The organism is Streptomyces sp. NPDC021012 (assembly GCF_044333355.1).
Classification (GTDB): domain Bacteria; phylum Actinomycetota; class Actinomycetes; order Streptomycetales; family Streptomycetaceae; genus Streptomyces.
Window position 1 is genome coordinate 1 of record NZ_JBIRQU010000026.1, and the last position, 57,671, is coordinate 57,671.

Annotated in this window: 46 protein-coding genes, 1 pseudogene and 1 riboswitch (1 of these 48 running past the window's edge); of the genes and pseudogenes, 19 read left to right on the forward strand and 28 right to left on the reverse strand. The window is 70.2% G+C overall.

Annotated elements, in window-relative coordinates:
* The 3 genes from ACH4TP_RS39545 to ACH4TP_RS39555 form a co-directional block, all read right to left on the reverse strand.
* A partial coding sequence (locus ACH4TP_RS39545; RefSeq protein ID WP_398440635.1) for a transposase occupies nucleotides 1-478 on the reverse strand: 478 nt, incomplete at its 3' end.
* 138 nt (nucleotides 479-616) lie between these two features.
* A complete protein-coding gene (locus ACH4TP_RS39550; RefSeq protein WP_398440636.1) occupies nucleotides 617-2,134 on the reverse strand; it encodes a hypothetical protein in 1,518 nt (505 codons plus the stop codon).
* A 132-nt stretch (nucleotides 2,135-2,266) separates the two neighbouring features.
* Nucleotides 2,267-2,800, reverse strand: a complete 534-nt coding sequence (locus ACH4TP_RS39555) for a hypothetical protein (protein WP_398440637.1) — start codon at nucleotides 2,798-2,800, stop codon at nucleotides 2,267-2,269.
* 583 nt (nucleotides 2,801-3,383) lie between these two features.
* On the opposite strand from ACH4TP_RS39555, the gene ACH4TP_RS39560 reads away from it, so the two are divergent.
* The 8 genes from ACH4TP_RS39560 to ACH4TP_RS39595 all read left to right on the forward strand — a co-directional run bounded on the left by ACH4TP_RS39560 (nucleotide 3,384) and on the right by ACH4TP_RS39595 (nucleotide 15,157).
* A complete protein-coding gene (locus ACH4TP_RS39560) occupies nucleotides 3,384-3,911 on the forward strand; it encodes a hypothetical protein (RefSeq protein ID WP_398440638.1) in 528 nt (175 codons plus the stop codon).
* A 68-nt stretch (nucleotides 3,912-3,979) separates the two neighbouring features.
* Nucleotides 3,980-4,459, forward strand: coding sequence for a DUF2690 domain-containing protein (locus ACH4TP_RS39565; protein ID WP_398440639.1), 480 nt, complete (start codon nucleotides 3,980-3,982; stop codon nucleotides 4,457-4,459).
* An 8-nt stretch (nucleotides 4,460-4,467) separates the two neighbouring features.
* Nucleotides 4,468-7,542 carry a hypothetical protein gene (locus ACH4TP_RS39570; RefSeq protein WP_398440640.1) on the forward strand — a complete coding sequence of 1,025 codons (3,075 nt, stop codon included), beginning with the start codon at nucleotides 4,468-4,470 and terminating at the stop codon, nucleotides 7,540-7,542.
* Nucleotides 7,543-7,736: 194 nt separating this feature from the next.
* Entirely contained in the window at nucleotides 7,737-8,306 is a 570-nt protein-coding gene (locus ACH4TP_RS39575) for a hypothetical protein (RefSeq protein WP_398440641.1), read from the forward strand.
* 566 nt (nucleotides 8,307-8,872) lie between these two features.
* Nucleotides 8,873-12,664, forward strand: a complete 3,792-nt coding sequence (locus tag ACH4TP_RS39580; protein ID WP_398440642.1) for an SGNH/GDSL hydrolase family protein — start codon at nucleotides 8,873-8,875, stop codon at nucleotides 12,662-12,664.
* A 2-nt stretch (nucleotides 12,665-12,666) separates the two neighbouring features.
* Nucleotides 12,667-13,440 (forward strand): hypothetical protein, encoded by a 774-nt coding sequence (locus ACH4TP_RS39585; protein ID WP_398440643.1) that lies wholly within the window; start codon nucleotides 12,667-12,669, stop codon nucleotides 13,438-13,440.
* Between the two features lie 392 nt (nucleotides 13,441-13,832).
* Nucleotides 13,833-14,198, forward strand: a complete 366-nt coding sequence (locus ACH4TP_RS39590; protein ID WP_398191772.1) for a hypothetical protein — start codon at nucleotides 13,833-13,835, stop codon at nucleotides 14,196-14,198.
* Between the two features lie 53 nt (nucleotides 14,199-14,251).
* The gene (locus tag ACH4TP_RS39595) at nucleotides 14,252-15,157 is read left to right on the forward strand and encodes a hypothetical protein (protein WP_398440644.1); all 906 of its coding nucleotides are present in this window, start codon (nucleotides 14,252-14,254) and stop codon (nucleotides 15,155-15,157) included.
* A 982-nt stretch (nucleotides 15,158-16,139) separates the two neighbouring features.
* Here the strand turns inward: ACH4TP_RS39595 and ACH4TP_RS39600 are convergent.
* Nucleotides 16,140-16,519, reverse strand: a pseudogene (locus ACH4TP_RS39600) (IS5/IS1182 family transposase); the annotation flags it as partial.
* 251 nt (nucleotides 16,520-16,770) lie between these two features.
* On the opposite strand from ACH4TP_RS39600, the gene ACH4TP_RS39605 reads away from it, so the two are divergent.
* Both ACH4TP_RS39605 and ACH4TP_RS39610 read left to right on the forward strand, forming a co-directional pair.
* The gene (locus ACH4TP_RS39605) at nucleotides 16,771-19,971 is read left to right on the forward strand and encodes a tetratricopeptide repeat protein (RefSeq protein ID WP_398440645.1); all 3,201 of its coding nucleotides are present in this window, start codon (nucleotides 16,771-16,773) and stop codon (nucleotides 19,969-19,971) included.
* Between the two features lie 234 nt (nucleotides 19,972-20,205).
* Nucleotides 20,206-20,622, forward strand: a complete 417-nt coding sequence (locus tag ACH4TP_RS39610; protein ID WP_398440646.1) for a hypothetical protein — start codon at nucleotides 20,206-20,208, stop codon at nucleotides 20,620-20,622.
* A 252-nt stretch (nucleotides 20,623-20,874) separates the two neighbouring features.
* Here the strand turns inward: ACH4TP_RS39610 and ACH4TP_RS39615 are convergent, their stop codons facing one another.
* Nucleotides 20,875-22,278 (reverse strand): peptidase C39 family protein, encoded by a 1,404-nt coding sequence (locus ACH4TP_RS39615; RefSeq protein WP_398440647.1) that lies wholly within the window; start codon nucleotides 22,276-22,278, stop codon nucleotides 20,875-20,877.
* Between the two features lie 226 nt (nucleotides 22,279-22,504).
* Here ACH4TP_RS39615 and ACH4TP_RS39620 point away from each other — a divergent pair, with 226 nt between their 5' ends.
* Together ACH4TP_RS39620 and ACH4TP_RS39625 are read left to right on the forward strand one after the other, a co-directional pair.
* Nucleotides 22,505-23,134 carry a uridine kinase gene (locus ACH4TP_RS39620; protein WP_398440648.1) on the forward strand — a complete coding sequence of 210 codons (630 nt, stop codon included), beginning with the start codon at nucleotides 22,505-22,507 and terminating at the stop codon, nucleotides 23,132-23,134.
* Between the two features lie 331 nt (nucleotides 23,135-23,465).
* On the forward strand, nucleotides 23,466-25,385 hold the full coding sequence (locus ACH4TP_RS39625; protein ID WP_389237848.1) for an AAA family ATPase: 1,920 nt from the start codon (nucleotides 23,466-23,468) through the stop codon (nucleotides 25,383-25,385).
* Between the two features lie 13 nt (nucleotides 25,386-25,398).
* Here ACH4TP_RS39625 and ACH4TP_RS39630 read toward each other — a convergent pair whose 3' ends face one another.
* From ACH4TP_RS39630 to ribD, 10 genes are all read right to left on the reverse strand, one after another.
* A complete protein-coding gene (locus ACH4TP_RS39630) occupies nucleotides 25,399-26,442 on the reverse strand; it encodes a hemolysin family protein (RefSeq protein ID WP_398191801.1) in 1,044 nt (347 codons plus the stop codon).
* Nucleotides 26,439-27,860 (reverse strand): hemolysin family protein, encoded by a 1,422-nt coding sequence (locus ACH4TP_RS39635; protein ID WP_398440649.1) that lies wholly within the window; start codon nucleotides 27,858-27,860, stop codon nucleotides 26,439-26,441. Before ACH4TP_RS39635 ends, ACH4TP_RS39630 begins: the two co-directional genes overlap by 4 nt.
* A gap of 241 nt (nucleotides 27,861-28,101) precedes the next feature.
* Nucleotides 28,102-28,554, reverse strand: a complete 453-nt coding sequence (locus tag ACH4TP_RS39640; RefSeq protein ID WP_389237788.1) for a PH domain-containing protein — start codon at nucleotides 28,552-28,554, stop codon at nucleotides 28,102-28,104.
* 45 nt (nucleotides 28,555-28,599) lie between these two features.
* Nucleotides 28,600-29,448 carry an ATP phosphoribosyltransferase gene (gene hisG, locus ACH4TP_RS39645; protein ID WP_398191808.1) on the reverse strand — a complete coding sequence of 283 codons (849 nt, stop codon included), beginning with the start codon at nucleotides 29,446-29,448 and terminating at the stop codon, nucleotides 28,600-28,602.
* A gap of 51 nt (nucleotides 29,449-29,499) precedes the next feature.
* Complete coding sequence (locus tag ACH4TP_RS39650) at nucleotides 29,500-29,772, reverse strand: phosphoribosyl-ATP diphosphatase (RefSeq protein ID WP_030691288.1); 273 nt, start codon at nucleotides 29,770-29,772, stop codon at nucleotides 29,500-29,502.
* Nucleotides 29,773-29,807: 35 nt separating this feature from the next.
* Complete coding sequence (gene ribH / locus ACH4TP_RS39655) at nucleotides 29,808-30,293, reverse strand: 6,7-dimethyl-8-ribityllumazine synthase (protein ID WP_024760819.1); 486 nt, start codon at nucleotides 30,291-30,293, stop codon at nucleotides 29,808-29,810.
* Between the two features lie 55 nt (nucleotides 30,294-30,348).
* Complete coding sequence (locus ACH4TP_RS39660) at nucleotides 30,349-31,626, reverse strand: bifunctional 3,4-dihydroxy-2-butanone-4-phosphate synthase/GTP cyclohydrolase II (protein ID WP_389237792.1); 1,278 nt, start codon at nucleotides 31,624-31,626, stop codon at nucleotides 30,349-30,351.
* Nucleotides 31,623-32,258, reverse strand: a complete 636-nt coding sequence (locus tag ACH4TP_RS39665) for a nicotinamide riboside transporter PnuC (protein WP_389237794.1) — start codon at nucleotides 32,256-32,258, stop codon at nucleotides 31,623-31,625. Before ACH4TP_RS39665 ends, ACH4TP_RS39660 begins: the two co-directional genes overlap by 4 nt.
* Complete coding sequence (locus ACH4TP_RS39670) at nucleotides 32,255-32,863, reverse strand: riboflavin synthase (RefSeq protein ID WP_389237796.1); 609 nt, start codon at nucleotides 32,861-32,863, stop codon at nucleotides 32,255-32,257. The genes ACH4TP_RS39665 and ACH4TP_RS39670 overlap by 4 nt, the downstream gene beginning before the upstream one ends.
* Nucleotides 32,864-32,865: 2 nt before the next feature.
* On the reverse strand, nucleotides 32,866-33,951 hold the full coding sequence (gene ribD / locus ACH4TP_RS39675; protein ID WP_389237798.1) for a bifunctional diaminohydroxyphosphoribosylaminopyrimidine deaminase/5-amino-6-(5-phosphoribosylamino)uracil reductase RibD: 1,086 nt from the start codon (nucleotides 33,949-33,951) through the stop codon (nucleotides 32,866-32,868).
* A gap of 176 nt (nucleotides 33,952-34,127) precedes the next feature.
* A riboswitch (FMN riboswitch) is annotated at nucleotides 34,128-34,258 on the reverse strand.
* A 244-nt stretch (nucleotides 34,259-34,502) separates the two neighbouring features.
* Between ribD and ACH4TP_RS39680 the strand changes: the two genes are divergently transcribed.
* Nucleotides 34,503-36,872 carry a chitinase C-terminal domain-containing protein gene (locus ACH4TP_RS39680; RefSeq protein WP_398440650.1) on the forward strand — a complete coding sequence of 790 codons (2,370 nt, stop codon included), beginning with the start codon at nucleotides 34,503-34,505 and terminating at the stop codon, nucleotides 36,870-36,872.
* Nucleotides 36,873-37,098: 226 nt separating this feature from the next.
* Here ACH4TP_RS39680 and ACH4TP_RS39685 read toward each other — a convergent pair whose 3' ends face one another.
* Nucleotides 37,099-38,223, reverse strand: coding sequence for an ROK family transcriptional regulator (locus ACH4TP_RS39685; RefSeq protein WP_389237802.1), 1,125 nt, complete (start codon nucleotides 38,221-38,223; stop codon nucleotides 37,099-37,101).
* 118 nt (nucleotides 38,224-38,341) lie between these two features.
* Here ACH4TP_RS39685 and ACH4TP_RS39690 point away from each other — a divergent pair, with 118 nt between their 5' ends.
* The 3 genes from ACH4TP_RS39690 to ACH4TP_RS39700 all read left to right on the forward strand — a co-directional run bounded on the left by ACH4TP_RS39690 (nucleotide 38,342) and on the right by ACH4TP_RS39700 (nucleotide 41,834).
* On the forward strand, nucleotides 38,342-39,556 hold the full coding sequence (locus tag ACH4TP_RS39690) for an MFS transporter (RefSeq protein WP_389237804.1): 1,215 nt from the start codon (nucleotides 38,342-38,344) through the stop codon (nucleotides 39,554-39,556).
* 102 nt (nucleotides 39,557-39,658) lie between these two features.
* The gene (locus ACH4TP_RS39695; RefSeq protein ID WP_398440651.1) at nucleotides 39,659-41,053 is read left to right on the forward strand and encodes a uracil-xanthine permease family protein; all 1,395 of its coding nucleotides are present in this window, start codon (nucleotides 39,659-39,661) and stop codon (nucleotides 41,051-41,053) included.
* Nucleotides 41,054-41,126: 73 nt separating this feature from the next.
* Complete coding sequence (locus tag ACH4TP_RS39700; RefSeq protein WP_398191824.1) at nucleotides 41,127-41,834, forward strand: DUF5995 family protein; 708 nt, start codon at nucleotides 41,127-41,129, stop codon at nucleotides 41,832-41,834.
* Between the two features lie 4 nt (nucleotides 41,835-41,838).
* Here ACH4TP_RS39700 and ACH4TP_RS39705 read toward each other — a convergent pair whose 3' ends face one another.
* On the reverse strand, nucleotides 41,839-43,536 hold the full coding sequence (locus tag ACH4TP_RS39705) for a flavin monoamine oxidase family protein (RefSeq protein ID WP_389237810.1): 1,698 nt from the start codon (nucleotides 43,534-43,536) through the stop codon (nucleotides 41,839-41,841).
* A gap of 58 nt (nucleotides 43,537-43,594) precedes the next feature.
* Nucleotides 43,595-44,401, reverse strand: coding sequence for a carbon-nitrogen hydrolase family protein (locus tag ACH4TP_RS39710; protein ID WP_389237812.1), 807 nt, complete (start codon nucleotides 44,399-44,401; stop codon nucleotides 43,595-43,597).
* A 274-nt stretch (nucleotides 44,402-44,675) separates the two neighbouring features.
* Here ACH4TP_RS39710 and ACH4TP_RS39715 point away from each other — a divergent pair, with 274 nt between their 5' ends.
* Nucleotides 44,676-45,230, forward strand: a complete 555-nt coding sequence (locus ACH4TP_RS39715; RefSeq protein ID WP_389237814.1) for a Repetin — start codon at nucleotides 44,676-44,678, stop codon at nucleotides 45,228-45,230.
* A gap of 76 nt (nucleotides 45,231-45,306) precedes the next feature.
* Here the strand turns inward: ACH4TP_RS39715 and ACH4TP_RS39720 are convergent, their stop codons facing one another.
* Both ACH4TP_RS39720 and ACH4TP_RS39725 read right to left on the reverse strand, forming a co-directional pair.
* Nucleotides 45,307-45,762, reverse strand: coding sequence for an Lrp/AsnC family transcriptional regulator (locus tag ACH4TP_RS39720; RefSeq protein WP_015032260.1), 456 nt, complete (start codon nucleotides 45,760-45,762; stop codon nucleotides 45,307-45,309).
* Nucleotides 45,763-45,772: 10 nt separating this feature from the next.
* Nucleotides 45,773-47,260 (reverse strand): amino acid permease, encoded by a 1,488-nt coding sequence (locus ACH4TP_RS39725; protein ID WP_398440652.1) that lies wholly within the window; start codon nucleotides 47,258-47,260, stop codon nucleotides 45,773-45,775.
* Between the two features lie 356 nt (nucleotides 47,261-47,616).
* On the opposite strand from ACH4TP_RS39725, the gene ACH4TP_RS39730 reads away from it, so the two are divergent.
* On the forward strand, nucleotides 47,617-48,609 hold the full coding sequence (locus tag ACH4TP_RS39730; RefSeq protein ID WP_398440653.1) for a GDSL-type esterase/lipase family protein: 993 nt from the start codon (nucleotides 47,617-47,619) through the stop codon (nucleotides 48,607-48,609).
* A gap of 88 nt (nucleotides 48,610-48,697) precedes the next feature.
* On the opposite strand, the gene ACH4TP_RS39735 is transcribed toward ACH4TP_RS39730, so the two are convergent.
* The 7 genes from ACH4TP_RS39735 to fmt all read right to left on the reverse strand — a co-directional run bounded on the left by ACH4TP_RS39735 (nucleotide 48,698) and on the right by fmt (nucleotide 55,498).
* A complete protein-coding gene (locus ACH4TP_RS39735; protein ID WP_398440654.1) occupies nucleotides 48,698-50,140 on the reverse strand; it encodes a GuaB1 family IMP dehydrogenase-related protein in 1,443 nt (480 codons plus the stop codon).
* Nucleotides 50,141-50,245: 105 nt separating this feature from the next.
* Nucleotides 50,246-50,578: a barstar family protein gene (locus ACH4TP_RS39740; protein ID WP_398191839.1), complete on the reverse strand. Its 333-nt coding sequence runs from the start codon at nucleotides 50,576-50,578 to the stop codon at nucleotides 50,246-50,248.
* Nucleotides 50,568-50,999: a ribonuclease domain-containing protein gene (locus tag ACH4TP_RS39745; protein WP_398191842.1), complete on the reverse strand. Its 432-nt coding sequence runs from the start codon at nucleotides 50,997-50,999 to the stop codon at nucleotides 50,568-50,570. Before ACH4TP_RS39745 ends, ACH4TP_RS39740 begins: the two co-directional genes overlap by 11 nt.
* A gap of 54 nt (nucleotides 51,000-51,053) precedes the next feature.
* Entirely contained in the window at nucleotides 51,054-52,103 is a 1,050-nt protein-coding gene (locus tag ACH4TP_RS39750; RefSeq protein ID WP_389237850.1) for a sugar-binding transcriptional regulator, read from the reverse strand.
* A 134-nt stretch (nucleotides 52,104-52,237) separates the two neighbouring features.
* Nucleotides 52,238-52,921 carry a ribulose-phosphate 3-epimerase gene (gene rpe, locus ACH4TP_RS39755; RefSeq protein WP_389237826.1) on the reverse strand — a complete coding sequence of 228 codons (684 nt, stop codon included), beginning with the start codon at nucleotides 52,919-52,921 and terminating at the stop codon, nucleotides 52,238-52,240.
* A 150-nt stretch (nucleotides 52,922-53,071) separates the two neighbouring features.
* A complete protein-coding gene (locus ACH4TP_RS39760) occupies nucleotides 53,072-54,493 on the reverse strand; it encodes an RsmB/NOP family class I SAM-dependent RNA methyltransferase (protein WP_398440655.1) in 1,422 nt (473 codons plus the stop codon).
* A gap of 72 nt (nucleotides 54,494-54,565) precedes the next feature.
* On the reverse strand, nucleotides 54,566-55,498 hold the full coding sequence (gene fmt, locus ACH4TP_RS39765; RefSeq protein WP_398191848.1) for a methionyl-tRNA formyltransferase: 933 nt from the start codon (nucleotides 55,496-55,498) through the stop codon (nucleotides 54,566-54,568).
* A gap of 227 nt (nucleotides 55,499-55,725) precedes the next feature.
* On the opposite strand from fmt, the gene ACH4TP_RS39770 reads away from it, so the two are divergent.
* On the forward strand, nucleotides 55,726-56,244 hold the full coding sequence (locus tag ACH4TP_RS39770; RefSeq protein ID WP_389237832.1) for a hypothetical protein: 519 nt from the start codon (nucleotides 55,726-55,728) through the stop codon (nucleotides 56,242-56,244).
* Nucleotides 56,245-56,298: 54 nt separating this feature from the next.
* Here the strand turns inward: ACH4TP_RS39770 and ACH4TP_RS39775 are convergent, their stop codons facing one another.
* On the reverse strand, nucleotides 56,299-57,671 hold the 3' portion of the coding sequence (locus ACH4TP_RS39775; RefSeq protein WP_398440656.1) for a primosomal protein N'. It continues 757 nt past the right edge of the window; 1,373 of the gene's 2,130 nt are visible here — the last part of the coding sequence; the start codon falls outside the window, past its right edge; the stop codon is at nucleotides 56,299-56,301.

A 57,671-nucleotide genomic window follows, 5' to 3' on the forward strand; every position in this document is an offset into this window, starting at 1 on the left:
GCAATGCGTCCAGGGGCGCGGTCCAGGAACTGCGGCCCGTCTCCAGCGCGCAGATCACCGAGTAGGGCCAGCCGGGAACGGGAATGTGCTGGTCCTTGCCCCGTCCGTAGGTGTGGCACAGGATCCGCTGCGGTGAGGTGTGGGCACTGGGCCGCAGCCAGCAGGTGATGTCGGCGGCCAGGACCAGCCGGCTGTCCGCCGCCCGCGGCAGCGACACCGTCGCCAGGGCCCGCCGCAGCCGGGCCACATCGACCCGGCCCGCGGCCAGAGCGTCGTAGAGCCCACCGTGCCCGCGGCGGTGTTCGCCCACCAGCGACAGTTCCACCAGCGACCGGACTGGACCATCGGCGCACAACACCGCGTCCGCGAGCTCGAACAGAGCGTCCGCACGCCTGGTCAGACAGGAGTAGAACTCACCCCGGAAGCGTGACAGTTCCGCAAACGGATCCTGCCGGACGACGTGATGCAGCAGACTCATCCCACGGCCTTCGTGCTGAGCTTGTGTGTTCCTTGGTCGGATCACATGCTCAGCCGAAGGCCACCTGCGCATAAGGCAGTTACCAGTCCGAGTGATCAAGTACGAGGCCCCGTTCGGACCCCAAGGTTAAAGATCAAGTTAGGCAGGCATGCCCATGTTCTTCCAGTTCGCAGGCCGGGATACGGACTTGTTCAGTGTCCCGGCGACCGCCTGGTCCGCGGCCCACTCCACCTGACGGGGGGGGGTCGGCTGGAAGGCTTGCTTACGTATGTCGTTACGCGGCACGGCACACGTCCGCTCCGCCTCGACCGGATCCGTGGGCGATCCCCCGAGTACCGAGGACGCCGCTGTCTCCGATAGTGCCGTGGTCTTCAGCGCCTTCGGCGCCGCCCTGCCACCGGACAGTGCGGGGGACATCGCGATCCCCGCAGACCGTACCTTCGCGCTTCCCAGGGGCTTGCCACCCGGAAGTGCCTCGAGGACCTCGGTCTTCCCGGTGCCCATCAAACGCAACTCGGTCCGGACCCGGCGGGATTCGCCCTCCTCGGGGGCGAGAAGAGGAGACCCCTGCTCCGCCACCCAGGCGGTTCCCACAGCTGCTTCGCCGCGGGTGGAGATGCGGTCGTCCTTCGCCAGGTCGCCCCGATTTCTGACGCTTCCCGGCAACGGCCCCAGCGACTTGGCCTTACCGGTGACGTACACGGTGCCATCGGCAGAGGACGCCAGATCCCATTTCATCAGGCCACCGCGCACCAGCGTCGCCGGCGTGGCACCGCCGCTTCTGATCTGCCGGGCAGTCACCCGGCGTGCCTGGCTGTCGCCTTCGTCCGACTTCTTCGATACCGAACCGGGAACCCGCTCGATGAACGTGACTCCCCCGTCCTTGTCGGCCTGGAGCTGGAAGGGAACGCCATGCGTACGTGCAATCGTCTTCCGCTTTCCGTCCTTGCCGACCCGAACCAGTCGCCCGCCCTCGGCAGCGACGATGCCCTCCGCGGTCGGTACGGCGGAGGTCACCTGTCCGTCGAGCAGCAGGGGCTTTCCGGCCTTGCCCGCGGCCATGTCGACAGAGATGAGACGGCTGCCGCTCTGCTTGTCACCGTCGTGGGACAGCTGGGTGAAGACCGCGTTCTCGCCCTCACCGCAACCGGGTGAGAAGTACGCCAGCGATGCCTGGTGGGGAAGCTTCGTGACCCGCCCCGTCTCCAGGTTCACCACAGCGGTGAACGCACCTCGCGCCATCAGCTCGGGCTTGTTGGTGAAGGTCCGAGGCGCGTAAGCCACCGCGGCGCGTTTGCCCGACTCAGTGACGCACGCGTTCCCGATCCAGCTGTCGGCGTCGAAACCTGGTTCGGAAAGAGTGGCCGCGGTTCTCCACTCGTAGCCCTTGGCCGCGTCCGCCACCAGGATGTGGAACCCTTCCGCATCAACGGACGTGGTCCACGCGACATCCTTGGAAGCGGTGTACCCGCTTCCCTGTACCGACGCGCGGCGCCGTTCCGGAATCGCGCCCGCAGGCCCATCCCCATCCATCGCCGCCGGCGTCGTCGTCGACTCGGCCGACCATCCCTGCACCGCGTCGTCAGGCCTCCCCGGATCTCCGGCCATGGCCTGCGCGGGAAGGGCCGTCATCAGCGCTACCGCTGTGGAGACCACCACGAGTAAGCGTGCCCGCAGTCGTCTCACCGGGCGCCGCCAAGTGTGCTACTCGTTCTGCTTCCGCATCTACCTAAGCTGCCTGTCATCGGCTGTCCTCTCGTGCCCTCGGGCCGGCGGGAAGTGCGTGGTCTACTGGTAGATGTCGACGACCAGGCGGTTCGGCTGGGTCAGCTGGAAGATCTGATAGCTCGTCGACGGCCCCAGCGTGATACCGAACTCGACGCGCTTGTCGAATCGGTTGTCGAACGCCTGCAGGAGCTGGATGCCCTTGAGAGCAGGAAGGTTGAAGCTCTGCAGGGTCGGGCTCGCGAAGGTCAGGTTCCCCGCATCGTCATAGACGTCGGTGTCCTCCATCGTGATGAAGAGGTACGAGGTACCGCGGACCTCCAAGAACTCCGTCTTGCCACTCCACGGGGTGTACGCCCCCGTTGTGTTCGTCGACGTTGTGACCTGAGTGCTCGATGTCAGGTCGAACACGAGCCGGTCGTATCCGGTGTGAGTTGCAGCGCGGGTTCCCAGGACGCAGGTGTGGGAACACGTGGCGGTCACGCTCGCGGTCCGGGTTTCGGCCGCCGACGCCGTGGGCGACACCAGGAGCGAGAGAAGCGCCACAGCCGCCAGCGGAGTGAAGATACGCACCAGGGCACGTCGTGTGAGACGCATAGCGTCAGGTCCTCCTTCATGTGCGCGATTGATTCGGGTCGCCCAACTCAAGAGGTGTCACCCCGCCTCTGCATAGCTAATTTCGTCACATTGGCCAAAACGTAGAAGTTGAGCGGCTCGAATAGTTGACACGTGCTCGCTTGACACTCCTCCTCACTTCACCCATATCGCCCCTCACGGCTTCTAAGTAGGTGCGTGAATTTTCGGACACTCTCTCCCTGTACTGAAGATCGAAAGGGAGTGGCGAGGCCTCGAACCTCACACTAGATCCGCACGGGGAAGCAGGTAATTCCAGGTAGGACGCGGCATCCTCGCGCTGGACGGGCATCGGTTCACTTCCGGCCGTTTCCGAGTCGACTCTCGGCCCACCCCCTCCGCCGCACCTAAAGTGGCGCTCGCCGGCGGATGGCCGGATTTCCCTCTCGCCATTCATTGCACGCGCGCGGTGACTCAAAGAACCCCTCCGATGGCTGAATTCTGTCGGGGCCGCGCTGATACCTGATGCACTAAGCGAAAAGACCTAGGCGGGATGTCAGGTACCTGCCCTACGCTGCGGCTCTTCCGATCTGAAGAAGGAGCCACCATGCGTACTGCAAGACGCGTGCTCGGGCGGTTCGTCGCCCCGGCCGCCACGGTTCTCCTCACGACGCTGGCTGCCGCGCCCACGGCCTCGGCCACGCCGGCGGCGACGGCCGAGGTCTGTGAGGACATCTGCGTCGACGGCGTACGTGCCGCCGCCCACACCGGCTACGACCGCGTGGTCTTCGACCTGGGTGCGGGGCCGCTGCCCATTGTCGAGGCCCGTCAGTCCACGAGCCCCGGGTACGACACCCCGGGTGGTGAGCCGAGGACCCTGACCACCACCGGCTCTTCCTACCTCTTCCTCAGCCTCAAGGGCGCCGGCCCCGGGGACTTCACCGCGACGAACCCGAGCCTGGAGGCGTTCAACCTGCCGACAGTCAAGGCGGCCCAGTACATCTACTCGACCGGCAACATCCTCGGGTTCACCGCCGCGATGGACTTCGGGATCACCCTCGACGGTCCCGTCTCGCGCTACAACGTCTTCACGCTCACGCAGCCGAACCGCGTGGTCGTGGACATCTACCGGTAGTACACCCACTCATCTCGCTCAAGGAGAATGTCGTGCGCGCAAGAAGTTGGGGACGGGTAGGAGTCGCGGTGGCGCTCCTATATCTGTCCCAGATGCTGGCGACGCCGCCGGCATCGGCCGCCGAGACGGCCGGCTGCTTCCGGTCCACCTGTACAGGCAAGAACCCGGTCACCATGGGATGCGACGCCGATGCCCAGGTCCTCGAACAGATCAACCAAGGCAACGATATCGAGCTGAAGCTGGTCTTCTCGCCCGCCTGCGGGGCCACCTGGACAAAGGTGAGCGTCAACCCTCTCTACAAGTACCCGGTGTGGGCGGCGCTCTGGCAGATGCCGACACTGGGCGGTTTCGAGTCACCCCGCCCCACCCCCAGCATCACCTCGACCAACGCAAGCGATGTCTCGCCCATGGGCGACTGGAAGAACACCAGCAAGGCCTGCTGGAACGGTCTGAAGGATGCCTGGGATCCGGAGCCCCTGCTCTACGAAGAGGGTGGCCGCGTAGTCGTCACTCCGCTTGTCAACGGCGACTGCACGGAGTGGATATGAGAGGGACCATGCTGAAGCACTTACGGACGCCACGGCAGCGGCTCACCGCGCAGGTGGCTGCGACCGCCGTGCTGGCGTCCTCGCTGGCCCTGATCCCGTTCGTGTCCCCGACTGCTCCTGCCGAGGCGGCCGACGTCACCACGAACGTCCTCTTCGGCACGCCGGAGACCGCCCTCGGTAAGGACTACGAGAGCTCCACCGACGTGATCGTCAACGGTACCGGCGACTCGGACGGCTTCCACATCGTGACCGCCTCGGAGCGGGAGGGCTACGCCTTCCGCGAGGTGGCCTCGCTGCGGCGCAAGGACATCGACGCGGGCCCGTGGACGGGTTATGTGTGCACCACCGGCTCCGGCCGGTACGCAGCCGCCGTGTACATGCCGTCCATGTGGGTGAACAAGCCGGGAGCCGCCTATCGCGGCGCCTTCGCCGCCGTCGTGCGGCTGAGCGACGGCAAGGTCACCGAGGTCGCCCGGGGCGTGCAACTCGCCTACTACTCGCCGGGCTGCGGTGAGGACGACCGGGTGCTGTTCTCCACCAGCTCGGCCACGGACACCGACGCCGGGGACACCACCGTCATCGAGGCGGACGCGGCGGCGGGCAAGGCCATCGGCGTCAGGAAGTTCCCCGGGCAGCTCACCCACGCCCTGCCCACCCCGCGCGGTGACTACGGCGTCCTCAACGGCGACCTCGTGAAGCTGACCGGCCATGGGAAGTCGGCACGGGCGCAGAAGCAGACCGCGCTGCCCGGCCCGGTCTTCGCGCTGACGTCGTCCGCCGACGGAGCCCTCGACCTCGGTGTCGTGCAGGGTCGCAAGAGTGTCATCAATCGCTGGCACGGTGGGAAGCTCACCGCGCTCGGCTCGGGTGAGATCGGGAAGCTCAAGCTGTTCCCGCGGAAGGGTGGTTCCCTCGCGGTCGGCGATGTGGCTGGCGTCGACACCTCGCGTGCGCCCGGCCTCAAGACCCAGCCCTTCAACGGTCCTCCCGCGGGCGTGTCGCGCGAAGGCCATCTGATCACCACGTCGCTCGTTTCGGACGAGCTGAAGGGAGTCATGGCGCCCGAGGGCACTCCGGAGGCGAAGGCCACCGCCGACGGCCGGGCCGCAGGCCTGATCCGTATCCAGGCGACGGCCGTCCGCACGGGCGCCAAGGCCTCGGTCGCCTTCGACACCGACACCGCGCGGGTGAAGACTGGCGGCGCGGCGTCGCCCGCCCTGGATCCGGCTGCCTTCACTGTCTCCGGCACTCCCACCCCGCGCGCGCAGGCGCTCGCAGCTGATACGGAGCCGAGGGACGACGTCGAGCCCTACAACTGCGATGAGGGCGTCAAGGAGTCGATCTGCCTCTCCAGAGAGGGTGCCGAAGTCTTCGTCGTTGACGGTCAGGTGAAGGGCTACGAGATCCCGTGCCTGGTCAAGCGGAATGACCCGAAGCGGCAGGCGCTCCAGCCGAGCGCCAATCAGGTGGAGTGGGCGGTCGACCAGGCCGTGCATGGGTACCTGACGACGCAGCGTCCGGCGAACTGGCATGACACCGGCCTGCCCGCGTACAGCCCGCAAGGCCTCTTTCCCAAGCCGGTCCTGACAGGCGGCGGCGACATCCCGGCGCAGGTGGTCCTCGGTATCCTCGCCCAGGAGTCCAACTTCAAGCAGGCGTCCTGGCACTCGGTGAACGGTGCGGCGGGCAACGTCCTCCAGGCGGACTGGTTCGGCAACGGTGCCAGCATTCACTACTACCCGAACAGCGGTAAGTCCGACTGCGGTTATGGCATTGCCCAGGTCACCTCAGGCATGCGGGACTACGACAGCCCGCCTTTCGACACCACTCGGGCCGGGGCCATCACCACCGACTACGCGACGAACATCGCGGCCGGCATGCAGATCCTCGCCGAGAAGTGGAACCAGCTCAAGGCGCTCGGCATGGAGGTCAACGGCGGCAGCCCGCAGTGGATCGAGAACTGGTACATGGCGCTGTGGGGCTACAACAGCGGCGTCTACACCGACCCGACCAAGCCCCGCGGCCTCGGCTTCTTCAACAACCCGGCCAACGCGACCTATCCGCCGGACCGGCAGGGCTTCCTCCGGGCGACGTTCGACGACGCCGCGCACCCCGCCAACTGGCCGTACCAGGAGAAGGTCCTCGGCTGGGCGGAGACCCCGCACAAGACGTGGAACTGGGAGCCCTCGTACATGGTTCCCGACTTCCCCGGCGCCCAGTCCCTGCTGAACCTGCCGACGAACTACGGCATGTTCTGCTCCCCCTCAGTCAACAACTGCACGCCAGGTACGACCAACCCCTGCCCGGCCATGAACGAGAGCTGCCGCTGGGCCGGCAGCGCCGCCTGGATCACCGGGCAGAGCGAGAGCAACTCCTCGCGTGAACAGCTGAGGTTCGCCCTCGGTTCCCCCGAGTCGGCACTCATCGCCAAGTACCCGTCGGGGCCGTGCATGACGACGCCCGACGGCACTCCGGGCACGATCGTCATCGATGACCTCAACGGTCGGGAGGACGTCTACGGATGTGCGGCCTCCGAGGCTACGTCGGACGGCAAGTTCACGATGCAGTACGGGGATGGCCTCCTCATGTACCGCGATCAACTCCTCACATGGCGGGCCACCCCGGCCATCGCGCAGATCGACGTCCATCAGTTGGGCGCTGGCTATAACGGCCATGTCTTCTTCACGCACTCCTACCCGGAGAGCGACTTCTTCCACAAGGTCACCGGGCGTTGGAAGCTCAACCCGGCCTACCTGCCAGGCCCGGACCAGCCCGGTAGGCGGTACAACGTGTGGATTCATCTGCCCAACCATGGCGCCGAGGCGACCGTCCGCTACACGACCATTCCCGGCCCCAACAAGCAGGGGCTGGGCGCGGACACGTGCCCCATCAACCAGGCGAACCGGACACAGGGCAAGGACGCCTGGTTCAAGCTGGGCTCGTGGCTCTTCTGGAAGGGGGGCGGTGTGGAGATGGACAACGAACATCTCCCCGGTACCGGGGACGCCAACGTGGCGTTCGACGCGGTGGCCTTCGTCCCCACGGCTACGCCCGACAAGGGCAATTGCAACATGGGAAAGTGATGAGAAGCGCGCACTCGATGCATCGCCGGGTCGTGGCGGCAGTCGCTCTCGTGGCTGCCGTCACCCTGGCCGGCTGCACGCAACACGAAGATATGGCGGCGGAACCGGGCTCCGGGGCCGTCGACACGTCGGCATCGTCCGTCCCGAACCCGTCCGCCCCGCCGCCATCCGCATCCTCGACGGCCCTTCCCGGTATGACGGCTACGAAGCCGCCGTCCGCCGCGGACTGGCCGGACCGGGCTGTGACGGCCGACCGGGCGCCGAGGCTGGGGGAGAGCAAGGTCATCACTCCCGGTTACCGGGTGGACGACTTCCTGACCGGTCTCGCCGCGCGGTGGGACGTCCCTCTCGGCAAGCAGAAGCTCATCGACGTCCCCGGGGACCGCAAGATGTGGCACTTCGCCGGGGCTGTGTCGAGCGGCGGCGAAGAGCAGCTCTCCATCGCCGGTGTCCCGACGGAACAGGGTGACATCGTCGGATTCTCATGCCTGGTGAACGCCGGCCGGACGAAAGCCGGGGCGTTTCTGGAGGACTGCGTCAAGACCGGAATACCGGGCTGGAACAACGAGCGCGCGGTTGCGTGGTTCAGGACGGCGAAGCAGCAGGTCGACGCCCTTTACACCAAGGAACACCAGACTGTGTTCAGTTCCTTGTACGTGTCCCGCAGCGCGCACGCGCTCCTGCGCAGGTCTGGCCCCATGTCCGACTCGACCGGAACGTACGTCCTTTTCGTATCCGGCGGGGAGATCACCGAGAACTCCTGACCGGCTACTACGGCGGATAGAGGTGCTCTCCGATCCTGGTGCCAGCGCGCCGGTCGCGAAGCGGGACAACCGCTTCGCGACCGGCGGGTGTCTGACCACCCTGACAGCATCCTCACCGCGGCACGCCGCTGGAGATCGAGACCGCTGAGACGGACGTCGACTGCCGGGTCGCACACGACGTCACCCAAGTGTGGTTCGACGCGGTGTCGAACGCCCAGCGCAGCAAGATCGCTGCCCACATCGACGAATTCGACGCGGCTGCGGCCGCAGTTCAGCGGACCGCCGCCAAGGCCACAGCGGCTTGATCGGCGCGAGCATGCAGGAGCGCCGCAGCTCGGCGAAACCCCAGCTGCGGTGTTCCCGTACCGACACATCCGGAACACCCGCTTCCCTTCGATCATCCAGGAGTGTGCAGAACGTTGACCAGACCATCACGAATAGACAGAAGAGGGTTACGCCGCGCGGCTGCCATGCTGGCCGGAGCCACGTTGGTAGTCGGCCTCCTCCAAACCACCCAATCGGCGGCGGCAGTACCCGGCCCCGGGCGCGGAAAGCAGGTCACGCCGTTGCCTTCGACTGAGGGCATTGATGCCGACAAGAACCTCGGCCAGGGATGGCGGAGTTCCCCGGACCGGGCCGTCACCTCCGCGGCCGACGCGGACGGCCTGCGCATCCTCACCGCCGACAGCGCCGACGCGTACCGGTGGAGGACCGTCGCCGTCCTGTCCGAGTCCGAGATGCAGGCGGATTCCTGGATCGGCAACGAGTGCGTCATGGACCGCTCGCACGTCGCGGTCGCCTACGCCCCTCGCGCCTTCACGAACCACCCGGACCTCATGTCGGGCGGTGCCTTCACCGCCATCGTCGACCTGGAGACAGGTCAGGTGACGAAGCTGCCGTTCACGGCCTCCCTGGCCTACTTCGACCCGGCCTGCAACCCAGACACGCGCACGGCCGCGTTCACCGCGTTCCGGGAGGGCCAGAGCCGTCTCCTCACCGTGAACACCACTGGCGACACCGTGTCCGACACGGTCGCCGCAGGGCAGCTGACCTCCGCCGTCCCCGTCGCGGACGGCACGATCGCCGCGCGCGGCCGCAACCTGGTCCATGTGAACCGGACCGGGAAGATCAAGAGGCTCACCACCACGGACAGCGCGCCCTTCGAGATCCATTCCTTGGGGAAGGACAAGGTCGCTTTCCTCGACCACCGCGACGACACGGCCCACGCCAAGCTGTGGCAAGCGCACGGACAGACCGCTACCTTCGCCACCGGAAAGCTCGGCGACCTCGGCCTGAAGCGGGGCGGCACCAGCAAGGTGTTCCTCACCGGCCGCCCTGCGGGAACTCCGCTCACCGCCGGCACCGGAATCACGTACCTGGCCGCGCCAGCCGATGCCGATGTCTCCAGCGACGGCCGTCTGGCCGTCGACCCGGTCCTCTCGCCCGCGATACGAAGGGGTCTGGAGCGGATCAAGGGCGCGGGGCGGGACTTCACGAGGTCGGAACCCACACCACGGGACTCCGGCACACCCTCCTCGCCATCGGACGACGAGCAGCCGCTGACCGTGACGGCCACGGCGACGGCGACCGGCAAGCACCTCACTCAGCCGGTGGAGGACCAGGGCAGCGGATCCGGCAAGAGCACCCCCTCGCCGGCCCTGGCCACCGCAGGCAAGGCTGAGAGCGCCTCCTCGGCTCTCGCAGCCACGGCCACGGCGATCGCCAACGATCCGGTCGACACGGACCGCTGGTGCTCGGTGCCCCGAAACGACGTGAACAGCCAGGCGCTGCAGCCGACACCGAACCAGGTCGAGTGGGCGGTCGACATGGCGGTGCGTGGCGAGCTGCGCTCCCAGTGGATCACGCAGGGTGGCTGGCGCTCTCAGATCGGTCTGAGCACGATCGATCCACAGGGGCTGTTCCCGCGGCCGACGCTGACGGGTGGAGGCCGTATCCCCGCCCAGGTGCTCCTCGGCGTGCTCGCCCAGGAGTCGAACCTCTGGCAGGCCGAATCGGGCGCGATTCCCGGCCAGATGGGCAACCCGCTCGCCGCCGTCGCCGGCTTCTACGGGCACAAGGGCAGTGACGCGAGCTCCTACTGGAAGATCGACTGGGGCAACTCCGACTGCGGTTACGGTGTCGGCCAGGTCACCGACGGCATGCGAATGGCCGGACACGAGAAGCAGGGCGAGACCTCGTACGCCCCCGCCACGCAGCGGGCCGTCGCGCTGGACTACACCGTGAACATCGCCGCGTCGATGTACATCCTGGCCGCCAAGTGGAACGAGCTGCACAAGGACGGGCAGAAGATCACCGTCAACAACGACGACCCCGCCAAGCCGGAGAACTGGTTCGCCGCGCTCTGGAACTACAACCTCGGGTTCAACGCTCCCACCACCCAGGGGGCTCCGTGGGGTCTGGGCTGGTACAACAACCCGGCCAACCCGATGTATCCCGCGTCTCGCGGCCCCTTCATGGAAGGAAGTCCGCAGGACGCGGCGCACCCGGAGCGCTGGCCGTACGAGGAGAAGGTGATGGGCTGGGCGGCCTGGTCCATCGACACCGGCCACTCCTACTCCACCGACGGCCGGCAGGACTGGCCGGGCGAGTCCGGCTTCTCCTCCGCCGGCTTCCGGCCCGCTTGGTGGATCAGCGTCCCGGACCGCACACGGATCAAGCCGCCGCTGAGCGCGTTCTGCAACACGGTGAACAGCTGCGACCCGAACAACCCGCCGCAGTGCACCACCGAACTCTGCTACTCCCAGTACTGGTACCGCGGGTCCAACGTCACCTGGAAGGGTGACTGCGCGAGCACCTGCGGCAACGAGAACATCAAGTACCAGACGCTGCGTGCCGAACCCGGCCGCGGCTACCGCCTCCAGTACGGCACCCCGGCATGCACCCCCACGGGGCTTCCCTCCGGTGCCCTCGTCGTGGAGTCACTGCCGAACGGGGCGCAGACCTGGAGCGACTGCGGAACCTCCCAGTCCTCGGGAAGCTTCCAGTTCACCTTCTACCCGGATGCCGACGGCAAGTACGAGGCCAAGGGCGACCTGCACCAGATTGGCGGAGGCTACGACGGCCACTTCTGGTATGCCCACACCCGCGACGACAAGCATCTCGGCGGGCCCAACGGCCGGATGACCATCACCGGCACCTGGACCCTCGGCCAGAGCCTGGACAAATGGGTCCGCGTCTTCGCGCACATGCCTGACACCGGAACGCACACCCAGCAGGCCCATTACGTGATCAAGGGCGTCGCGGGCGGCGACCGCGACCGCTACGTCAACACGCACTTCGGTGCCAACAAATGGGTGGACCTCGGCGTTTACCACTTCACAGGAACTCCGAAGGTCGAGCTCTCGAACAGCACTGACGACGGCACCGCGGACGACGACATCGCCTGGGACGGCGTCGCCTTCCAGGTCCTCGCGAAGAAGCCGCAGCACTTCGTCGTCGCTATGGGAGACTCCTACTCCTCCGGCGAGGGCGCGGGCAATTACTCGCCCGAGTCGAATACCTCACACGGAACCAGCCGGTGGAACGCCTGTCGGCGCAGTGCCAACTCGTGGGCCCGCAAGGTGATCCTGCCGTTCCAGAGCACCGGAATCGGCGCGCTCAGCGACGGCTACAGCGAGTCCGTGGCCTTCCAGAATGTGACCTGCTCCGGCGCACACACCGATCAGCTGACTCCTGGGAACCCGAACTCCTGGGGACGCATGGGGAACTACCACGAGAAGAGCCAGAGTGACTCCGGAGTCCTCAGCGCAGACACCACGCTGGTCATGCTGACCATCGGTGGAAACGACGGTGACGCCTTCACGAACGCGGTCGTCAACTGCTGGTTCCCCGGTCTGTGCGACAAGAACGACTACATAGCGAGGATCGACCAAGCTGTCGCAGACACGGGGGGACTCATCGGGGACATCGCACTGAGGGCACCGAACGCCCGGATCGTCCTCATGAACTATCCACATATCGCGAGCCAGACTCAGTGTCAGATGTCCAACGACGAAGTGCTGAACGCCTTGGCCGACTACATACGCGACAAGCAGAGGGCCAAGGTGGAAGAGATGAAGCAGGGTGGGGTCAAGGTGGCCTTCGCCGATGTAATCCCCGCGTTCCAAGGGCACGCGATCTGTGACACCGACGAGTGGATCAACGGCGTCGTGGCGGGCCCGAACGGTGACGGAGACTTCCACGACGGGGATCCGGACAACCAGATCCCCTGTATCAAGCAGCCTGGTGTGAACACCTGCATCAGTCTCGAGTCCTTCCACCCGAAGGACCGCGGCACCACGGCCTATGCTGCGGTCATGGACCAGACGCTGGCCGACATCGGCTACTACGGCGGCTAGACGTGCTCTCGAAGAGTAGTGCCGGCGCGCCGGTCACGAAGCGGGAGAACCGCTTTGTGGCCGGCGGCTGCCTGGTCATCCTGGCGGTCTTGATCCTGGTCCTCGGCGTTCCGGTCTCCTGGTTCTGGTATGCGGCCTGGCGTAACCATCGAACCACCGAGGATCACGAGGCGAAGGCCGTCGCCTCGCTTCTCCAACAGGCCGACTACATGGCCGACCACTCCGGTCGCGCGCTCCGGGCGAGTGGCACTACTCGTCCCGACGTACTCACTGGCCTGATCTGGAAGCACACAGAAGCACCGGTGATCAGGCACGATGCCACGCGCGGGGGCTTCACCGCCGTGGTCGAGAAGGCAGTCGATTACGACATGGTCAGCTTCTATGGAGTCAGGCCCGGGAGGGCGGTCCGGTGCCTCGTCTTCACGTACGCCCACGGGCCCGGCGATACGTGGACATCCGAAGTGACCGTCAGCGAAGCCGACGCGTGCCGAAAAAGCAATGAGATCCAGAGCACGGCTCGGGAAGCACGCATACACCTGTCGCGTATGCCGAGCGAAGCCCTGACCGTCGGCGGGATCCAGCAGGGACTTGATCCCGCCGGACGACCGGACCTTCTGACGGTTCAAAGCGTGACCCGCGAAAGAAGCACGCTATCCGTCTCCGCCACGATCTCCAGCTGGGACGGAACGGCCAATCAGTGCTATCGACTCACCCGACCCATCTCAGGCGGCAAGGCGGAGAGTTCCACCATTGCCGCTCCCGCGGCCTCGTGTTGAATCGGCCATCTTCATGACGTCTTCAGGACACGCGTGCGCGCCGTCACCGCGATCGAAGTAGTGTGCGAAACGCTTGGGTGGCAAAAGGTACGTGATTACGCAGCGAATCACGGATCCAGACGAAGAAGACGGACCCCACGGCGATTCACTGTCGGCCCTGGAGGATCGCCAGACGTAGCGGGCCACATGGTCGATTCTTCCCCAGGCGGACAAAAGAAACGTGAATTGAGGTACATACCTTGTCCAGACGGACAATATTAGGCGCGGCTGCCACGGCGACCGCAGCACTGGCGGCCGTACTCGTTCCGGCTTCCCCCGCCAACGCCTACGTCACCTACACGGACTCCCACTGCAGTTCGTCGACGGGTTGCCTGGCTATCTTCTACAACAGCATGCAGAACATCGGGATCTTCGCGAGCGCCTGCTTCACCACCAACAGGACCGAGGACTCTCATCTCGGCTACGACTACCTGACTTCCTCGGGTGTGCAGGAAGTCCGTTACCAGTTCAACTACGGATACGGTTTCGGGTACGGAAGCTCGTCGCTGCCGAACGGCAGCAAGTGCCTGGGGACGGACCCGGGATCCGGGTTCAGTGTGAAGAACAATGCCGCCGGCGCCTCCAACGGAGACTCCCGATCCCACCGGATCTTCTACAACAGCAATCAGCAGGGCACATACCAGACCATCGAGGCCGGCGGTAACGAGAACCTGATTGCTGCCCTGAAGAACGAGAACGCGAGTAGCGCGAGGCTGTGATGACAATGCGACGCACATGGACCGTTTCCCTCGCATCCGCTTCTCTGGCGGCTGTGCTGGCAGGCTGCGGACAGCAGACGATCGACAATCCGCCTGCCCGGAACGCCGCCGCCCCCGCGGCCGACCCCGCGCAGCCCGGGCCGCAGGTGTTCCGGGACAACTGGCCGGCCAAGGTACCCACGCGTGGTCTCGCCAAGGGCCTCGCCCTGCCATTGGAGGCATACATGACCTCCTACGCCGACGAAATCGCCGTCCAGCAGGCCAGGGACAACGCGGAGACCGCCTGCATGCGCCGCTACGGGTTCGCCAACTGGCGCACCGAAGACCTCGGCACCGCCCCTCCGCTCGCGGACAACGCCTCCAACATGCCCCGCCGCTACGGGCTGACCGACCTAGCCGAAGCCAAGGAATACGGCTATCGACCTCCGCACCCGGGCCGGGAGAGTACCCCGCCCCCGGAGCGCGATGCCGCTGACGCCGTCACGGTTCTTCAGGGCCGTCAAGACGGCGGCGACGTCACCTCCTTCAAGGGCAAAGCTCTCCCCGACGGAGGGTGCACCGGCGAAGTGAACCGCAAGGTCGGCACTCTCGACGCAAACCTGGTCGAGCGCCTCAGTGGGGAGAGCTTCGAACGCTCCCAGCAGACCGCTGCGGTCAAGGCAGCGATGGGTCAGTGGTCCCAGTGCATGAAGGGCCGCGGGCACGAGGTCAACAACGTCTGGGACACGGACAAGCTGTACTCACCCGTCGCCGGCACAGCGAGCTCCGACGAGATCGAGCTCGCGACGGACGACGTCGAGTGCAAGACGACGACGGGTCTGGTCAAGGTCTGGTTCGACGAGGAAACCGCCATCCAGAAGCAGCTGATCAAGGACAACAAGGCGAGCCTCGACAAGGCCCGATCCCGGCGGAACAGTACTCTCTCGACAGCATCGGCAATCAACGCCGCCGCTCGCTGAGACTGCTCTCCGTCGATCAGGCACGAAGGTGCTCACCGTGCAGGAGAGAGAGGACATGCAGTGCTCTCTCTCCTGCGGAGGTGGACACGATCACAGCACAAGTCCACCAAGGGGCGCCGTAAATCGGCGCAGGGGGGAAATCAGCCGCAAGCGACGTGGGGAGTTATATCTTCGGACCAGCTACTACCGTTGGGGGCACCTTCCCGGAATTCGCTCACCACGCAATGGCCATTTGTGTTCGTCTGGACCACTGGGCCGGCATACCAGGCGAACTGGCCACTGTTTGATTGAACGCCGGCACGTCCGACAACGGCCAGATTTATACCCATTTCATGCTTGACACCAGCCCACTTCTTGGCGACCAGGACCGCACAGTTGGTGCCGTTATTGGCTGAAGAGTAGTAGATTTGAGCGGTGGACCACACAGATCCGTCCACGCCCATCAAGTTCTTCGAATAGACCATGGATCCAGCGCAGCCGTAGGATTCGGCGGATGCACTGGGAGCCAGGCCCACGACTCCAGTCGCAGCCATGGCGAGAACAGCGAACGAAGCGACAGGGCGACGCATGTCAATCCCCTCAGTGAATGAGCTCACTCTGAGCTGCTAGTCACTCCGAACGATATTGCGACTCCCTTGTGAAATTCAACCATCGTTTTCCGCTCAGTGACTGAAAACAGACCCTTTCGAGAGGTCCAGCGCGAAGCAGGAAGGGGCGAAAGAGGCTCCGAAATTTTTGGGTTCGAGTAGAGTCGAGCGATATTGCCGAATTGGTGGCGGTCGGCTAATCTGTCGAGTCGCGATCCATCTGATTTGGGTTTCGCATTTTTCAAGCCAAGATGAAATTCGCCAAGGTCGGCGACTCGTGGCTGCGCGCTACAAGTGGCCGATTTTCATCAGCTCGCCCCCGGGGCATGACGTACTAAAGTGTGTTGCAGAAGATTGTGTCCGGGCAGGTCAGGGCCGGTTTGCGGCCGGTCCGGTCATGCGGCGAGGGCGAGGTTGTGCATGTGAGCAACGGCCTGGACCGAGTGGTGAAGGCCATGACCGCGCTGGCGGCAGTCGCGACGGATCTCGTTGTGCAGCAGGGCGCTTACGGTGCGGGACGATGAGCCTGGTGTTCATTTAGGCGCCGTCGTCCGGCACGGTCACGCCCGTACACACTTGGGCCAGGCCGGAAGTCCCGCCAGGCCCTCGCATCAGCGGCGCTGCCCGGCACCGGAAGGGCCGCCGCGACCACCAGCTTGGTGTCGGCGTCGATATTGACCTGTACGTTCGCGGAGAACCGGTGGTTGCGTAAGGATGCACCGATCTTCCAAACGCGGACTGGGACGAGGATGCCGTCCACTATCCACAGCCGCTCGAACTGCCTCATCCGCAGCCCGATGAACGTCTCCGCTCACAACGGCTCAGCCCGGCCGATGCTGACCCGACATGGGGAACGCGTACGCTCCGTGCTGGAGAGCGAGACACCCGACCGGCCCGGAGATCGGACTGAAATGGGTGCACTCAGCAATCCATCGGTGCGGCAGCTTCTTCCGGGCCGGGTCGCGCCCGGAAGCGGCAGAGAACAGTCGGCGGACATCGTCGGCGACGGAGGTTGACGGGCTTTCGATGACGAACTTCACCTTTGAGGCGACAGGATCCGGGTCTGTCGCCGCCCATCGCATCGGGACGGCGATCACCGGCCCGGTCACCATCCTCACGGCCGAGTTGCTGAACTCGGCGCGCGATGTCCAGGCGCCTGCCGCGTTCACCAACCTGCCGCCGCTCCCGCTATGTCTGGGCCGCACGGACGCGCTGGGCTGGCTGCGCGACACACTCAAGGCGGAGCTCGGGCAGCGAGCCGCCAGGACTGCTGTCATCCAGGGCCTCGGCGGCGTCGGCAAGAGCACCCTGGCGCTCGAGTACGCCCACAGACACCGCTACGACCACACTGTGGCATGGTGGATCGCCGCCGGATCTCCCGCCAGCATCGAGCAATCGCTGGCCGACCTCGCTCTGCGGCTCATCCCCACGTGGGCCGGCACCGCGTCGACCGAAGAACGCGCCGCTTGGGCGATGATGTGGCTGCAGTGGCATCCAGGTTGGCTGCTGGTTTTCGACAATGTCGAGGATCCGGCCGATCTGCGGCCCTACATCGGCGCGCTGAACGGCTACGTCATCGCCACCAGCCGACGGTCGGCCGGCTGGCCGACCTCCGTCGCGACGCTGGCCCTGGACGTACTCGACCTGGCTGCGGCAAGTGAACTCCTCTGTAGGTATGCGCTCGGCGAGAACCCGCCGACCCCCCGCCAGGTGCATGAAGCCCGGGCCCTCTCCGCTGACCTGGGGCAGCTTCCCATCGGTCTGATGCAGGCTGGCGCCTACCTGGCGCAGAACCCGACGATCGGCATCGAGCGCTACCGCCGAAGGCTGATCAGCGCGTTGGACAAGGCTGCTGAAGGTGTCGACCCAGAGCGCACCGTCGCCCGCATCTGGCGCCAGACGATCAGCACCCTCACGGAGCGCAGTCCCCTGGCGGTATCCGTTCTGTCCACGTTGGCGTGGCTGGCGCCCGATGACATCCCGGTGGAACTGCTGGCCCCTATCGCTGACGACAGCGACGAACTCCACGAGGCCCTTGGGGTCCTTGGCGTCTACTGCATGGTCTCCCTCACCCAGGACACGGTGAGCGTCCACCGACTGGTCCAGGCCACCCTCCGAAACCAGTCGCCCTCTGGTGGCACGGCGCCGACTGGCCGGCTGGAGGCCGAACGGCTGCTGTGCGCCGCGGTCATCCCGCTGGGAGAACCGCCCGACTCTGGCCGGTCCCCCGCATGGGATCGGCTGCTCCCACACCTCGTCGCGCTCGCAGTCACCACTCCTGACGGGCACGCAGATACCTTTCCCGCCGGACGGTACGCGAGCGCTGCGACCTATCTCCGTGACCTCGGCCACGACGCCCGCGCCGTTCCGCTGCTCACGGCGGCCCTCGCCCGCTGCGAAGCGCTCGCCGGCGCCGAGCACGAACTCACCATGAAGGTCCGCGCGAACCTGGCCAACGCCTACCACGGAGCCGGGGACTTCGGCCGGTCGATCGCGATCCTCGAACCGATGGTCGTCCAATGTGCGCAGGTCTTCGGCGACTCGCACCCGGGGACGCTCACCGTTGTCTCCAACCTTGCCAATTCCTACCGTGACTCCGGCGATCTGGCCCGTGCCGTCGCACTCCACGAGGAGACATTGGCGCGACGTAGGCAAGTACTTGGCAACAACCACCCCGACACTCTCGTCAGCTGCGGGGAGCTGGCCCGCACCTATCACGCGTCCGGCGACCTGGATCGTGCCATCTGTCTGCATGAAGCGACCCTCACGCAGTACGAGCGATCACTAGGACCAACGCATCCTGCCACGCTGACCAGCCGGAACGGCCTTGCGGCGGCCTACCTCGCCTCAGGCGACCTGTCCCGCGCCATTCCGATGTACACCGCCGTGCTCGCCCAACGGCAACAGGCACTCGGCGACAGCGATCCCGAAACCATCACCAGCCGGGGCAACCTCGCCTACGCCTATGCGATCGCCGGACGCCCCGACCGGGCGGCGCAGCATCTCGAAACGGCCCTGGCCCGGTGCGAGGAGGTGTACGGCGAGGCGCACCCGGAGACCATTACCGTCCGCGCGAACCTCGGCTGCGCCTACCGGGACGCCGGAAACCCGTCCCGTTCGCTCCCACTGCTGGAGGCCGCGGCCGCGCAGAGCGCCTACCTGCTGGGCGACACCCACCCCCAGACACTGACCACCAGGAACGGGCTGGCGCAGGCGTACCAGGCCGCCGGCGACGCCGAACGGGCGATCGCCGAGTACGACACCGTCCTCGAGCACCGTGCCGCGCTGCTCGGCGAGACCCACCCCCACACCCTCGCCACCCGAAGCGGCCTCGCGAAGGCCCACCTTGCGGCGGGCGACCCGGCTCGCGCCATCCCGCTGTTCGAGGCCGTCGTCGCCCAGTGCGAGCAGGTCCTCGGCGAGGCGCACCCGGACACTCTGGCCAACTACATCGGCCTGGCCGACGCACTGCGCCAGACGGACGATCCAGCGCGGGCCGTTCCCCTCGCGGAGACGACACTGGAACGGTGCATCCGGTCGCTCGGCGAGGACCACCCGCACACCGTGGTGTGTCGGAGCAACCTGGCCATCGCACACCTCACAGTCGGCGACGCCCGGCGCGCCGTCCAACTTCTCGAGGCCACCGTGCGAAACGCCAGCCTCACCTTCGGCGACACACACCCACACACTGTCACCGGCCAGACGAACCTGGCCGCCGCCCACCTCGAGTCCGGCAACGCGACACAGGCAGTCGCCGTCCTGGAGGACATCCGCGCACAGCTGGAGGCCGAACTCGGCGGCGCCCACCCGCAAACACTCCACTGCACCGCCATGCTGGCCCGCGCCCACGGCAGGTCTGGCAGCCCCGCCCAGGCGGCCGAACTACTGGAACACAGCGTCGCGCTCACCGAGAAGGAACTCGGCGCCACCCACCCGGACACACTCGAGCAACGGCAGAACCTGGCCGAGATCTACCGGTTCGCCAGCCGACCCGATCTGGCCGTGCCACTGTACGAAGCCAACCTCTCCCATTGGCAGCAGACCCTCGGCGACCACCCGAACGTCCTGATCGCCCAACTCGCCCTGGCGGACACCCACCAGGAAGCCGGCGCACACCGAAAGGCGATCGCCCTCTATCGCGCAGCCCTCGACCGGATCGAGCCCGTCCTGGGCCCAGAGAACCCGCTCGTCGCACAGATCCGCGGAAGGATCGACTCAGCCAAGTAGGCCACTTCGGCGGCTGGCCGTTCGTACCCCCGTCAAAGTTCTCCGTTTCCTGGTCAGCGGCCTGGTGGTCGGGGTGTAGCCGGCTGCGCCAGAGCCAGGAAGGTGTTCGCTTGACCCGCGTGGAGTGAGGCCGATCGACGGGCCGCGAATTGCGGAGTTGTCGCGTGCACGCTGGCTGGGCGTCCTAGTCTGATGCCCTGGCCTCAGTCAGTAACGGGAATTCAGAGGTGGTTTGTGGGAACGGAGATCGTGCAGTTCGTGGAGCAGGCAGGGCCGTATCTAAGCGCGGCCCTGGGTGCCTATGGTGCGGGGGTGCTGGCTCGGGCTGAGGACGCTGCGGTGGGAGCGACGGCGAACGCAGGGCGCAGTATTCTGCACGCGGTCTGGCGGCGCCGGAGCGCGGCCGGACGCCCGGAACTGGAGGCGGCGGTACGTGAGGCAGCCGAGGAACCGGGGGACGCCGATGCTGCTGCCGCCCTGCGCCAGCAGATCAAGCGGGCGCTACGGGAGGATCCGCAGTTGCTTGCGGAACTGGCCGCCCAGCTTCCCGCGGCCGGTTCGGTGACGATCACCGCGTCTGGTGAGCGGTCCATCGCCGCACAGACCATCGGCACGGCCGTCACCGGCGACAACACCACGATCCAGCCGTGACCCAAACCCCTTGCCCGCACAAGGCGTGGTACCGCGCGATCAGGCGGCTCGATCTGCCCGAATGCACTCCGCACGACTTGCGGCACAAGCGGACCACCGTGCCCCTGACGAATGGCGTGTGCATTCACTAGGCGTCCCACTGACTCGGACATCGTTCGATCAAGGTCACGACAGACCGGCACGGCCACCTCACGCAGGACGGCCAGGAGCGCTGCCGTCAGGTCGTCGAGACGACCGTCGGGCCGCACATGCTCACGCCAGGCCGAGTGCCTGCAGTGCGCGGTGCTGACTTGGTGCTGACTTGACCGGCCAGAAGATGTAGCAGACGCCCCCCGTACCGCCTCTGACCTTGCCGTTTGCGTCATAACGCTTGGTCCGCAGCCAGATGTTCTCCCACTCGCGCCGCCGGTAGACCCGGCGGACGGCCTCGTCGCTGGGAGAGGCGGGGTCGTTGGCGATGACGTCGCCGTCCGCGGTGAAGCCGATGACGGTCATCAGGTGGCCCGAGGTGCCGTATCCGGCTCCGGTGAGCTCGTCCTTGCGGAAGGACTGGGACGTTATGGCCGGGATGCCGGCCGCGACGAGCGATTCGAGCTCGGTGAGCGAGCGGAGGCGGGTGACCACGGCGTTCATGTCGGGGTAGGTGGCCGCGTAGGCGGCGTTGAAGGGCCAGTTGCCGCAGCCCTGGTACTGGTGGTCGTAGGTGAAGCGGGCCGCGTGGCAGACCTGCGGGTCGGCGAAGGCGGGGTCGACCCAGGCCAGCTGCTCGGCCGAGGGGCGGCGGCCCCAGTACTCGACGATCATCTGGGAGGAGGTCGGGCTGCACCAGGCCTCGCCGCCGTTGTCGTACTCGGGGTACTGGCCGACGTGGATGTTCTGGGAGTAGCGCGGGACGGTCAGCTCGTGGTCGAGGCCGGGCTCGGAGGCCGGGACGGTGAAGCGGTCCGGGATGTCCGAGGCCATGGCGCCGAGCCGCCAGACCGTCGGGGTGAGGTCGCTCCCCGGGGTGCGGTACAGGGTCAGGCGGAGGCGGTACGAGCTCAGCCGCAGGCCGCTCGCCGCGTCGTCGATCGCGAAGGTGTCGGTCCAGACGGCGCTCCGGCCGTCACCCTGGTCGTCGACGGAGGTGCGCCGGATGTCCTCGTCGCCGGAGGCCCAGCGGCCGAGCACGTACCAGGGGGTGGTGGCGCCGTCGGAGTACGTGCCGGACAGTTCGACCTGGAGCCAGGTGCCGGACGGCGTCTCGGCGTTCCAGGAGGCGATGACCTCGGTGGCGGGCACGGCCGGGGTGTGGACGGGCGAGGTCCAGCTCGCGTACTCCCAGGCGGAGGTGCGGCCGGTGTGCGGGTCGGTGTAGTCGAGGCGCCCGGCGGGGGCGTCGAGGACCAGGCCGGGGCGGTAACCGGCCACCGCCCGCGTACCGGCCGTCGTGCCGCACCTCCAGTCGGTGTACGAGGACCAGAAGCGGTTGTCGACGAGCCCGGCGGCGGGGGCGTGGCCCCGCTCGGCGCGGTCGTCGGAGGCGCGGTCGTCAGAGGCGCGGTTGTCGGAGGCGCGGTCGGGGGCGGACGCGAGGGCGGGCCCGGCGGCGGCCGTTCCCGCGGCGGCCGCGAGCGCCGCGGCGAGGACGGTTCTGCGCGGGGTGGAGCTGGTCATGGGCGGTGACCCCCAGTCGAGAACGGTGGGCGTACGGAGCGGTGGACACAGCGGGCTGCCGCGCGGACGGAACGGTGCCGGCGGGTCCGCGCGGGCCCACTATCCCGGCTCCCGCGGGGCCTCCGCCAGCACTTCGGCCCGCGTCGCCGCACCAATATTGGTCTCCACCACTGGCGGCGGCACCTCCCTGACCTGCGACGGTCCCCCGCTCCCCTACCCTGGGGCCATGAACGACCTCGACCGCGCCGCGCAGGCGCTGCTCCGGCTGCCGCCCTCCTGCGGACCGGTCCGGCTGGTGGCGGTCGACGGCCACGCGGGCTCCGGGAAGTCCACGCTCGCCGGCCGGCTCTCCGCCGCCCTCGGCGACGCCCCCGTCCTGCGGCTCGACGACCTCGCCACGCACGAGGAGCTCTTCGCGTGGACCGGGCGCCTGCGGGAGCAGGTCCTGGAGCCGCTCTCGCGGGGCGAGACGGCGTCCTACCGCCCGTACGACTGGCGGCTGCGGCGCTTCGGGGAGGCGCGGGCGCTGGCTCCGGCGCCGGTGGTGCTCGTCGAGGGCGTCGGCGCCGGCCGGCGGGTGGTGCGGCCGTTCCTGGCGTGGCTGCTGTGGATGGAGCGGGGCGCCGAGGAGTCCTGGGTGCGGGGGCGCCGGCGGGACGGACCGGAGCAGGCCTCCTTCTGGGACGGCTGGACCGTGGCGGAGACTCGCCACTTCGCCGAGGACCCCTCCCGGCCCTTCGCCGACACCCTGGTACGGGAGTGCCAGGAGGGTTACGACTGGCTTCCTGGGCCGACCGTGACAGCGGGCACGGACCAGATCATCACGCACAGTGATGGCGTCATGTCCGTGAACTGAGGGCGCGGAAGTCCGCTTCCGCAAGTGCCTCAACTTCGCTTGACCCAGGGGGCGTACAGGTCTTACGTTCTGAATGTGCGGCTTTTCGGAGCCGCCGCGGACACGAAGCCCCCGGTTGTTCCCCCGTGATCGGGGGCTTCGTTCTGCCCTCGGAAGCCCTCCTCGGGCCCTCTGCGCGCCCCCTTCCGAGCCCTTCGCGCCCCCTGAAGCTCACCCAGGGTCACCGCTTCCGGATCATGCGCTTCTCCTTAAGCGCGCACCCCCTGCGCAGGTACGATGCCCCCAGGTGCGGTCAAATCCCGTCCATGCGATGACGGTTGTGGGGGACTCGATGGACATCGGCACGCAGGGGTCGCAGACCCCGGCCGAGCTCGCCTGGCTGCGCGGAGTCGACGCCTACACGATGGGCGCGTATCCGCAGGCGGAGGACGAGTTCCGGACGGCGGTACGGATCGACCCCGGGATGGCGGACGCCTGGCTCGGGCTGCACGCGCTCCGGGTCGACACCACCACCGCCCTGCTGCGCATGTACCGCAACCGCGAGCGCTTCGGCGAGCAGCGCACCCGGTACCGGCGCACGCTGAACTCCTGGTACTGGCTGGGCTGGTGGGTGCAGCCGGTCCTGGAGAGCCCGCGCGACCTGCTGCTCGCCCATGCCTCCCACTGGCTCGACGGCCGCCACGTCCCGGAGCTCGACCGCGCCCTCGCCGGTCTCCCCCCGGTCGACACCGATCCGCAGGTGCGCTTCCTGCACGCCTGCCGCGCCTACCTCGTCAAGGACTGGGACCAGCTCGTCCGGCACACCGAGACCCTCGTCGACGACCCGCTGCTCGGCATCGAGGCCGGACTCTTCGGCGGCATGGCCCGGGTGCGCCTGGAGATGTACAGCCAGGCCGAGCCGCTCCTGTCGGCCTCGCTGATGCGGTGCCGCAGCGAGCAGCCGCAGCGCAAGGAGCTGCGCTACTGGCTCGCCCGCGCCCACGAGGGCACCGGGCGCAGCGCCGCCGCCCTGCCGCTCTACCGGGCGGTGCACCGGATCGACCCGGCGTTCATGGACACGGCCGCCCGGCTCGCGGCGATCGCCGAGTACGACGGGTTCGAGGGGTACGACGGCGTGGACGACCCGGCCGGCCTCGCGACGGTCGCCAGGGGCTCCCTCGGCGGGGGCCTCGGGCAGGACGCGGTGGACACCGTGCCGGGCGCCGAGCCCGACCCCGGCGGGCTCGGCGACGGGCTGCGGCTCGCGCCCGAGCCGGTGCCGCCGGGCGCCCCCGTCGCGCCGCCGGAGACCGTACGGCAGAAGGCGCCGCTGCCGGGCCAGCCGATGCCGCCGCGCTTCCCGGCCGGACCCACCGATCCGGTGCTGCTCGCGGAGGCGCTCGCCGAGCTGGAGGGCATGGTCGGGCTCGAACCGGTCAAGCGGCAGGTCAAAGCGCTCTCGGCGCAGCTGGAGATGGCCCGGCTCCGGGCCGGGCAGGGCCTTCCGGTCCAGCCGCCCAAGCGTCACTTCGTCTTCTCCGGCCCCTCGGGCACCGGTAAGACCACGGTCGCCCGGATCCTGGGACGGGTCTTCTACGCCCTCGGGCTGCTCGGCGGCGACCACCTCGTGGAGGCCCAACGGGCCGATCTGGTCGGCGAGTTCCTGGGCCAGACGGCGGTCAAGGCCAATGAGCTGATCGACTCGGCGGTCGGCGGGGTGCTGTTCGTGGACGAGGCGTACGCGCTCTCCAACAGCGGCTACAGCAAGGGCGACGCGTACGGCGACGAGGCCCTCCAGGTGCTCCTGAAGCGCGCCGAGGACAACCGCGACCACCTGGTGGTCATCCTGGCCGGCTACCCCGAGGGCATGGACCGGCTGCTCAGCACGAACCCCGGCCTGTCCTCCCGGTTCACCACCCGGGTCGACTTCCCCTCGTACCGGCCGCTGGAGCTCACCGCCATCGGCGAGGTCCTCGCCGCGTCCAACGGGGACGGCTGGGACGAGGAGGCCCTCGACGAGCTCCGCTCGATCAGCGGGCACGTCGTCGAGCAGGGCTGGATCGACGAACTCGGCAACGGCCGCTTCCTGCGCACCCTGTACGAGAAGTCCTGCGCCTACCGGGACCTGCGGCTCTCCGGATACGCGGCGACCCCGAGCCGGGAGGACCTCGCGACCCTCCGGCTCGGCGACCTCATGCAGGCGTACGGCGAGGTCCTGTCGGGCCGCGGTCCGGTGGACCGCGGCCCGCAGCAGGAGCCGCCGGGCTACTAGGGCCGGACAGGCCCTAGGACGCCGCGACCGGCTGCACGCGGTGCGCGGGGTCGCGGACCTCGCCCACCAGCATCTCCAGGACGTCCTCCAGGGCGACCAGACCGAGGACCCGGCCCGAGCCGTCCGCGACCTGGGCCAGGTGCGTGGCGGCGCGGCGCATCACGGTGAGGGCGTCGTCGAGCGGCAGCTCGGCGCGGAGCGTCGCCATCGGGCGCCACAGCCGCTGCGGCACCGCCCGCTCCCGCTCCTCCAGGTCCAGGACGTCCTTCACGTGCACGAAGCCCATGAAGGTCGCCCGGCCCTCGGCGCGGACCGGGAAGCGGGAGTACCCGGTCCGTACGGTCAGCTCCTCGATCTCGCGCGGGGTGACCGTCGGCGGGACCGTGACGAGGGAGGCGGGGGCGATGAGGACGTCCGTCACCGGGCGGGTGCCCAGTTCGAGGGCGTCCTCCAGGCGCTCCTGCTCGACCGGGTCGAGCAGTCCCGCCTGGCCCGCGTCCTCCACGAGACGGCCGAGCTGGGCGCTGGTGAAGACCGCCTCCACCTCGTCCTTCGGCTCGACCTTGAACGCCCGCAGGACGAGCCGGGCGCAGGCCCCGAGCGCGACCGTGACCGGCCGGCAGAGCCGGGCGAAGCCGACCAGGCCGGGGGCGAGCCAGAGGGCGGTGCGCTCGGGGTCGGCCATCGCCAGGTTCTTCGGGACCATCTCGCCGATGACGAGGTGGAGGAAGACGACCGCGGCGAGGGCGATGACGTAGCCGAGCGGGTGGATCAGCCCCTCCGGGACCCCGATCGTGTGGAAGACCGGTTCGAGGAGCTGGGCGACGGTCGGCTCGGCGACGGCGCCGAGCGTCAGGGAGCAGACGGTGATGCCGAACTGGGCGGCGGCCATCATCTGCGGCAGGTTCTCCAGGCCGTGCAGGACCTGTTTGGCCCGGGCTCCGCCGAGCGGCTCGATCTGGCTGCGCCGGACGGAGACGAGGGCGAACTCGGCCCCGACGAAGAAGCCGTTGGCGAGGACGAGCAGCACGGCGAAGAGGAGTTGCAGGGTGCTCATCGGACCGCCTCCGCCGCGACGGGCACGGGGGCGGCGGGCGCGCCCGCCGCGTCCGGGCCGGAGGGCGACGTGCCGTCCGAGCCCGGACCCGACGTGTCGGCCGGGTCGGGGGCCGTGCGGACGATCCGTACCCGCTCGGCGCGGTAGCGGTCGACCTGGCGCACCGAGAGCCGCCAGCCGGGCAGCTCGGCCCGGTCCCCGGGGGCCGGGATGCGGCCGAGGAGGTCGGCGACGAGCCCGGCGACGGTCTCGTACGGCCCGTCGGGCACGTCGAGGCCTATCCGGCGCAGGGTGTGGACGCGGCAGGAGCCGTCGGCCTCCCAGGCGGGGCGGCCGTCCTCGGCGGGCGCCGCGGCCAGCTCGGGCCGGCCGTCGGCGGCGGTGTCGTGCTCGTCGCGGACCTCTCCGACGAGCTCCTCGACGATGTCCTCCAGGGTGACGACCCCGGCCGTGCCGCCGTACTCGTCGACGACCACCGCGATCGGCTGCTCCCGGCGCAGCCGCTCCAGGAGCGTCTGGGCGGGCAGCGTCTCGGGGACGAGGAGCGGCGGGACCGCGATCCGTCCGACGGGGGTGCGCAGGCGGGCGTGCGGGGCGACGGCGAGCGCGTCCTTGAGGTGGACCATGCCGACGATCTCGTCGATGCGGTCGCGGTAGACCGGGAAGCGCGAGAGGCCGGTGGCCCGGGTGAGGTTGAGGACGTCGGCCGCGGTGGCGTCCCACTGGAGGGCGCTGACCTTCACGCGCGGGGTCATGACCTGCTCGGCGGTGAGGCCGCCGAGGGACAGGGTCCGTACGAAGAGGTCGGCGGTGTCCTGTTCGAGCGCGCCGGCCTCGGCCGAGTGCCGGGCGAGCGAGACGAGCTCGCCGGGGGTGCGGACCGAGTCCAGCTCCTCGGTGGGCTCGACGCCCAGGAGCCGTACGAGCCGGTTGGCGACGCGGTTGAGCAGGGAGATCACCGGCCGGAACAGCGCCGAGAAGCGGCGCTGCGGGGTGGCGACGAAGCGGGCGACCTGGAGCGGCCGGGAGACCGCCCAGTTCTTCGGTACGAGCTCGCCGACCACCATCTGGACGGCGGAGGCGAGCAGCATGCCGATCACCACGGAGATCCCGGAGACGGCCCCCTCGGGCAGTCCGGTCGCGGTGAGCGGCCCGTGGAGCAGCCCGGCTAGCGCGGGCTCGGCGAGCATGCCGACGACCAGCGAGGTGATCGTGATGCCGAGCTGGGTGCCGGAGAGCTGGAAGGACAGCTCGCGCAGCGCGGTGACGACGGTGCGGGCGCGCCGGTCGCCGGCGGCCGCCGCCCGCTCGGCCTCGGCGCGCTCGACGGTCACGAGACCGAACTCGGCGGCCACGAAGAAGCCGTTGGCGAGGATCAGGAGGAATGCCGCGAAGAGCAGCAGAAGGGAGACGATCATGCCGCCGCCTCCTGGGAGGGGGCGGCGCAGGTACTACCGGACGATCCGTCCATTGCTGGAGGGAGTCACTCCTCGGGTCGAAGGGTGGTCTCGCGGGCCGCGGTCGCGGCCCTGCACACGCGAGACGGTGGCGCCGCTCGGCGCCACCGTCTCCAGAGTAGTCATGGGAACGCCCCGAGGGGCAGGGGGTCGGCCCCGGATGGGGGACGAACGGGGGATTGCCCCGGTACGGCTCGGGGTCTCAGCGGGTCTCCGCCACCGTGCCGTGGCTCTCGGCCAGGGCCCGCAGGGCGCGGGCGTCGCGGATCGCCGATTCCTTGGCGATGCCGGGCTGGATGCCGAGCGCGGGCAGGCTGGTGCCGTCGCTGAGGTCGAGGAAGACCCACGGGTCGCCCGGGCGGAGGTTGACCCGGAGGATCTCCGCCCAGGCGAGCCGCCGGGTCCTGGTGATGTTGACGACCGTGACGCCCTCGTCGTCGGCGACGACCTTGGGGCGGCTCAGCAGGACGAGGACCCCGGCGAGCAGCGCGGCGGTGAAGACGAAGCTGGCCCGCTCCCCCGGCCCGAGCCGCTCCAGCATCATCGCGACGCCCGTGATGACCACGAACATCGCGAGACCCATGGTCAGCAGGATCGCCCGGGTGCGCCCCGGACGGAAGGTGACCGGGAGGGCGGGCGTCGGGGACTGCGACATCGGGGGTTCCTCAGTGCCTGGTGGGACGTACGGGCCGGGCTGCCGTCAGAGGCGGCAGGCGTGGATGGCGGTGGTGAGGATGGCGCGGGCGCCGATCTCGTACAGGTCGTCCATGATCCGCTGCGCCTCCTTGGCGGGGACCATCGCGCGGACGGCGACCCAGCCCTCGTTGTGCAGCGGGGAGACGGTCGGCGACTCCAGGCCCGGGGTGAGGGCGACGGCCTGCTCCAGGTGCTCGGCGCGGCAGTCGTAGTCCATCATCACGTACGAACGGGCGACGAGGACGCCCTGGAGGCGGCGCATGAACTGCTGCACCTGCGGGTTGTCGTCGGAGGCGCCGTGACGGCGGATGACGACCGCCTCGGAGGTCAGGATCGGCTCGCCGATGACCTCCAGGCCCGCGTTGCGCAGGCTGGTGCCGGTCTCCACGACGTCCGCGATGATCTGGGCGACGCCCAGCTGGATCGCGGTCTCGACGGCGCCGTCCAGGTGGACGACGGAGGCGTCGATGCCCTGGTCGGCGAGGTGCTTGGCGACGATGCCCTCGTAGGAGGTGGCGATCGTCATGCCGCCGAAGTCCTCGGGACCGCTCGCGGTGCCCGGGCGGGTGGCGTAGCGGAAGGTGGAGCGGCCGAAGTTCAGCGGGAGGATCTCCTCGGCGCTGGCTCCGGAGTCCAGGAGCAGGTCACGGCCGGTGATGCCGATGTCCAGCTTCCCGGAGGCGACGTAGATCGCGATGTCCTTCGGCCGCAGGTAGAAGAACTCGACCTCGTTCTCGGGGTCGACGACCACGAGCTCCTTGGACTCTTTGCGCTGGCGGTAGCCGGCCTCATGGAGCATGGCCGACGCAGGTCCGGAGAGGGAACCCTTGTTGGGGACGGCGATGCGCAGCATGGGGTGAGCTTCCTTTGCCTGGGAGTTTCGGGGAGGGAGAGACGTGTGTGCTCAGAGGTGGGCGTAGACGTCGTCGAGCGAGATCCCGCGGGCGACCATCATCACCTGGACGTGGTACAGCAGCTGCGAGATCTCCTCGGCGGCCGCTTCCTTGCCCTCGTACTCGGCGGCCATCCAGACCTCGGCGGCCTCCTCGACGACCTTCTTGCCGATGGCATGGACGCCCTTGCCCACCAGCTCCGCCGTGCGGGAGGTGGCCGGGTCGCCGGTCTCTGCCTTGAGCTTGAGCTCGGAGAAGAGCTCTTCGAAGGTTTTGTTCGCCATGATGGTCCTAAGAGTACGGGGTAAGGGTCGCGTCATCAGCGCCAGGGTTCGCTGACCGTGCGCAGCGTGGTGGCGGTGGCGACGGCGGCGGTGACCGCTTCGTGGCCCTTGTCCTCGGAGGATCCTTCGAGGCCGGCCCGGTCGAGCGCCTGCTCCTCGTTGTCGACGGTGAGGACGCCGAATCCGACGGGTACGCCGGTGTCGATCGAGACCTGGGTGAGGCCGTGGGTGACGCCCTGGCACACGTACTCGAAGTGCGGCGTTCCACCGCGGATGACGACGCCGAGCGCCACGATGGCATCGTAGCCGCGCCCGGCGAGGACCTTCGCCACGACCGGGAGCTCGAAGCTGCCGGGGACGCGCAGGAGCGTCGGCTCGTCGATGCCGAGCTCGCTGAGGGCGCGCAGGGCGCCGTCGACGAGACCGTCCATGATCTTCTCGTGCCACTGCGCCGCGATGACCGCGACCCGGAGGTCGCCGCAGTTCTTCACGCTGAGGACGGGTGCGCCCTTGCCGCTCATGTCTCTCCTAGCCGATTTCGTGCGTACGGGATTACGGGATTACGGGATTACGGGATTACTGGTTGTTGCAGGTGGAGGCCGGGGAGCCGTCCAGCCAGGGCAGGTCGTGCCCCATCCGGTCCCGCTTGGTGCGCAGGTAGCGGAGGTTGTGCTCGCCGGCCTGGACCGGCATGGGCTCCCGGCCCTCGACCCGCAGACCGTGGCGGGTGAGGGCGTCGATCTTGTCGGGGTTGTTGGTCATCAGGCGCAGGCTGCGGACGCCGAGGTCGCCGAGGATCTGCGCGCCGGCCGCGTAGTCGCGGGCGTCGGCGGGCAGTCCGAGCTCCAGGTTGGCGTCGAGGGTGTCGCGGCCCTGCTCCTGGAGCTCGTACGCGCGCAGCTTGGACAGCAGGCCGATGCCGCGGCCCTCGTGGCCGCGCAGGTAGACGACGACGCCGCGCCCGGCCTCGGTGACGCGGTCCATGGAGGCCTGGAGCTGGGGGCCGCAGTCGCAGCGCAGCGAGTGGAAGATGTCGCCGGTCAGGCACTCGGAGTGGACCCGGACGAGGACGTCCTCGCCGTCGCCGATCTCGCCGTGGACGAGGGCGACGTGCTCGACGCCGTCGACAGTGGAGCGGTAGCCGTACGCGGTGAACTCGCCGTGCGCGGTGGGGAGGTGGACCTCGGCCTCGCGGCGGACGGTCGGCTCGGCGGAGCGCCGGTAGGCGATCAGGTCCTCGATGGAGATGATCGTCAGGCCGTGCTTGCGGGCGAAGGGGACCAGTTCGGGCAGGCGCAGCATGACGCCGTCCTCGCCGGCGATCTCGACGATCGCGCCGGCCGGGCGGAGGCCCGCGAGGCGGGCCAGGTCGACGGCGGCCTCGGTGTGTCCGTTGCGGACGAGGACGCCGCCGGGCTTGGCGCGCAGCGGGAAGATGTGGCCGGGGCGGACGAAGTCGGACGGCTCGTGGCTGCCGGAGGCCAGCATCCGCAGGGTGGTGGCGCGGTCGGCGGCGGAGATGCCGGTGGTGACGCCGTGGGCGGCGGACGCGTCGACGGAGACGGTGAAGGCCGTGCGCATCGACTCGGTGTTGTGCTGGACCATCTGCGGGAGTTCGAGGCGCTCCAGCTCCTCGTCCTCCATGGGGGCGCAGATCAGGCCGCGGCACTCGCTCATCATGAAGGCGACGATCTCGGGGGTGGCCTTCTCGGCGGCGATGACGAGGTCGCCCTCGTTCTCGCGGTCCTCGTCGTCGACGACGACGACGGGACGGCCGGCGGCGATGTCGCGGATGGCCTGCTCGACGGGGTCGAGGGCGAGGTCGGTGGCGTCCCAGAGGGAATGCGCGTTCATGCGTGGGCTCCTTCCAGGACGGTGGTGGCGCGGGAGCGCAGCCACCAGTCGCGCAGGCCCCACAGGACGAGCGCGCCGTAGATGACGTACACGAAGCCGGAGAAGGCGTAGCCGTTGGCGAAGTTCAGCGGGACGCCGACCAGGTCGACGAGGAGCCAGGCGAACCAGAACTCGACCATGCCGCGGGCCTGGGCGTACATGGCCACGATGGTGCCCACGAAGATGTAGGCGTCGGGCCAGGGGTCCCAGGACAGCTTCGGGAAGGCCTCGAAGAACAGGGCGACGGCGACGGTGCCGACGGCGGCCGCGGCGACCATGGCGGCCCGCTCGGCCCAGCTGGCGAAGCGCACGGCGATGTGGCCGTCCGCGCCCTGTCCCTTGCTGCGCTGCCACTGCCACCAGCCGTAGAGCGCCACGAGCATGACGACGACCTGCTTGCCGGCGCTGCCGGCGAGGTGGCCGAAGAAGGCGCCGAAGAGGATCAGGCCGGCGAGGAACTGCACGGGCCAGGTCCAGACGGAGCGGCGCCAGCCGAGGGCGAGGGCGGCGAGTCCGAAGATGTTGCCGATCATGTCGGACCAGATGATGTGCTGGTCGAGGAGGGTGAACGCCTCGGAGTTGAGCCAGTTCACTTCTCGTTCTCCTTGGCGTCGGCGCCGAGCAGCCGCTCGACGTACTTGGCGATGACGTCCACTTCGAGGTTGACCGGGTCGCCGGACTGCTTGATGCCGAGCGTGGTCAGGTCGAGGGTGGTGGGGATGAGGCTGATGGTGAACCAGTCGTCGCCGACCTCCACGACGGTGAGGCTGACGCCGTCGACGGTGATCGAGCCCTTCTCGACGACGTACCGGGAAAGGTGGGCCGGCAGGCCGACCTTGACGAGTTCCCAGTGCTCGGAGGGGGTCCGCTCCAGGATGGTGCCGGTGCCGTCGACGTGGCCCTGGACGATGTGACCGCCGAGGCGGCCGCCGACGGCCATGGGCCGCTCCAGGTTGACGCGGGAGCCGACTTCGAGGGCGCCGAGGCTGGACCGCTTGAGGGTCTCGGCCATGACGTCGGCGGTGAACTCGCCGTCGCCGAACTCGACGACCGTGAGACAGACACCGTTGACGGCGATGGAGTCGCCGTGCTGGGCGCCTTCCGTGACCTGGGGGCCTCGCAGCCGGAAGCGGGAGGCGTCCTCCAGCTGCTCGACGGCGACGACCTCGCCCAGTTCTTCGACGATTCCGGTGAACACGGTCAGGCTCCCTTGGGGGTCGGGACGGCGGTGATGCGGATATCGGATCCGATGTGCGTGGTCTCGGTGATGTCGAGCCGCAACGCGCGCGTGATGGTGGTGATTCCGGCGTCGGCGAGGGCGGCGGGGCCCGCGCCGAGGAGGACCGGGGCGAGGTAGCCGACCACCTGGTCGACGGCGCCCGCGGCGGTGAAGGCGCCCGCGAGGGTGGGGCCGCCTTCGAGGAGGATCGAGCGGATGCCGCGCGCGTACAGCTGGGCGAGCAGCTCGTGCACGCCGACGCGGCCGTCGTGCAGGGGCATCCGGAGCAGTTCGACGTCGGGCAGGTGCCGGGTGTCGGCGTCCTCGCCGACGACGAGCAGGGTGGGCGCGGCGTCGTCGAGGATCCGGGCGGTGGGCAGGAGCTCGGCGCGGGTGTCGAGGGCGACCCGCAGCGGCTGGGTGGCGTTCTCGATGCCGCGGACGGCGAGGTGCGGGTCGTCCGCGCGCAGCGTCCCGCCGCCGACCAGGACGGCGTCGGCCTCGGCGCGGAGCCGGTGGACGTCGGCGCGGGACTCGGCGGAGCTGATCCAGCGGGAGGTGCCGTCGGCGGCGGCGATCCGGCCGTCGAGGGTGGCGGCGTACTTCCAGCGGACGAAGGGGCGGCCCTCGCGGACGGAGGTGAGCCAGGCGAGGTTGCCGGCCTCGGCCTCGGCCTCCAGGAGGCCCTGCTCGACCTCGACCCCGGCGGCGCGGAGGGTGTCGGCGCCGCCCGTGGCCTGCGGGTTCGGGTCGCCGACCGCGTACACGACCCGGCTGATCCCGGCCTCGATGAGCGCCTGGGAGCAGGGGCCGGTGCGGCCGGTGTGGTCGCAGGGTTCGAGGGTGACGTAGGCGGTGCCGCCGCGGGCCAGGACGCCGGCCGCGCGCAGGGCGTGGACCTCGGCGTGGGGGCCGCCGGCCCGCTGGTGGAAGCCTTCGCCGACCTGGTGTCCGGAGGCGTCGGTGATGACGCAGCCGACGACCGGGTTGGGGCTGGTGGCGCCGAGACCGCGTGCGGCGAGCTCGACGGCGCGTCGCATGGCGGTGATGTCGGCCTGCTGGGCCACCGGGTCCTCCTGCCTCTTCGGGCACGGACTCCGGGGCCTGTCGATGACGACAGAGAGCGGGAAGGACGCCTCGCACAGGGTGCGCGGAGGCCGCGTCCTCCGGGTACGCCGATCGGCGGTGCCGACACGGCGACCAGCGGACGTACGGCTGGCGCACCCCTGGAAGGGGTCACCCGCCGCGCACTGCCTCCCATCCGGACTTTCACCGTCGGTCCAGGAATTTCACCTGGTCAACCGGCCGCTGGCTTGCGGACGGGTCGCGGACTATACCGCCGGTTCGGAATTACACCGACCCCGGAGTGCGCTGCTGCTGATACAGGGCCAGTGTGCCACGCCCCGCCCGAGGCGCCAGACCCGAACCCTGTGGGATGGCTCACAGAGCCCCACGGGATCCTTCTTTGGTCCAGACCTATTGACGCACTGGTCTAGTCCTCTTAATCTCCGTGTCACCTCCGAGGCAACGGTCCGTCGGCGTGCGCACTCCACGGGCCCAACACGTACCACCCCCCTGTTCGTTGCGTGTTTCTTTGACCTCCCCAGGAGGACCGATCGTGCTGTCCCCCACGACCAAGAGAGCCTCGCTGCTCGCGTCCGGCGCGGCCGTCGCCGGGCTGCTGCTCAGCTCGCTCTCCGGCGGCGTCTCGTACGCGGCCGACAACGAGTCCTGTCGCCCCGACGGGCTCTACAAGACCCCCGGAGTCGACGTCCCGTACTGCTCGGTCTACGACACCGAGGGCCGCGAGAAGATGGGCGCGGACCACCAGCGCCGGGTCATCGGCTACTTCACCGGCTGGCGCACCGGCAAGAACGGCCAGCCCGCGTACCTGGCCAAGGACATCCCGTGGGACAAGATCACCCACATCAACTACGCCTTCGGCCACATCGGCGGCGACAACAAGCTCTCCGTGGGCACGGACGGTCCGGACAACGCGGCCACCGGGATGACCTGGCCCGGTGTCGCCGGCGCCGAGATGGACCCCGCGTACCCCTACAAGGGCCACTTCAACCTGCTCAACAAGTTCAAGAAGCAGCACCCGAACGTCAAGACGCTGATCTCGGTCGGCGGCTGGGCGGAGACCGGCGGCTACTTCGACGACAACGGCAACCGGATCAGCTCCGGCGGCTTCTACTCGATGGCCACCAACGCCGACGGTTCGGTCAACCAGGCCGGGATCGACACCTTCGCGAACTCCGCCGTCGACTTCATCCGGAAGTACGGATTCAACGGCGTCGACATCGACTACGAGTACCCGACGACGATGAAGGACTCGGGCAACCCGCTCGACTGGCAGCTCTCCAACGCGCGCCGCGCCGGGCTCGTGCAGGGCTACGCGGCCCTCATGAAGTCCCTGCGCGAGAAGCTGGACACGGCCGGCGCCGCCGACGGCAGGCACTACCTGCTGACCGTCGCCGCGCCCTCCTCCGGCTACCTGCTGCGGGGCATGGAGACCTTCCAGATGCAGAAGTACCTGGACTACGTCAACATCATGTCCTACGACCTGCACGGCGCCTGGAACGAGTACGTCGGCCCCAACGCCTCCCTCTTCGACGACGGCAAGGACGCCGAGCTCGCGGCCGCCAACGTCTACGGCTCCTCGCAGTACGGCTCCATCGGCTACCTCAACACCGACTGGGCCTACCACTACTTCCGCGGCTCCATGCCGGCCGGCCGCATCAACATCGGCCTGCCGTACTACACCCGCGGCTTCAAGAACGTGCAGGGCGGCACGGACGGCCTGTGGGGCAAGGCCTCCGCGACCACCTGCCCGGCCGGAGCCGGCCTCACCAAGTGCGGCGACGGCGCCTCCGGCATCGACAACCTGTGGCACGACAAGGACACCAACGGCGCCGAGTCGCCCGCCGGCTCCAACCCGATGTGGCACGCCAAGAACCTGGAGAAGGGGATCGTCGGCGACTACGTCACCCGGTACGGCTTCCCCGCGAGCACCACGCTGACCGGCACCTACGCCCGCAAGTACGACGCCACCCTGGTCGCGCCGTGGCTGTGGAACGCCGAGAAGAAGGTCTTCCTCTCCACCGAGGACGAGCAGTCCGTGGCCGCGAAGGCCGACTACGTGGTCGACCGCGGCATCGGCGGCACCATGGTCTGGGAGATGGCCGGCGACTACGCCTGGAACGCCACCAAGGGCCAGTACGAGATGGGCTCCACGCTCACCTCGCTGATGTACGACAAGTTCAAGGCGGCCACCCCGTACGGCGCGAAGAAGTCCAACAAGGCGCTGCCGACCCAGGCCGTGAAGATCGACACCCAGTTCACCGAGTTCAAGCTGGGCGACTCGAACTACCCGATCACGCCGAAGATCAAGATCACCAACAACACGGCGACGACCCTGCCCGGCGGCACGGAGTTCCAGTTCGACTACGCCACCTCCGCCCCGAACAACGCCTCCGACCAGTCCGGCTTCGGCACGAAGGTCATCAGCAGCGACCACACGGGCTCCAACGTGGGCGGCCTGAAGGGCGACTTCCACCGCGTCTCCCTGAAGCTCCCGGCCTGGCAGTCGCTGGCCCCGGGCGCGACGGTCGACCTGGCGTTCAACTACTACCTGCCGGTGTCCACCCCCTCCAACTGGACGGTGAACATCAACGGCACGACGTACGCCCTCGCCGGCGACCTGGCGCGCGGCACGACGGTCGTGGAGCCCGGCTCCACCACTCCGCCGACCACGCCCCCGACGACCCCGCCCACCACTCCCCCGACGACCCCGCCGACGACTCCCCCGACCACGCCGCCCACCACGGGCTGCACCGCCCCGGCGTACGTGGCCGGCACGGTCTACAACGCGGGCAACACGGTCTCCCACAAGGGCCACCAGTGGAAGGCCCAGTGGTGGACCCAGAACGAGGAGCCGGGCACGACCGGCGACTGGGGCGTCTGGAAGGACCTCGGCGCCTGCTGACGCGCCCCTCCGGTGAACCTCCTCGGGTGAACCCCCGGCGGCGGACACTCACGGCCCTTGCCGCCGCCGGGCTCCCACCGCGCCGCGCCCCCCCTGTCCGGGGCGCGGCGCGGTCGCGTTCGGGTCCGTTCCCAGGCCGTATCCCGTATCCAATATTCGTATTCGGGATACGGGATACGGGATACGGGATACGGGATACGGGATACGAATATTGGATCCCGTATCCCTACGGGAACAGCTCCTCCTGAGCCGCGTCCCGCGCCCGCAGCAGGGCGCCCCGAAGGACCGCCGCGTCGCCCAGGGCGGTGGCGCGGACCTCGGTACGGAGCGGGGAGAGCGCCGCGAGTTCGGTCTCCACGCGCGCGGCGAGGCCGGGGCCGCCCTGGTGGCCGGTATCTCCGGCGAGGACCACGCAGCCGGGGTCCAGGACGGAGGCGACGGCCGCCGCGCCGACGGCGAGGCGGCGGGCGAGGGCGTCGAGGAAGGGCGCGTGGCCCGAGGAGAGGGCGTCGGCCGGGTCGAGGCCGTGGGATGCGGCGAGGGCGTCGACGGCCGCCGCGCAGGCCAGCTCGTGGAAGCCGCCGTCGCAGCCGGTCGCCGAGGGGAGTCCGGAGGTACCGGGGACCGGCAGGAAGCCGATCTCCCCCGCGCCGCCGGAGGCTCCCCGGCGGAGGCGGCCGTCGAGGACGACGGCGGCGCCGACGCCCTGGCCGAGCCAGAGGAGGACGAAGTCCTCGCGGTCGCGGGCCGCGCCCTCGCGGAGTTCGGCGACGGCGGCGAGGTTGGTCTCGTTCTCGACGAGGACGTGGGCGGGCAGCCGTTCCTGGAGGACGCCGACGAGCCGGCGGTGCCAGGCGGGCAGTCCGGTGGAGTCGCGCAGCTCGCCGGTGGCGGGGTCGATGAGTCCGGGGGCGCCGACGGCGACGCTGTGCAGCCGGTCGGCGCCGGCCTCCTTCACGGTCCGCTCCAGGAGGGCGACCGCCTTCTCGACGGCCGGTCCCGTGCCGTGGTCGTCGCCGACGGGGACGGAGGCCTCGGCGAGCGGGGTGCCGAGGAGGTCGGCGACGGCGACGGAGACCGAGCGGGTCCGGACGTCGAGGGCGGCGAGGTGGGCGCGGTCGGCGACGATCCCGTACAGCTTGGCGTTGGGGCCGCGGCGCTCGGCTCCGGCCTCGCCGACGACGTGGACGAGTCCGGAGCCCTGGAGCCGCTCGACGAGGTCGGCGACGGTCGGGCGGGAGAGTCCGGTGAGGGTCTTGAGCTGAGCGGCCGTCAACGGGCCTTCGTCCTGGAGCAGTCGCAGGGCGAACCGGTCGTTGATGGCTCGTGCGGTGCTCGGGGATGCGGCCATGCGGCGATCCTCTCAGACGCGCGGGGAGCGGACTCCTCTTGCGGTCTATTTATCAGGCAGGGTTCCTGATAGTTTACGCGCCACACCATCAGCACACCCACGACCCCGGGGAGGGACCATGGCGGCGGAGACCGTCACCCGCACCGATCGCCTCCGGCGGGCGCGCTTCGCCATCGCCGCCGTCTTCTGCGTGCACGGCTCGGTCACCGGCAGCTTCGCGACCCGGATCCCCTGGATCCAGGAGCACGCGGGCGTCAGCGCCGGACAGCTCGGGCTCGCCCTCGCCTTCCCCGCGCTCGGCGCCTCCCTCGCGATGCCGCTGGCCGGGGCCGTCTCGCACCGCTTCGGCGCCCGCACGGCGCTGCGCGGCCTGCTCGCCCTGTGGACCCTCGCGCTGACGCTGCCCTCGCTCGCCCCGAACATCTGGGGCCTGTGCGGCGCGCTCTTCGTGTACGGGGCGACCGCGGGCATGTCCGACGTGGCGATGAACGCGCTGGGCGTCGAGACCGAGAACCGGCTCGGCAGGTCGATCATGTCGAGCCTGCACGGCATGTGGAGCGTGGGCGCCCTGCTCGGCTCCACCGCCGGCACGGTCGCCGCCCACCTCGGCGGCGACGCCCGTCTGCACCACCTGATCGCGGCCCTCGTGCTCACCGCGCTCGGCCTGGCCTTCTGCCAGGGCGTGCTCGACGTCCGCAGCACCCCGGAGGAGGAGCCGCCGCCGCGCTTCTCGCTGCCGCCGAGGTCCGCGCTGGCCATCGGCGCCATCGGCTTCTGCGGGGTGTTCGCCGAGGGCGCCAGCCTCGACTGGTCGGCCGTCTACCTCCGCGACGAACTGGGCAGCTCGGCAGGGCTCGCGGCCGCCTCCACGACCGCCTTCGCGCTGACGATGGCGGTGGCACGGCTGGTCGGCGACCGGGTGGTGGACCGCTTCGGGGCGGTCCGTGCCGTACGGGCCGGGGGCGCCGTCGCCACCCTCGGCGGGGTCCTGGTCGTCCTCGCCCCGCACGCCGCCGTCGCGATGGCCGGATTCGGTCTGATCGGGCTCGGGATCGCGGTCGTCGTCCCGCTGGCCTTCGCCGCCGCCGCGCGCAGCGGCCCGAACCCGAGCCAGGCCATCGCGGGCGTCGCCACCATCACGTACACCTCGGGGCTCATCGCCCCCTCGGCCATCGGCGGCATCGCCGACGCGACCTCCCTGGTCCTCTCCTTCGGCCTGGTCACCCTGCTGGCCCTGGGTCTCGTGCTCGGCGCGGGCGTGCTCAGGACCGGCGGGCGGGAGAAGGCGCAGGCGAAGCGGGCGCCCGCGAGGAGCACCGACCCGGTCGGCTAGGCCGCATCGTCGAAAATCTCCGGCCGACCGCGCCGCATACCATGTGGCTGATCTTTTGCGGTCCCGACGCGGCCGCCGGAACCGGAGAACGGGAGCGACCTCATGAACCTCGGCGTGCGCTGGACCCTGCACGGCGACGGGAGAACACCCGCTCCGGGAGCCGTCGTCCGCCCGGACGAGCGGCTCTCCTGGCCCCGTACGGTCGGCCTCGGCGCCCAGCACGTCGTCGCGATGTTCGGGGCGTCGTTCGTGGCCCCCGTCCTCATGGGTCTGGACCCGAACCTCGCGATCATGATGTCCGGTGTCGCCACCGCGATCTTCCTGCTCGCGACCCGCGGCACCGTCCCGTCCTACCTGGGCTGCTCGCTCTCCTTCGTCGGCGTGGCCGCCGCCATCCGGGCCTCCGGCGGCACCAGCGCCACCGTCACCGGCGCGGTGTTCGTCGTGGGCGGGGTGCTCTTCCTGGCCGGTCTCGCGGTCCGGAAGTTCGGCGCGCGGATCATCCACGCGGCGATGCCGCCGGTCGTGACCGGCGCGGTCGTCATGCTGATCGGCTTCAACCTGGCGCCGGTCACCGCGTCGACGTACTGGCCGCAGGACCAGTGGACGGCGCTGCTCGTGATGCTGTTCACCGGTCTGGCCGTGGTCTGTCTGCGCGGCTTCTGGTCCCGGATCGCGATCTTCCTGGGCCTGATCTTCGGCTACGGCATCTCCTGGGTCTTCGACCTCGTCTTCGGGAAGATCCACTCGATGTCCCCGGGCGGCCAGGTCACCGACCACTGGCGGCTCGACCTCTCCGGCGTCTCCAAGGCCGACTGGATCGGCCTGCCGTCCTTCCACGGCCCGAGCTTCGAGTGGTCCGCGATCCTGGTCGCGCTGCCCGTCGTCATCGCCCTGATCGCGGAGAACGCCGGGCACGTCAAGGCCGTCGGCGAGATGACCGGCAAGACGCTCGACGACCAGCTCGGCACCGCGATCGCCGCCGACGGCGTCGCGTCCATGCTCTCCACCGGGGTGGGCGGCCCGCCGAACACCACGTACTCGGAGAACATCGGCGTCATGGCCGCCACCCGGGTCTACTCGACGGCCGCCTACTGGGCCGCCGCCGGCTTCGCACTGCTCTTCGGCCTCTGCCCCAAGTTCGGCGCGGTCGTCGCCGCGATCCCCGGCGGCGTCCTCGGCGGCATCACCGTGATCCTGTACGGCATGATCGGCCTGCTCGGCGCCCAGATCTGGATCAACGCCAAGGTCGACCTGCGCAACCCGCTCAACCTGGTCCCGGCCGCCGCCGGCATCATCATCGGCGTCGGCGGCGTGAAGCTGCACTTCACCGACACCTTCGAGCTGGGCGGCATCGCGCTCGGCACGATCGTCGTCATCACCGGCTACCACGTGCTGCGGGCCTTCGCCCCGGCCCACCTCAAGACCCAGGAACCGCTCCTGGACGCGGGCACCAGCTCGTACGAGACGGACGCGGAAGACGCGTCGAAGAACTGAGTGATTCGCCCGTTCTGGGTAAGCCGGGCCCGAGGAGTTCCCTCCCGGGCCCGGCGGCTGGGAGCCTGCCCCCATGGCGCAGACCCAGTGGACCGAAGAACGGATCGGCCGGTTCGTCGCGGTCGACCCCGTGGTGGACCGGATGCGGGCACTCCGCGCGGCCTGGCATCCGGCCGACGGCGTCGCCGTCTTCAACCGGGTCTATCTGACGGTCACCGAGGAGATCGGCCACGCCATCGAGGCGGGCACCTTCGCCGACCGGCGGGCCGCCGCCACCCTCGACGTACGGTTCGCCGAGCGCTACCTCGCGGCGGTCGACGCGGTCGCCACCGGGATCTCCCCGCCCGCCTGCTGGCGGCCCCTCTTCCACTACCGCCGCCACCCCGGCGTACGGCCGCTGCAGTTCGCGCTGGCCGGGATCAACGCCCACATCGGCCACGACCTGGCGCTCGCGGTGGTCGACGCCTGCCGCAGCCTGGACTGCGCCCCCGCCGACCTGGAGGACGAGTTCGACCGGGTCGGCGACGTCCTCGTCCTCCTGGAGGAGCGCATCCGGGAGGAACTGATGCCGGGCCCGGACCTCCTGGAGGTCGCGGACCCGCTGACGCATCTGCTCGGCTGCTGGAGCCTGGACCGGGCCCGCGACGGGGCCTGGCTCGCCGCCCGCTCGCTGTGGCAGCTGCGGCGGCTGCCCGACCTGGCCGAGGAGTTCACCGAACGCCTCGACCGGTCGGTGGGCCTGGTGGGGCGGATGCTGCTCACCCCACTCACACGCCCCTAGGAACTCAGTCCTCCGGCAGCTCGACCGGGGCGATCTCGTCGTACACGTCGCCCGGACCCGGGTTGGTGCCGTCGGTCGCGCCGCCGAAGTGGTGCATGACGCCCCAGACCGCGTTGAGCGCCGTCTGCACCGCGCCCTCGGCCCAGCCGGCCGTCCAGGAGATGTCGTCGCCGGCGAGGAAGATGCCCCGCTTGTCCTCGGGCAGCCGGTCCTGCATGAAGTGCGTGAACAGGCGGCGCTGGTAGCGGTAGTGGCCCGGCAGGTTGGCCTTGAAGGCGCCCATGAAGTAGGGCTCGTTCTCCCAGGAGACCGTCACCGGGTTGCCGATGATGTGCTTCCGGATGTCGACCTTCGGGTAGATCTCGCCGAGCGACTTCAGCATGACCTCCATCCGCTCGTTCGCCGAGAGCGGCAGCCACTTCAGGCTGTCGTCGCACCAGGTGTACGAGAGGCAGATCGTGGCCGGCTTGTCCGGGCCGTCGTCCAGGAGGTAGGTGCCGCGGGTCATCCGGTCGGTCAGCGTCATCGACATGACGTCCCGGCCGGTCTCCTCGTCCTTGTCCAGCCAGAACGGCCGGTCGACGGGGACGAAGAGCTTCGAGGACTCCATGTAATGGGTGCGCTCGATCGCCGTCCAGTGGTCGATCGGGAAGAGCGAGTCGTCGCAGGCGATCTTGGAGAGCAGCATCCAGGACTGGGCGGTGAAGATCGCCGCCTTGTACGTGTGGATGTCGCCGGAGGCGTCGGTGACCGTGATCCGGTTGCCGGCGGTCCGGTTCAGCCGGGTCACGGCCGGCTTCGGGGCGCCCTCGTGCAGGGAGCTGAGCGAGGTGCCCTGCGCCCAGTGGACGATCTTCTCCGGCTCGCGCTCCCACAGGCGCAGCGGCAGCTGCTGCGAGCCGCCCACGATGCCGCGGTGGTGGTCGTCGGCCTCGGTGTAGACGACGCGGAGGATCTCCAGGATGGAGTTGGGGAAGTCGGTGTCCCAGCCGCCGGTGCCGAAGCCGACCTGGCCGAAGATCTCGCGGTGCCGGAAGGACTTGAAGGACTCGGACTCGCAGAGGAAGCCGTAGAAGGTCTGGTTGTCGAGCTTCTCGACGAGCTTCGACCAGATCTCGCGGATGCGCGGGACGTCGCGCTCGCGCATGGCCTGGTTCATGTCGGAGAAGTCGGCGCCCTCCTCCAGGCAGGCGTTCCACGCGTTCATCACGTCGCGGTAGACCTGCGGCAGGTCGTCGACGGTGGTGGCGTAGTGCGACTCGCCCTTGAGGTCGACGACGGTCGACGGGGTCGACTCGGCCAGCGGGTTCGGGAAGGGCTTGGTCTCCAGGCCGACCAGGTCGATGTAGTGCTGGAGGGCGGTCGAGGAGGGCGGGAAGCGCATGGCGCCCATCTCGGCGGTGAGGCCCTCGGTGCCGGTGCCCTCGAAGCCGACGGTGCGCAGCCGGCCGCCGATCTCGTCGGCCTCGTAGACGACGGGCTTGAGGCCCATCTTCATCAGCTCGTACGCGGCGATGATGCCGGAGAGCCCGCCGCCGATGACGGCGACCTCGGTGCCGTGCTCGGTGGCCGGTATCTGGCCGAGCCCGGCCGGGTGGGCCAGGAAGTCGTCGTAGGCGTACGGGAAGTCCGGACCGAACATGGTGATCGGCGGCTGGCCGTCGCTGTGGGGGACGGCGGTCGTGGGCACCGTGGACGTCATGGGGTACGGACTCCTTGCACGGAAAGGAAAGAGATCAGGCGGGGAGGGCGGGGGCGGCTCAGACGAGGGGGCCGTAGAGGTCCGGGCGCCGGTCGCGGAGGTAGGGGTTCTCCGCGCGGGAGGCCGCGAGGAGGGCCGGGTCGACATCGCCGAGGACGAGGTCCTCGCCGCGCCCGGCGCGGGCGCGGGCGGTGCCGTCGGGGCCGGCCAGGGTGGAGAGGCCGACGAACTCGAAGTCGCCCTCGGGTCCGGTCCGGTTGGCGTACGCGATGTAGAGCTGGTTCTCGAAGGCGCGGACCGGGACCACGGACAGGGGCACGACCTCGGCGGGGTGCATGAGCGCGGTCGGTACGAGGAGGAGGTCCGTGCCGGCCAGCGCATGCGCCCGGACGTTCTCGGGGAACTCGACGTCGTAGCAGATCATCATGCCGACGGTGAGGCCTTCGAGCTCCGTCTGGACGACGGCGCGGTCACCGGGGGTGAACCACTTCAGCTCGAAGTCGCCGAAGAGGTGGGTCTTGCGGTACCGCGCGAGCGGGGCGCCGTCGGCGCCGATGAGCTGCGCGGAGTTGTACAGGACGCCGTGCCGCTCGGTGTCCCGCTCCGGGTAGCCGTAACCGACGGCCAGGCCGTGGCGGACGGCGATCGCCGCGACGGCGCGCGAGGAGGGGCCGTCGGCCGGCTCGGCGAGGCGCGCGATGTCGGCGCCGATGGCGTAGCCGGTGAGGAAGAGCTCGGGGGCGAGCAGCACGCTCGCGCCGGCGGCCGCGGCACGGGCGGCGGCCTCGTCGAGGATCTTCAGATTGGCGGCCACGTCACCGAGCTCACCGGAGCTCTGGAGCAGGGCGGTGCGCAGCGCGGGCATCGGCGATCCTCGGGGGTCGGAAGTTGAGGGGGAAGACGTCAAAAACGGTACGGTTTCGCACTCTCCCGGGACAAGGCGGAGGCGTTGCGGACCGACCGTCGAACCGTTGCGCGATCGACGGGCGGGGCGTCGATTCGTTGCGTACGGCTCCGACCGGGGGCGTACGGCTCCCCCGCCGCGCGGCGGAGACGAGGACCGTCCTGCGGCCCGACGTCCGGGCGGGGCCCGCGCGGAAGAGTGGTGCCCGTCCGGAAGACCTGCCGAAAGGGACACCATGAACCGCCGTACGAAGACCATCGCCGTCGCCGCCGCCGTACTGCTCACGCTGGGGGCCGGGGGCGTCGCCGTCGCCTCGGGCGGGGACGGCGGGCACGGGACGGGCGTCGTCCGGGAGGCGGCCGCGCTGACCGGCACCGCGAAGCTGTACCGGCCGGCCGGGGACGACATCACGTTCAGCTTCGACGCGCACCTGGCGGCGAAGGACAACAAGGATCCGCAGGCCGCGACCGGCACCTTCCGCTTCAGCCACTACAAGGACGGGAAGGGCGGCTACGCGGTGGCGAAGGTCGACTGCCTCACCACGGGCGGCAAGGTGGCCGTGGTGACGGGCAAGGTGATCGAGACCGACGTGGACGCCTTCCGGAACAAGCGCGTCGGGGTCTCGGTGCACGACGACGGCAAGCACGACCGTCTGGGCTACAGCTGGGTCGGGAGCGACACGAACCTGGAGGTCCCGCCCTGCCTGAGCGCGGCGCCCTTCGAGAAGGTGCAGTCGGGCACCGGCGACTTCAAGGTGCTGCCCTGGCAGCTGGACTACCCGACGGAATAGACCGCCCCACGGGGGTGGGCGGGCGAGGGGGCGGTGCGGGAACCACGGCCCGCACCGCCCCGGCGGCCCGCACCCGCTACGCGGGCGAGCCGGAGGAGAACCGCCGCAGCAGCGGCGAGAGGACCAGGACGGACTTGGTGCGCTCCACGAAGGGCTCGCCCGCGATGCGTTCCAGGACGCGCTCGAAGTGGCGCATGTCCGAGGCGAAGACCTGGACGACGGCGTCCGCGTCACCGGTGACGGTGGACGCGGACACCACCTCGGGGTACCGCTCCAGACCTCGCCGGATGTCGTCCGGCGAGGTGTTGTGGCGGCAGTAGATCTCGACGAATCCCTCGGTCTCCCAGCCGAGCGCCGCCGGGTCCACCCGTACGGTGAATCCGGTGATGGCGCCCTCGGCCCGGAGCCGGTCCACGCGCCGCTTCACGGCGGGCGCGGAGAGTCCGACGAGCGAGCCGATGTCGGCGTAGCTGCGGCGGGCGTCTTCCGCGAGGGCGTGGACGATGCGTTCGTCGAGGTCGTTGAGTCGCACTACGGGTGGATCACTTCTCTGCTGGAGCCTCTGCCAGGGCCGGAGCCGTGGCCAGTCGGGAACGGCGCATGCCGTACAGGAAGTAGAACACGAGCCCGGCGGCCATCCAGCAACCGAAGACCACCCAGGTGATGACGTCGAGGCTCGCCATGTTGTAGATGCAGAAGACGAAGCCGAGGATCGGGAAGACCGGGCCGAGGGCCACCTTGAAGGTGCGCGGCATGTCGGGGCGGGTGCGGCGGAGCACGATGACCGCGACGTTGACCAGGGCGAAGGCGAAGAGGGTGCCGATGCTGGTGGCGTCGACGAGCTTGCCGAGCGGGATGACCGAGGCGAGCACGCCGCAGAAGAGCGACACGATGACCGTGTTGATGCGCGGGGTGCCGGTCTTGCCGCTGACCTTGCCGAAGACCTTGGGGACCAGGCCGTCGCGGGACATCGCGAAGAGGACGCGGGTCTGGCCGTAGAGGACGGTGAGGACGACGCTGGCGATGGAGATGACCGCGCCGGCGGCGAGCATCGTGCCCCAGAAGGTCTGGCCGGTGACGTCGTTCATGATCGCGGCCAGGGTGGCCTCGGAGCCCTCGAAGGCCTTCCAGTGCCAGGCGCCGACGGCGACGGCCGCGACGAGGACGTACAGCACGGTGACGATGAGCAGCGAGAGCATGATCGCCCGCGGCAGGTCGCGCTTGGGGTTCTTGGCCTCCTCGCCGGCCGTGGAGGCGGCGTCGAAGCCGATGTACGAGAAGAAGAGGGTGGCGCTCGCGGCGCCGACGCCGGTCATGCCGAGCGGCATGAAGTCCTTGTAGTTGCCGGACTTGAAGCCCATGAAGCCGATGGCGCAGAAGATCACGAGGGTGACGATCTTCACCGCGACCATGATCGTGTTGACGACGGCGGACTCGCGGGCGCCACCGAGCAGGAACACCATGGCGAGCATCACGACGATCAGGCCGGGCAGGTTGATGACACCGCCCTCGCCGGGGGCCGACGACAGCACGTCGGGGATGGTGACGCCGATGGTCCCGTCGAGCAGCTCGTTGAGGTACTCGCCCCAGCCGACGGCCACGGCGGCGACGGAGACGCCGTACTCCAGGACCAGACACCAGCCGCAGACCCAGGCGACGAGTTCGCCCATCGTTGCGTACGCGTACGAGTAAGAGGACCCGGCGACCGGTATGGAGCCGGCCAGCTCGGCGTACGAGAGGGCCGAGAACAGGGCGGTGAGACCGGCGATGACGAAAGCGATCGTGACGGCGGGGCCGGCCTTCGGGACGGCGTCGCCGAGGACGACGAAGATGCCGGTGCCGAGCGTGGCACCGATGCTGATCATGGTCAGCTGCCACATCGAGAGCGAGCGGCGGAGACTGCCGCCCTCACCCTGGCCACCCTCGTCGACCAGGCGTTCCACCGGCTTGCGCCGGACGAGTGCGCCGAGAGCGGAGGTCTTCGGGGCGGTCGCGTCGACGACCGGCGGGGCTGCGCCTTGATCCAGCACTGCGGAGGCTCCTTATCGCTGCCTGTGGGGGTACGGAGACGACCGCGGCGGTGCACGGGCATGCCGAGGCACACCCACGGGGGGACGGAACCGCCGAGCAGGCGGTCGACGCCACTCCTGGTACGAGGCACGAGCCTAAGGGTCGGAGCTTCGCAGTCGTAATGCAGGGTTGTTGCGCAGTGTCGGATGATCATTGCGCGCTTCGGGCGCAGACGGGCAAACATTGCGCGCCGCCGCATGAATCGACACATCGGGGTGTGAACCGGCATGCGCACGCGTATGGACTCCTCATGCCGGATGACCGACCCTGCGAGCCCCTGACGACCGCCTCGGGCGACCCACGATCGGAGGCCCCCGTGCACTGGCTCGACCCGGTTCCGTTCCTGCGCGGCACGGCCTGGCTGGACGGGGGCCGGCCCGTACGCGCCGACCCCGAGGACCTCGAACGGCTGCCGTGGGACATCGCCGAGCGGGCCGCGCTGCCCATCGGCGTACGGATCGAGTTCACGGCCGCGCCCGGCACGCGCGCGGTGGAGCTGCGCTACCGGGCGGCTATTCCGGGGTCCGACGACCCGCTGCGCGCGCTGCGGCACTGCTTCGCCCTCTGGCAGGGCACGCGGTGCGTCGGCGAAACCTTCGCGCCTCCGGCGCCGGAGGCCGTCGTGAGGCTGCCCCTCCCCCCGTACGGCGGTGTCTTCGCCCTCTACCTCCCGGAGGGCCAGGCGCCCGTGCCGCTCGCCCTGCGGGCCGTCGGGGGCGCGTTCTCCCCCGCCCCGGCCCGGCCCCGCTGGCTCGTCCACGGCGACTCGATCACCGAGGGCTGGTGGTCGACCCGCCCGGCCCACTCCTGGCCCGCGACGGCGGGGCGGCTCCTCGGCCTCGACCCGGTGAACCTGGGGTACGCGGGCGGGGCGCGGGGCGAGCTGCCGCTCGCCGAGCAGCTGTCCCGGCTGGACGGCGAGGTCATCACCCTCGCCTTCGGCACCAACTGCTGGTCCCGGGCGCCGGCCACGGCCGACTGGCTCTACGCGACGGTCCGCGCCTTCGTCGGCCTGGTCCGCCGGGGCCACCCCGACGCCCCTCTGCTGATCCTCTCCCCGGTCCTGCGCCCGGAGGCCGAACACACCCGCAACGCCCTGGGGGCGACCCTGACGGAGCTCCGCAGGGCCATGGAGCGCGCGGGCCGGGACCTCGCCGCCGAGGGCGACTCCCGCCTCCTGGTCCTCTCCGGCCGCCCCCTCCTGGGCCCGGAGCACCTGGCGGACGGTCTGCATCCGAACGACGCGGGGCATGCGCGGATGGCGGCGGCGGTGACGGAGGTGCTGCGGGGCGCGCTGAAGGCCCCGTGAAGGCTCGTACGGGCTTTGTGGACCCACAAACGAGGCGGGGCCCCGGGAGAGTGGTCTCTCCCGGGGCCCCGCACCGCATGCGCGGCGACTAGCTCCAGCTGGCGTGCAGCGGCTTGCCCTCGGCGTAGCCCGCCGCCGACTGGAGGCCGACGACCGCCTTCTCCTCGAACTCGGCGAGCGAGGCCGCGCCGGCGTAGGTGCAGGAGGACCGGACGCCCGCGATGATCGAGTCGATCAGGTCCTCGACGCCCGGACGCTGCGGGTCGAGGAACATGCGCGAGGTGGAGATGCCCTCCTCGAACAGCGCCTTGCGGGCGCGGTCGTAGGCGGACTCGTCGGAGGTGCGGTTCCGGACGGCGCGGGCCGAGGCCATGCCGAAGGACTCCTTGTAGGCACGGCCCTGGGCGTCGTGCTGGAGGTCGCCGGGGGACTCGTACGTCCCGGCGAACCAGGAGCCGATCATGACGTTGGACGCGCCGGCGGCGAGCGCCATGGCGACGTCGCGCGGGTGACGGACGCCGCCGTCGGCCCAGACGTGCTTGCCGTACTTCTTCGCCTCGGCGGCGCACTCCAGGACGGCCGAGAACTGCGGGCGGCCGACGCCGGTCATCATGCGGGTGGTGCACATGGCGCCGGGGCCGACGCCGACCTTGATGATGTCGGCGCCCGCCTCGATGAGGTCCTTGACGCCCTCGGCGGCGACGATGTTGCCCGCGACGATCGGGACCTGCGGGTCGAGCGCCCGCACGGTGCGGATCGCGGAGATCATCGACTCCTGGTGGCCGTGCGCGGTGTCGATGACGAGCGTGTCGACGCCCGCGTCGAGCAGCTGCTTGGCCTTGCCGGCGACGTCGCCGTTGATGCCGACGGCGGCGGCGATGCGGAGCTTGCCGTTCGCGTCGACGGCCGGGGAGTACAGCGTCGCGCGCAGGGCGCCCTTGCGGGTGAGGATGCCGACGAGCTTGCCGTCCGAGTCCACGGCCGGGGCGTAGCGCCGGTTGTGGGCGTCGAGGGTGTTGAAGGCCTCGCGCGGGTCGATGTCGGCGTCCAGGAGGAGCAGGTCCCTGGACATGACCTCGGAGAGCTGGGTGAAGCGGTCGACGCCGGAGAGGTCGGCGTCGGTGACGACGCCCACCGGGCGGCGGTTCTCGTCGACGACGACGCCGGCGTCGTGGGCGCGCTTCGGCAGCAGGGAGAGCGCGTCGGCGACGGTCTGGTGCGGCTCCAGGACGATCGGGGTGTCGAGGACGTGGTGGCGGCTCTTGACCCACGAGATGACGTCGGTGACGACCTCGATCGGGATGTCCTGCGGGATGACCACCAGGCCGCCGCGGCGGGCGACCGTCTCGGCCATGCGGCGGCCGGCGATGGCGGTCATGTTGGCGACGACGAGCGGGATGGTCGTCCCGGTGCCGTCGGGCGAGGAGAGGTCCACGGCCTGACGGGAGCCGACGGCCGAGCGGCTCGGCACCATGAACACATCGTCGTACGTCAGGTCGTAGGGCGGCTTGACGTCATTGAGGAAACGCACGTGCTGACATCCCAGTCGTTCGGATCGGCCCCTAGGCATTTCAGCCAGGGGAAAAAGCACGTAGTTCATTGTCCCACGCCAGTACGAATACCAGCCCCGGGCCGATCATCCGATACTTGCGGCAGGTGGTTCGTCGGATCCTCCGAAGACCTCCCCCAGGGAGAGAAGGACGGAGAGGCGGGTGGGGCGTTCTTCGACCGCCGTGGCGAAGACGTCCTGGGCGGTCCGCCACTCGCGCGGCTGTGTCCTGGCGTACGCCTGCCAGCCGGTGACGACGAGGGTGACGGGCTCGGGCAGGTCGGTGAGGCAGTCGGCGAGGGCGTCCCAGTTGCGGCCGAACCAGTCGGGCAGGGCGAGCGCGGCGGCGCACCGGTCCATGAGGGCGGCCTTGTCGGTGACTCCGGCCAGGTCGAGGACGACGGGGTCGTCAAGCCTCATCCGTGACCACCTCCCGGAAGGTCTCGTAGTGGTCGTCGGTGTAGTACGTCTCGCCGTTGCGTCCCGTGACGATCCGGCGCGCTCCCCGGTCGCGTTCGCCGGGGGTCTTCACGGTGTACTCGTGGTAGTAGCCGCGCTCCTTGCGGGGCAGGACCCGCTCGAAGTTCGAGAAGACCGTGCCGTCCTTGGCGTACGGGAAGGGCCCGCCGCGCGCGATGAGGGCGAGCGTCCTGCGCGCCTCGGGCGGCAGGTCGGCGGCACGTACGGTGGGGAGCCCGGAGGCGCCGGTGGGCGCGGCGGTCGCGGTGGTGCGGGTGGGGGCCGGGGCGGCGGGGGCGGCGCCGCCGCCCGCCGAGGAGCAGCCGGCCAGGAAGACCGCGAGGACGAGCGCGAGGAGTACGCGCGGGGGCCGGAGCGACATGTCCCGAACATACCGTTACGGGAAGGCTCCGGCCCCTTTCATCGCGCGCGGTGTTCAGTTGCCGTCGGGGTCCTTGCGGTCGAGCGCCGGGTGCGCGCCGGGGCTGGACTCGGTGAGCAGGTAGTCCGCCGCGGCGCGGTCGGTGACGAGGCTGGTGACGAGCCCGGAGCGGAGCACCGCGCCGATCGCCGCCGCCTTGCGCTGGCCGCCGGCGATCGCCACGACCTCGGGGATCCGGCGCAGCCGGTCCGCCTCGACGGTGATGCAGCGCTCGCCGAGGTCGCGGCCGACCCGGCGGCCCTCGGCGTCGAAGAGGTGCGCGGACATCTCGGCGGCGACGCCGAGCGAGGCGTAGTGGGCGCGCTCGGCGTCGGAGAGCATGTCGTGGACGGTGGAGATGCCCGGCTCCCAGGAGCCGATGGAGACGCAGGCGACCGTCACCTTGTCGAAGTACTCGAAGGCCCGCGCGATGCCGGTCTGGCTGCGCAGCGCGGCCGCGGTGGCCGGGTCGGGCAGCAGCATGGGCGCGTAGATGGGGTGGGCCTCGCCGCCGGAGACCTGGGCGGCGCGCCGCACGGCCTCGACGGAGCCGCGCTCGGCGGTCCCGGCGTCGTACACCCCGGTGAGCTGGACGACCGTGCAGGGCGGCAGCCGGTCGAGGGCCGCCGCCATGTGGATGGTGGAGCGGCCCCAGGCCAGGCCGAGGACGTCGCCCTCGGTGACGAGCTCGCCGAGCAGGTCGGCCGCGACCTCGCCGAGGTTCTCCGGGTCGGGGGACTCGTCGTCGCCCTCCGCCGGGGACTCGACGACGACGGCGTGGCGGAGCCCGTAGCGGGCGCGGAGCGCGTCGGAGCGCTCGGCGTCCAGCTCGGCCGGTACGCGGATCTCGATCCGCACGAGGTCGCGCTCCAGGGCGGTCTCCAGGACCCGGGCCACCTTGAAGCGGCTCACGCCGAACTCCTCGGCGATCTGGATCTTGGACTTGCCCTCGAGGTAGAAGCGGCGGGCCATGGCCGCCGCCTGCACCAGCTCCGCGGGGCCCATCCGCAGGGCTGACCGTCCCGCCGACATACCCGCCACCGCGATCTCCTCACTGCTGTTCACGTACCGCTGTTCACGTACGGAAGTCACGTTCCGATGTGGTTCACACTCTGGACTCGCCGTTCATCCTGTCAGAAACGGCGGGCCTTGATCAGTCCTGTCGGCGGCCCGACGGACCGCGTTCATCCGCCGGAGGCTCAGTGGCCACACGCCCACGCGGCGGTGGCCGTCGCGGCCTCCGCGCGGGCCCGGAGCGAGGCCACGGCGGCGGCCGGATCCGCCGCTCCGTACACCGCGGAACCGGCGACGAAGACGTCGGCGCCGGCCTCGGCGCACCGCTCGATCGTGGACTCGGCGACCCCTCCGTCGACCTGGAGCCACAGCTCCAGACCGTGCTTGGAGATCAGCTCACGGGTGCGGCGGATCTTGGGCAGCATGATGTCGAGGAAGGCCTGCCCGCCGAAGCCGGGCTCGACGGTCATGATGAGGAGCATGTCGAGCTCGGGGAGCAGGTCCTCGTACGGCTCGATGGGCGTGGCCGGCTTGAGCGCCATGGAGGCCCGCGCGCCCTTGGCCCGGATCTCCCGCGCGAGGCGCACCGGCGCGGCGGCCGCCTCGACGTGGAAGGTCACGGAGCCGGCGCCGGCCTCCACGTACTGCGGGGCCCAGCGGTCGGGGTCCTCGATCATCAGGTGACAGTCGAGGGGGGTGTCGGTCGCGCGGGCCAGGGACTCCACGATCGGCACGCCCAGCGTCAGGTTGGGCACGAAGTGGTTGTCCATCACGTCGACGTGCAGCCAGTCGGCACCGCCGACGGCCTTCGCCTCATCGGCGAGCCGGGCGAAGTCCGCGGACAGGATGCTGGGGTTGATCTGCGCCATGTGCCAAGCCTCCCACGTTCTTGGGTACTTCTTTGCCGCTGAGCGGTTTCGAATCCGGTCCAGACCAACTTCGGTACGAAGTGACGACTCCGGGACCTGGACGGACCGGGATATTACGGTCGGACGATCGAAGGGCCGGGGCCCCGCCGGTCAGGCGGTCCGGCGGATGAGCGCCAGGTACATGGCGTCCGTACCGTGCAGATGCGGCCACAGCTGGACGTCCGGGCCGTCGCCGAGCGCCGGGACGCCGGGCAGCAGCGGGCGGGCGTCGATCAGCTCGGCGCCGCCGACCTTCTTCAGGACGTCGTCGACGACCACCCGGGTCTCGGCGAGGTGCGGCGAGCAGGTCGCGTACCCCACCACTCCCCCGACGCGCACGGCACCGAGCGCCTCGGTGAGCAGGGCGCGCTGGAGCGGGGCGAAGCCGTCCAGGTCCTCGGGGCGGCGGCGCCAGCGGGCCTCGGGACGGCGGCGCAGGGCGCCGAGGCCCGAGCAGGGCACGTCCATGAGGACGCGGTCGAAGGTGCCGGGGCGCCACGGCGGGCGGGTGCCGTCGGCGGCGATCACCTGGTACGGGCCGGGGTTGCCGGCGAGGGCGCGCTCGACGAGGCGGGCGCGGTGCGGCTGCTTCTCGGAGGCGAGCAGGAAGGCGCCGCGCTCGGCCGCCAGGGCGCCGAGCAGGGCGGCCTTGCCGCCGGGTCCCGCGCAGCCGTCGAGCCAGCGGGTGTCGGAGCCCTCCACGGGCGCGTTGGCCAGGGCGATCGCGACGAGCTGGCTGCCCTCGTCCTGGACGCCCGCCCGGCCCTCCTTGACCGCCTCGATGGCGCCGGGCTCGCCGCCCTCGGCCATCCGCAGGGCGTAGGGCGACCAGCGGCCCGGCAGGGTCTCGGTGGCGGCGGCGAGCTCCTCGGTGGTGGAGCGGCCGGGGCGGGCGACGAGGGTGACCTCGGGCCGCTCGTTGTCGGCCTCCAGGAGGTCCTCGATCCCGGCCCGCCCGCCGCCGAGGGCGTCCCAGAGCGCGGAGACGACCCAGCGGGGGTGCGAGTGGACGACGGCGAGGTGGTCCTCGGCGTCCTCGTCGTACGGCGGGGCGACCTGCGCGACCCAGGCGTCGAGGTCCTGCTGCGAGATCTTCCGCAGCACGGCGTTCACGAACTTGGCCCGCCCGTCGCCGAGCACCACCCGGGCCAGCTCGACGCTGGCGGAGACGGCGGCGTGCGTCGGGATCCGCGTCCCGAGCAGCTGGTGCGCGCCCAGCGACAGCACGTCGAGCACGGGCGGGTCGACCTCGCGCAGCGGCCGGTCGACGCAGGCCGCGATGATCGCGTCGTACGTGCCCTGCCGGCGCAGCGTCCCGTACACGAGCTCGGTCGCGAGCGCCGCGTCCCGCCCGTCGAACTTGTCGGGGCCTTCCTTCTCCCGTGCCTTCTTCAGCAGCGGCGGCAGCACCAGGTTCGCGTAGGCGTCCCGCTCGTCCACCGCCCTCAGCGCCTCGAAGGCGAGCATCCGGACGGGGTCCTTCTGGGGCCGCCGGTAGGGCTTGTGGGGACGACGACGTGCCTGCTCGCTCAAAGGTGCTCCGCGTGACGAAATGAAGAGGGTCGAACGCTCCCAGCCTACGTCGCCCGCGGAGCCGCTCGCGCCCTACGCCCCCAGCCGCTCGCCCGGCGCGATGCGGACGCCGCGGGCCCAGTCGGCGGCCTTCATGGGCTTCTTGCCCTGGGGCTGGACCCAGAGGAGTTCGACGGCGTGGGAGCCGGTGCCCGCGTAGACGTTGTTCTTGCCGACGGAGAGCTCGCCCGGGGCGAGGTCGGTGCGGTCCGGGAGGAGGGTGACCTGGATGAGCTTGAGGCGTTCGCCGCGGAAGACGGTCCAGGCGCCGGGGGCCGGGGTGCAACCGCGGACCACGCGGTCCACGCGGAGCGCGGGGGCGGCGAAGTCGACGTGGGCGTCCTCGACCTGGATCTTCGGGGCGAGGGTGATGCCCTCGATGGGCTGCGGGACGGCCTTGAGCGTGCCGTCCTCGATGCCGTCCATGGTCGCGGCGAGCAGCCCGGCGCCCGCGAAGGCGAGCCGGGTGAGCAGGTCGCCGCTGGTGTCGGTGGGGCGGACGTCCTCGGTGACGACGCCGTAGACCGGGCCGGAGTCGAGGCCCTCCTCGATGAGGAAGGTGGAGGCGCCCGTCACCTGGTCGCCGGCCATCAGGGAGTGCTGCACGGGCGCCGCGCCGCGCCAGGCGGGCAGCAGCGAGAAGTGCAGGTTGACCCAGCCGTGGGCGGGGATGTCGAGGGCGACCTTGGGCAGCAGCGCGCCGTACGCGACGACCGGGCAGCAGTCCGGCGCGATCTCCCGCAGCCGGGCGAGGAACTCCTCGTCGCGCGGCCTGGTCGGCTTCAGGACCTCGATCCCGGCCTCCTCCGCCCGCTGGGCCACCGGGCTGGCGACGAGCCGCCGGCCGCGCCCCGCCGGGGCGTCCGGCCTGGTGACCACGGCGGCCACCTCGTGCCGCCCGGAGGCGAGCAGGGCGTCCAGGGCGGGAACGGCTACCTCGGGGGTGCCTGCGAAGACGAGCTTCATGGGTGGCGACTGCCTGTCTCTCCGGGGGCGTTGCGGGCAGCGCACCAGTCTAGGCGTCCTCAGGGGAAGGGGGCGTACGGGAGGACGAGCGCCCTGCGCATATGCGTGTACGCCCCCGCAGCGTGACCCAAGTCCCGGTGGCGCGTTGGTCAAGAGAGATTGACCGAATCGGGCCGCTGTCCCCTCTGCGGCCCGCTCCCTTAAACGCCGGTTCGAGAGGCTTTCACATGGCCGACCACGCAACCCACGACGCCCAAGCCCGGGCAAGTCTGCACCTGCTGGTGCGGGACATCGAGCGGGTCCGGCGGCAGGTGGACGCACTGCGCACGCTCACGGCCCAGCTGGGCAATGTCTACCGCCCTCGCCGCTCCGGCCCGTCGACGGGCTTCGTCGTCTACGGCCGCGCGCCCGCCCCGACCGTACGTCTCGCCCAGGAGCTGCGGGACAGTGTCGAGACCCTGGTCACCGCGGCGGTCGACTTCGACCGCTCGCTCGGGTTCTCCTGGGACGCGGTGGGTTCCGCGCTCGGGGTCACCAAGCAGGCCGTCCACCGCCGCTACGGCGCCCGGCGCGCGCCCCAGCAGGGCGTGGCCGTGGACCAGGAGCACCCGGTGGAGCCGGGCGCGACCCGCACGATCCCCTCGGTCCCCGCCGCCCGTTCGATGCCGCCGCAGCCCACCTCGGGCAGCTCGGCCCTCCGCGAGGACCCGCGCCCGTCGGCCTTCCCCGGCCCGCGCAACGCCTGACCCGCGAGCTCCGCACGGCCGCCCGTCCCGCGAGGGTGGGCGGCCGTTCCCGTGTCAGCCGATGTCCGGCGGGTCCACCCGGATCCGCACCGGGTCCCCGCCGCCGCGCGCGAGCCGTCCCGCACGGGCCCGCTTGAGGGCGGTCGCCAGGGCCGCGCCGCTGCCGGGCGGGACCCGGACCAGGGCCCGGTCCCACTGCTCGCCCGGCGGCGGGTCGCCGGGACGGCGGGGCCCGCCGGAGCGGACGACGGGCAGCGGCACGGGGCCGAGGACCTCGGCGTCGGCGGGGAGCCCGGCCGCCGTCAGGAAGCCCTCGACGGCCTCCGGCGGCCCGGTGACGGCGGCCATCCGGGAGACCGGCGGGAAGCCCAGCTCGGCCCGCTCGGCGAGCTCCCGCTGGGCGTGCCCGACGGGGTCCCAGCGGACGAGGGCCTGCACGGGCCGGAGGGTCGGTTCGGCGACCACGACGACCGTGCCGCCCTCGGCCTGGCCCCGCACGAGGGAGGCCGCGTCGATCCAGCGGCGCAGCGCCTCCTCGCCCGCGCGCAGGTCGGGCCGGCCGAGCATGGCCCAGCCGTCGAGGAGCAGCGCGGCCGCGTAGCCGCCCTCGGCGACGGGTTCGGCGCCGGGCGTGGAGACGACGAGCGCGGGGCGCCCGGGCACGCTGTCCAGGACGTGGTCGCGTCCGGAGGTCCGTACCGGCACGGCGGGGAACGCCCGGCCGAGCTCCTCCGCGGTCCGCCGGGCGCCGACCACCTGGGCCCGCAGCCGGGTGGAGCCGCACTCCGCGCAGTGCCAGTCTGGGGTGCCGCGCCCGCACCAGCCGCAGCGCAGCTCCTGCTGCTCGGGCGCCTCCAGGGGCCCGGCGCAGTGCCGGCAGCGGGCGGGCGTGCGGCAGCGCTCGCAGGCCAGCCTCGGCACGTATCCCCGGCGGGGGACCTGGACGAGCACCGGGCCGGTCTTCAGGCCCTCCCGTACGGTCTGCCAGGCGAGCGAGGGCAGCCGGGCGGCGCGCGCGGCCTCGTCGCGGGCGAGCTCACCGTCGCCGACGGTACGGATCAGGGGCGCGGCCCTGCGGACCTGCTCGCGTCCGGCGTTCAGCGCCTGTGCCCAGCCGGACTCGACGAGCTGGGCGGCCTCGACGGTGCAGCTGGTGGAGCCGAGGAGGAAGGCGCACCGGTCGTGGGCGGCGCGCAGCAGCAGCACCTCGCGCGCGTGGGGCTGGGGGGCGTGCGGTTCGCTGTGGCTGCCGTCGCCGTCGTCCCAGATGACGGCGAGGCCGAGGTCCCGTACGGGGGCGAACATCGCGGCCCGGGTGCCGACGACGGCCCGCACGGCGCCGCGCCGCACGGCGAGCCACTGCGCGTACCGCTTCTCGGGGCCCGCCTCGGCGGTGAGCAGCGCGTGCCGCCCCTCCCCCAGGACCT

Coding starts and splice junctions, on each gene's coding strand:
- ACH4TP_RS39555 (WP_398440637.1), bottom strand. CDS start 2,800: ATGCGTCTCACACGACGTGCCCTGGTGCGTATCTTCACTCCGCTGGCG.
- ACH4TP_RS39560 (WP_398440638.1), top strand. CDS start 3,384: ATGCGTACTGCAAGACGCGTGCTCGGGCGGTTCGTCGCCCCGGCCGCC.
- ACH4TP_RS39570 (WP_398440640.1), top strand. CDS start 4,468: ATGCTGAAGCACTTACGGACGCCACGGCAGCGGCTCACCGCGCAGGTG.
- ACH4TP_RS39575 (WP_398440641.1), top strand. CDS start 7,737: ATGACGGCTACGAAGCCGCCGTCCGCCGCGGACTGGCCGGACCGGGCT.
- ACH4TP_RS39590 (WP_398191772.1), top strand. CDS start 13,833: ATGCAGAACATCGGGATCTTCGCGAGCGCCTGCTTCACCACCAACAGG.
- ACH4TP_RS39605 (WP_398440645.1), top strand. CDS start 16,771: ATGACGAACTTCACCTTTGAGGCGACAGGATCCGGGTCTGTCGCCGCC.
- ACH4TP_RS39615 (WP_398440647.1), bottom strand. CDS start 22,278: ATGACCAGCTCCACCCCGCGCAGAACCGTCCTCGCCGCGGCGCTCGCG.
- ACH4TP_RS39620 (WP_398440648.1), top strand. CDS start 22,505: ATGAACGACCTCGACCGCGCCGCGCAGGCGCTGCTCCGGCTGCCGCCC.
- ACH4TP_RS39625 (WP_389237848.1), top strand. CDS start 23,466: ATGGACATCGGCACGCAGGGGTCGCAGACCCCGGCCGAGCTCGCCTGG.
- ACH4TP_RS39630 (WP_398191801.1), bottom strand. CDS start 26,442: ATGAGCACCCTGCAACTCCTCTTCGCCGTGCTGCTCGTCCTCGCCAAC.
- ACH4TP_RS39635 (WP_398440649.1), bottom strand. CDS start 27,860: ATGATCGTCTCCCTTCTGCTGCTCTTCGCGGCATTCCTCCTGATCCTC.
- ACH4TP_RS39640 (WP_389237788.1), bottom strand. CDS start 28,554: ATGTCGCAGTCCCCGACGCCCGCCCTCCCGGTCACCTTCCGTCCGGGG.
- hisG (WP_398191808.1), bottom strand. CDS start 29,448: ATGCTGCGCATCGCCGTCCCCAACAAGGGTTCCCTCTCCGGACCTGCG.
- ACH4TP_RS39650 (WP_030691288.1), bottom strand. CDS start 29,772: ATGGCGAACAAAACCTTCGAAGAGCTCTTCTCCGAGCTCAAGCTCAAG.
- ribH (WP_024760819.1), bottom strand. CDS start 30,293: ATGAGCGGCAAGGGCGCACCCGTCCTCAGCGTGAAGAACTGCGGCGAC.
- ACH4TP_RS39660 (WP_389237792.1), bottom strand. CDS start 31,626: ATGAACGCGCATTCCCTCTGGGACGCCACCGACCTCGCCCTCGACCCC.
- ACH4TP_RS39685 (WP_389237802.1), bottom strand. CDS start 38,223: ATGGCCGCATCCCCGAGCACCGCACGAGCCATCAACGACCGGTTCGCC.
- ACH4TP_RS39690 (WP_389237804.1), top strand. CDS start 38,342: ATGGCGGCGGAGACCGTCACCCGCACCGATCGCCTCCGGCGGGCGCGC.
- ACH4TP_RS39695 (WP_398440651.1), top strand. CDS start 39,659: ATGAACCTCGGCGTGCGCTGGACCCTGCACGGCGACGGGAGAACACCC.
- ACH4TP_RS39700 (WP_398191824.1), top strand. CDS start 41,127: ATGGCGCAGACCCAGTGGACCGAAGAACGGATCGGCCGGTTCGTCGCG.
- ACH4TP_RS39705 (WP_389237810.1), bottom strand. CDS start 43,536: ATGACGTCCACGGTGCCCACGACCGCCGTCCCCCACAGCGACGGCCAG.
- ACH4TP_RS39710 (WP_389237812.1), bottom strand. CDS start 44,401: ATGCCCGCGCTGCGCACCGCCCTGCTCCAGAGCTCCGGTGAGCTCGGT.
- ACH4TP_RS39715 (WP_389237814.1), top strand. CDS start 44,676: ATGAACCGCCGTACGAAGACCATCGCCGTCGCCGCCGCCGTACTGCTC.
- ACH4TP_RS39740 (WP_398191839.1), bottom strand. CDS start 50,578: ATGAGGCTTGACGACCCCGTCGTCCTCGACCTGGCCGGAGTCACCGAC.
- ACH4TP_RS39745 (WP_398191842.1), bottom strand. CDS start 50,999: ATGTCGCTCCGGCCCCCGCGCGTACTCCTCGCGCTCGTCCTCGCGGTC.
- rpe (WP_389237826.1), bottom strand. CDS start 52,921: ATGGCGCAGATCAACCCCAGCATCCTGTCCGCGGACTTCGCCCGGCTC.
- fmt (WP_398191848.1), bottom strand. CDS start 55,498: ATGAAGCTCGTCTTCGCAGGCACCCCCGAGGTAGCCGTTCCCGCCCTG.
- ACH4TP_RS39770 (WP_389237832.1), top strand. CDS start 55,726: ATGGCCGACCACGCAACCCACGACGCCCAAGCCCGGGCAAGTCTGCAC.